57 protein-coding genes and 4 pseudogenes are annotated in these 55,197 nt (G+C 62.0%); 44 read left to right on the top strand and 17 right to left on the bottom strand.

Annotated elements, in window-relative coordinates; translation table 11 throughout:
- The first annotated feature begins 165 nt into the window (after positions 1–165).
- The 7 genes from ssb to U1A24_RS01335 all read left to right on the top strand — a co-directional run bounded on the left by ssb (position 166) and on the right by U1A24_RS01335 (position 5,762).
- Positions 166–708, top strand: coding sequence for a single-stranded DNA-binding protein (gene ssb / locus U1A24_RS01365; protein ID WP_322320203.1), 543 nt, complete (start codon positions 166–168; stop codon positions 706–708).
- A gap of 29 nt (positions 709–737) precedes the next feature.
- Complete coding sequence (locus tag U1A24_RS01360) at positions 738–1,691, top strand: acyltransferase family protein (protein WP_322320202.1); 954 nt, start codon at positions 738–740, stop codon at positions 1,689–1,691.
- 108 nt (positions 1,692–1,799) lie between these two features.
- Positions 1,800–2,162 (top strand): SUF system Fe-S cluster assembly protein, encoded by a 363-nt coding sequence (locus tag U1A24_RS01355; RefSeq protein ID WP_322320201.1) that lies wholly within the window; start codon positions 1,800–1,802, stop codon positions 2,160–2,162.
- A gap of 116 nt (positions 2,163–2,278) precedes the next feature.
- On the top strand, positions 2,279–2,629 hold the full coding sequence (locus tag U1A24_RS01350) for an iron-sulfur cluster assembly accessory protein (RefSeq protein ID WP_322320200.1): 351 nt from the start codon (positions 2,279–2,281) through the stop codon (positions 2,627–2,629).
- A gap of 230 nt (positions 2,630–2,859) precedes the next feature.
- Positions 2,860–3,603, top strand: a complete 744-nt coding sequence (gene tpiA / locus U1A24_RS01345) for a triose-phosphate isomerase (RefSeq protein WP_322320199.1) — start codon at positions 2,860–2,862, stop codon at positions 3,601–3,603.
- A 57-nt stretch (positions 3,604–3,660) separates the two neighbouring features.
- Positions 3,661–4,590: a DMT family transporter gene (locus U1A24_RS01340; protein ID WP_322320198.1), complete on the top strand. Its 930-nt coding sequence runs from the start codon at positions 3,661–3,663 to the stop codon at positions 4,588–4,590.
- Positions 4,587–5,762, top strand: a complete 1,176-nt coding sequence (locus tag U1A24_RS01335) for a cytochrome P450 (RefSeq protein WP_322320197.1) — start codon at positions 4,587–4,589, stop codon at positions 5,760–5,762. Before U1A24_RS01340 ends, U1A24_RS01335 begins: the two co-directional genes overlap by 4 nt.
- 149 nt (positions 5,763–5,911) lie before the next feature.
- Here the strand turns inward: U1A24_RS01335 and U1A24_RS01330 are convergent, their stop codons facing one another.
- Positions 5,912–6,373 (bottom strand): Lrp/AsnC family transcriptional regulator, encoded by a 462-nt coding sequence (locus U1A24_RS01330; RefSeq protein ID WP_054004843.1) that lies wholly within the window; start codon positions 6,371–6,373, stop codon positions 5,912–5,914.
- Positions 6,374–6,659: 286 nt separating this feature from the next.
- Between U1A24_RS01330 and U1A24_RS01325 the strand changes: the two genes are divergently transcribed.
- The 7 genes from U1A24_RS01325 to U1A24_RS01295 all read left to right on the top strand — a co-directional run bounded on the left by U1A24_RS01325 (position 6,660) and on the right by U1A24_RS01295 (position 11,706).
- Positions 6,660–7,004 carry a DUF2849 domain-containing protein gene (locus U1A24_RS01325; RefSeq protein WP_322320196.1) on the top strand — a complete coding sequence of 115 codons (345 nt, stop codon included), beginning with the start codon at positions 6,660–6,662 and terminating at the stop codon, positions 7,002–7,004.
- Complete coding sequence (locus U1A24_RS01320; RefSeq protein WP_322320195.1) at positions 6,997–8,667, top strand: nitrite/sulfite reductase; 1,671 nt, start codon at positions 6,997–6,999, stop codon at positions 8,665–8,667. The genes U1A24_RS01325 and U1A24_RS01320 overlap by 8 nt, the downstream gene beginning before the upstream one ends.
- Positions 8,657–9,406: a phosphoadenylyl-sulfate reductase gene (locus U1A24_RS01315; RefSeq protein ID WP_322320194.1), complete on the top strand. Its 750-nt coding sequence runs from the start codon at positions 8,657–8,659 to the stop codon at positions 9,404–9,406. The genes U1A24_RS01320 and U1A24_RS01315 overlap by 11 nt, the downstream gene beginning before the upstream one ends.
- Positions 9,403–9,807 carry a DUF934 domain-containing protein gene (locus tag U1A24_RS01310; RefSeq protein WP_322320193.1) on the top strand — a complete coding sequence of 135 codons (405 nt, stop codon included), beginning with the start codon at positions 9,403–9,405 and terminating at the stop codon, positions 9,805–9,807. The genes U1A24_RS01315 and U1A24_RS01310 overlap by 4 nt, the downstream gene beginning before the upstream one ends.
- Positions 9,808–9,924: 117 nt before the next feature.
- Positions 9,925–10,746 carry a ferredoxin--NADP reductase gene (locus U1A24_RS01305; protein ID WP_322320192.1) on the top strand — a complete coding sequence of 274 codons (822 nt, stop codon included), beginning with the start codon at positions 9,925–9,927 and terminating at the stop codon, positions 10,744–10,746.
- A 119-nt stretch (positions 10,747–10,865) separates the two neighbouring features.
- Positions 10,866–11,216 (top strand): MbcA/ParS/Xre antitoxin family protein, encoded by a 351-nt coding sequence (locus U1A24_RS01300; protein WP_322320191.1) that lies wholly within the window; start codon positions 10,866–10,868, stop codon positions 11,214–11,216.
- Positions 11,197–11,706 carry an RES family NAD+ phosphorylase gene (locus U1A24_RS01295; RefSeq protein ID WP_322320190.1) on the top strand — a complete coding sequence of 170 codons (510 nt, stop codon included), beginning with the start codon at positions 11,197–11,199 and terminating at the stop codon, positions 11,704–11,706. The genes U1A24_RS01300 and U1A24_RS01295 overlap by 20 nt, the downstream gene beginning before the upstream one ends.
- Positions 11,707–11,758: 52 nt before the next feature.
- Here the strand turns inward: U1A24_RS01295 and U1A24_RS01290 are convergent, their stop codons facing one another.
- The gene (locus tag U1A24_RS01290) at positions 11,759–12,277 is read right to left on the bottom strand and encodes a hypothetical protein (RefSeq protein WP_322320189.1); all 519 of its coding nucleotides are present in this window, start codon (positions 12,275–12,277) and stop codon (positions 11,759–11,761) included.
- 186 nt (positions 12,278–12,463) lie between these two features.
- On the opposite strand from U1A24_RS01290, the gene infC reads away from it, so the two are divergent.
- The 4 genes from infC to U1A24_RS01270 all read left to right on the top strand — a co-directional run bounded on the left by infC (position 12,464) and on the right by U1A24_RS01270 (position 14,557).
- Positions 12,464–13,003, top strand: a complete 540-nt coding sequence (gene infC, locus U1A24_RS01285) for a translation initiation factor IF-3 (RefSeq protein ID WP_416136380.1) — start codon at positions 12,464–12,466, stop codon at positions 13,001–13,003.
- Positions 13,004–13,117: 114 nt separating this feature from the next.
- The gene (locus U1A24_RS01280) at positions 13,118–13,471 is read left to right on the top strand and encodes a metalloregulator ArsR/SmtB family transcription factor (RefSeq protein ID WP_322320187.1); all 354 of its coding nucleotides are present in this window, start codon (positions 13,118–13,120) and stop codon (positions 13,469–13,471) included.
- Complete coding sequence (locus U1A24_RS01275; RefSeq protein WP_322320186.1) at positions 13,461–13,886, top strand: SRPBCC family protein; 426 nt, start codon at positions 13,461–13,463, stop codon at positions 13,884–13,886. The genes U1A24_RS01280 and U1A24_RS01275 overlap by 11 nt, the downstream gene beginning before the upstream one ends.
- 83 nt (positions 13,887–13,969) lie before the next feature.
- Positions 13,970–14,557, top strand: a complete 588-nt coding sequence (locus U1A24_RS01270) for a YdeI/OmpD-associated family protein (RefSeq protein WP_322320185.1) — start codon at positions 13,970–13,972, stop codon at positions 14,555–14,557.
- A gap of 87 nt (positions 14,558–14,644) precedes the next feature.
- Here U1A24_RS01270 and U1A24_RS01265 read toward each other — a convergent pair whose 3' ends face one another.
- The 3 genes from U1A24_RS01265 to U1A24_RS01255 all read right to left on the bottom strand — a co-directional run bounded on the left by U1A24_RS01265 (position 14,645) and on the right by U1A24_RS01255 (position 19,298).
- Entirely contained in the window at positions 14,645–15,607 is a 963-nt protein-coding gene (locus U1A24_RS01265; RefSeq protein WP_416173443.1) for an XdhC family protein, read from the bottom strand.
- A 109-nt stretch (positions 15,608–15,716) separates the two neighbouring features.
- Positions 15,717–18,128: an OmpA family protein gene (locus U1A24_RS01260; RefSeq protein ID WP_322320183.1), complete on the bottom strand. Its 2,412-nt coding sequence runs from the start codon at positions 18,126–18,128 to the stop codon at positions 15,717–15,719.
- Between the two features lie 273 nt (positions 18,129–18,401).
- Positions 18,402–19,298, bottom strand: coding sequence for an MBL fold metallo-hydrolase (locus U1A24_RS01255; RefSeq protein WP_322320182.1), 897 nt, complete (start codon positions 19,296–19,298; stop codon positions 18,402–18,404).
- 114 nt (positions 19,299–19,412) lie between these two features.
- Here U1A24_RS01255 and U1A24_RS01250 point away from each other — a divergent pair, with 114 nt between their 5' ends.
- Both U1A24_RS01250 and U1A24_RS01245 read left to right on the top strand, forming a co-directional pair.
- Complete coding sequence (locus U1A24_RS01250; protein ID WP_322320181.1) at positions 19,413–20,462, top strand: glycosyltransferase family 2 protein; 1,050 nt, start codon at positions 19,413–19,415, stop codon at positions 20,460–20,462.
- A 119-nt stretch (positions 20,463–20,581) separates the two neighbouring features.
- Positions 20,582–21,526, top strand: a complete 945-nt coding sequence (locus U1A24_RS01245; RefSeq protein ID WP_322320180.1) for a phosphoadenosine phosphosulfate reductase — start codon at positions 20,582–20,584, stop codon at positions 21,524–21,526.
- Positions 21,527–21,575: 49 nt separating this feature from the next.
- On the opposite strand, the gene U1A24_RS01240 is transcribed toward U1A24_RS01245, so the two are convergent.
- Both U1A24_RS01240 and U1A24_RS01235 read right to left on the bottom strand, forming a co-directional pair.
- Positions 21,576–21,986, bottom strand: coding sequence for a lysozyme inhibitor LprI family protein (locus U1A24_RS01240; RefSeq protein WP_322320179.1), 411 nt, complete (start codon positions 21,984–21,986; stop codon positions 21,576–21,578).
- A 24-nt stretch (positions 21,987–22,010) separates the two neighbouring features.
- A complete protein-coding gene (locus U1A24_RS01235; RefSeq protein WP_322320178.1) occupies positions 22,011–22,319 on the bottom strand; it encodes an antibiotic ABC transporter in 309 nt (102 codons plus the stop codon).
- A gap of 192 nt (positions 22,320–22,511) precedes the next feature.
- Between U1A24_RS01235 and pyrC the strand changes: the two genes are divergently transcribed.
- From pyrC to U1A24_RS01220, 3 genes are all read left to right on the top strand, one after another.
- Positions 22,512–23,555 (top strand): dihydroorotase, encoded by a 1,044-nt coding sequence (pyrC, locus tag U1A24_RS01230; RefSeq protein WP_322320177.1) that lies wholly within the window; start codon positions 22,512–22,514, stop codon positions 23,553–23,555.
- 126 nt (positions 23,556–23,681) lie between these two features.
- Complete coding sequence (locus tag U1A24_RS01225; protein ID WP_322320176.1) at positions 23,682–24,362, top strand: orotate phosphoribosyltransferase; 681 nt, start codon at positions 23,682–23,684, stop codon at positions 24,360–24,362.
- Positions 24,363–24,595: 233 nt separating this feature from the next.
- Entirely contained in the window at positions 24,596–26,107 is a 1,512-nt protein-coding gene (locus U1A24_RS01220; protein WP_322320175.1) for a replicative DNA helicase, read from the top strand.
- A gap of 209 nt (positions 26,108–26,316) precedes the next feature.
- Here the strand turns inward: U1A24_RS01220 and U1A24_RS01215 are convergent, their stop codons facing one another.
- Entirely contained in the window at positions 26,317–28,341 is a 2,025-nt protein-coding gene (locus U1A24_RS01215; protein WP_322320174.1) for a cation-translocating P-type ATPase, read from the bottom strand.
- A 261-nt stretch (positions 28,342–28,602) separates the two neighbouring features.
- Here U1A24_RS01215 and U1A24_RS21640 point away from each other — a divergent pair, with 261 nt between their 5' ends.
- The 16 genes and pseudogenes from U1A24_RS21640 to U1A24_RS01140 all read left to right on the top strand — a co-directional run bounded on the left by U1A24_RS21640 (position 28,603) and on the right by U1A24_RS01140 (position 39,928).
- The gene (locus tag U1A24_RS21640) at positions 28,603–28,854 is read left to right on the top strand and encodes a hypothetical protein (protein ID WP_416173442.1); all 252 of its coding nucleotides are present in this window, start codon (positions 28,603–28,605) and stop codon (positions 28,852–28,854) included.
- Positions 28,746–29,033, top strand: a pseudogene (locus U1A24_RS21635) (SDR family NAD(P)-dependent oxidoreductase); the annotation flags it as partial. The gene U1A24_RS21640 and the pseudogene U1A24_RS21635, both read left to right, overlap by 109 nt.
- Positions 29,034–29,103: 70 nt before the next feature.
- The gene (locus U1A24_RS01205; RefSeq protein ID WP_322320172.1) at positions 29,104–29,232 is read left to right on the top strand and encodes a hypothetical protein; all 129 of its coding nucleotides are present in this window, start codon (positions 29,104–29,106) and stop codon (positions 29,230–29,232) included.
- 210 nt (positions 29,233–29,442) lie between these two features.
- Positions 29,443–30,492, top strand: a complete 1,050-nt coding sequence (gene alr, locus U1A24_RS01200) for an alanine racemase (protein ID WP_322320171.1) — start codon at positions 29,443–29,445, stop codon at positions 30,490–30,492.
- Positions 30,489–31,283 (top strand): MlaE family ABC transporter permease, encoded by a 795-nt coding sequence (locus U1A24_RS01195; protein ID WP_416136335.1) that lies wholly within the window; start codon positions 30,489–30,491, stop codon positions 31,281–31,283. Before alr ends, U1A24_RS01195 begins: the two co-directional genes overlap by 4 nt.
- Positions 31,280–32,026, top strand: coding sequence for an ABC transporter ATP-binding protein (locus U1A24_RS01190; RefSeq protein WP_322320170.1), 747 nt, complete (start codon positions 31,280–31,282; stop codon positions 32,024–32,026). Before U1A24_RS01195 ends, U1A24_RS01190 begins: the two co-directional genes overlap by 4 nt.
- Positions 32,001–32,429, top strand: coding sequence for a hypothetical protein (locus U1A24_RS01185; protein WP_322320169.1), 429 nt, complete (start codon positions 32,001–32,003; stop codon positions 32,427–32,429). Before U1A24_RS01190 ends, U1A24_RS01185 begins: the two co-directional genes overlap by 26 nt.
- Positions 32,430–32,635: 206 nt before the next feature.
- Positions 32,636–33,403, top strand: coding sequence for a DNA repair protein (locus U1A24_RS01180; protein ID WP_322320168.1), 768 nt, complete (start codon positions 32,636–32,638; stop codon positions 33,401–33,403).
- A 126-nt stretch (positions 33,404–33,529) separates the two neighbouring features.
- A complete protein-coding gene (locus U1A24_RS01175) occupies positions 33,530–34,228 on the top strand; it encodes a YoaK family protein (protein WP_322320167.1) in 699 nt (232 codons plus the stop codon).
- Positions 34,225–34,647, top strand: coding sequence for a paraquat-inducible protein A (locus U1A24_RS01170; RefSeq protein ID WP_322320166.1), 423 nt, complete (start codon positions 34,225–34,227; stop codon positions 34,645–34,647). Before U1A24_RS01175 ends, U1A24_RS01170 begins: the two co-directional genes overlap by 4 nt.
- A gap of 31 nt (positions 34,648–34,678) precedes the next feature.
- A complete protein-coding gene (radA, locus tag U1A24_RS01165; RefSeq protein ID WP_322320165.1) occupies positions 34,679–36,037 on the top strand; it encodes a DNA repair protein RadA in 1,359 nt (452 codons plus the stop codon).
- 48 nt (positions 36,038–36,085) lie between these two features.
- Entirely contained in the window at positions 36,086–36,691 is a 606-nt protein-coding gene (locus tag U1A24_RS01160; RefSeq protein ID WP_322320164.1) for a CvpA family protein, read from the top strand.
- A 111-nt stretch (positions 36,692–36,802) separates the two neighbouring features.
- Positions 36,803–38,266 carry an amidophosphoribosyltransferase gene (purF, locus tag U1A24_RS01155; RefSeq protein ID WP_322320163.1) on the top strand — a complete coding sequence of 488 codons (1,464 nt, stop codon included), beginning with the start codon at positions 36,803–36,805 and terminating at the stop codon, positions 38,264–38,266.
- Entirely contained in the window at positions 38,263–38,613 is a 351-nt protein-coding gene (locus U1A24_RS01150; protein ID WP_322320162.1) for a DUF1801 domain-containing protein, read from the top strand. Before purF ends, U1A24_RS01150 begins: the two co-directional genes overlap by 4 nt.
- A gap of 22 nt (positions 38,614–38,635) precedes the next feature.
- Positions 38,636–39,181 (top strand): hypothetical protein, encoded by a 546-nt coding sequence (locus tag U1A24_RS01145; RefSeq protein ID WP_322320161.1) that lies wholly within the window; start codon positions 38,636–38,638, stop codon positions 39,179–39,181.
- Positions 39,182–39,271: 90 nt separating this feature from the next.
- On the top strand, positions 39,272–39,928 hold the full coding sequence (locus U1A24_RS01140) for an SDR family oxidoreductase (protein ID WP_322320160.1): 657 nt from the start codon (positions 39,272–39,274) through the stop codon (positions 39,926–39,928).
- A gap of 70 nt (positions 39,929–39,998) precedes the next feature.
- On the opposite strand, the gene U1A24_RS01135 is transcribed toward U1A24_RS01140, so the two are convergent.
- The 6 genes from U1A24_RS01135 to U1A24_RS01110 form a co-directional block, all read right to left on the bottom strand.
- Positions 39,999–41,105 carry a cystathionine gamma-lyase gene (locus U1A24_RS01135; protein WP_322320159.1) on the bottom strand — a complete coding sequence of 369 codons (1,107 nt, stop codon included), beginning with the start codon at positions 41,103–41,105 and terminating at the stop codon, positions 39,999–40,001.
- A 143-nt stretch (positions 41,106–41,248) separates the two neighbouring features.
- On the bottom strand, positions 41,249–42,148 hold the full coding sequence (locus U1A24_RS01130) for an NAD(P)-dependent oxidoreductase (protein ID WP_322320158.1): 900 nt from the start codon (positions 42,146–42,148) through the stop codon (positions 41,249–41,251).
- A gap of 52 nt (positions 42,149–42,200) precedes the next feature.
- Positions 42,201–43,631 carry an aldehyde dehydrogenase family protein gene (locus U1A24_RS01125; protein ID WP_322320157.1) on the bottom strand — a complete coding sequence of 477 codons (1,431 nt, stop codon included), beginning with the start codon at positions 43,629–43,631 and terminating at the stop codon, positions 42,201–42,203.
- A gap of 7 nt (positions 43,632–43,638) precedes the next feature.
- A complete protein-coding gene (locus tag U1A24_RS01120) occupies positions 43,639–45,192 on the bottom strand; it encodes a trimethylamine methyltransferase family protein (RefSeq protein ID WP_322320267.1) in 1,554 nt (517 codons plus the stop codon).
- A 75-nt stretch (positions 45,193–45,267) separates the two neighbouring features.
- A complete protein-coding gene (locus U1A24_RS01115) occupies positions 45,268–47,715 on the bottom strand; it encodes an FAD-dependent oxidoreductase (RefSeq protein WP_322320156.1) in 2,448 nt (815 codons plus the stop codon).
- A gap of 59 nt (positions 47,716–47,774) precedes the next feature.
- Complete coding sequence (locus U1A24_RS01110) at positions 47,775–50,207, bottom strand: FAD-dependent oxidoreductase (protein ID WP_322320155.1); 2,433 nt, start codon at positions 50,205–50,207, stop codon at positions 47,775–47,777.
- 128 nt (positions 50,208–50,335) lie between these two features.
- Between U1A24_RS01110 and U1A24_RS01105 the strand changes: the two genes are divergently transcribed.
- A complete protein-coding gene (locus U1A24_RS01105) occupies positions 50,336–51,202 on the top strand; it encodes a LysR family transcriptional regulator (protein WP_322320154.1) in 867 nt (288 codons plus the stop codon).
- A 45-nt stretch (positions 51,203–51,247) separates the two neighbouring features.
- Here U1A24_RS01105 and U1A24_RS01100 read toward each other — a convergent pair whose 3' ends face one another.
- Complete coding sequence (locus U1A24_RS01100; RefSeq protein WP_322320153.1) at positions 51,248–52,210, bottom strand: CehA/McbA family metallohydrolase; 963 nt, start codon at positions 52,208–52,210, stop codon at positions 51,248–51,250.
- A gap of 173 nt (positions 52,211–52,383) precedes the next feature.
- Here U1A24_RS01100 and U1A24_RS01095 point away from each other — a divergent pair, with 173 nt between their 5' ends.
- Entirely contained in the window at positions 52,384–52,686 is a 303-nt protein-coding gene (locus tag U1A24_RS01095) for a metalloregulator ArsR/SmtB family transcription factor (protein WP_322320266.1), read from the top strand.
- Between the two features lie 9 nt (positions 52,687–52,695).
- On the opposite strand, the gene U1A24_RS01090 is transcribed toward U1A24_RS01095, so the two are convergent.
- Together U1A24_RS01090 and U1A24_RS01085 are read right to left on the bottom strand one after the other, a co-directional pair.
- A complete protein-coding gene (locus U1A24_RS01090; RefSeq protein ID WP_322320152.1) occupies positions 52,696–53,424 on the bottom strand; it encodes an SDR family oxidoreductase in 729 nt (242 codons plus the stop codon).
- Positions 53,425–53,464: 40 nt separating this feature from the next.
- Positions 53,465–53,671 carry a diacylglycerol kinase gene (locus U1A24_RS01085; protein ID WP_322320151.1) on the bottom strand — a complete coding sequence of 69 codons (207 nt, stop codon included), beginning with the start codon at positions 53,669–53,671 and terminating at the stop codon, positions 53,465–53,467.
- A gap of 30 nt (positions 53,672–53,701) precedes the next feature.
- Here U1A24_RS01085 and U1A24_RS01080 point away from each other — a divergent pair.
- The 3 pseudogenes from U1A24_RS01080 to U1A24_RS01070 form a co-directional block, all read left to right on the top strand.
- Positions 53,702–54,335: pseudogene (locus tag U1A24_RS01080) on the top strand (IS5 family transposase); the annotation flags it as partial.
- Positions 54,333–54,584: pseudogene (locus U1A24_RS01075) on the top strand (IS21 family transposase); the annotation flags it as partial. The pseudogenes U1A24_RS01080 and U1A24_RS01075, both read left to right, overlap by 3 nt.
- Positions 54,574–55,197, top strand: a pseudogene (locus U1A24_RS01070) (ATP-binding protein); the annotation flags it as partial. The pseudogenes U1A24_RS01075 and U1A24_RS01070, both read left to right, overlap by 11 nt.

Raw genomic sequence — 55,197 nt, 5'->3', positions numbered from 1 at the left:
GCACTATACCGGATTTCGCATCAAGTTCCAGCGCCGAGATCGCATCGGCAAACCGCCGCCATCTGCACCACGCAGCCCGGTTGCGGGCCGGATGGGGGCAGTCTATAGAATTTGTTAACCAGCCTCGGCGATGCTCGCAGGCAACAACGGAATCAGGAGGCTGTGATGGCAGGCGTGAACAAGGTGATCATCGTCGGAAATCTGGGGCGCGACCCGGAAGTGCGCAACTTTCCCAACGGCGGCAAAGTGGTGAACCTGCGCATCGCCACCTCGGAAACCTGGCGTGACAAGCAATCGGGCGAACGCAAAGAGCGCACCGAATGGCACTCCGTCGCGATTTTCAACGAGGCTTTGGGCAAGATTGCCGAGCAATACCTGCGCAAAGGCTCCACCGTCTACATCGAGGGCCAGCTGGAAACCCGCAAATGGCAGGACCAATCCGGCGCAGATCGCTACACCACCGAAATCGTGCTGCGCCAGTTCCGCGGTGAGCTGACCTTGCTTGGCGGTCGCGATGGCGGCGGTGCAGGCGGTGGCGGTGGCGGCGGTGATGATGATCGCGGCCGCTATGAAGATCAGGGCGGCGGTTCGGGTGGTGGCGGCGCATCGGGCGGCGGCTATAGCCGCGGCGGTGGCTACGGTGGCGGCAATGCGGGCGGTGGCGGTGGTGGCGGCCGTTCGGATCTCGACGACGAAATCCCGTTCTGATTGCTGCGCTGACCGGATAAACCAACCCAATGTCCAGCGCCATGCGCAGTCGCGCAGTTGATGTCCTGAAGCTGTCCCTGGCTTTCATGGTCGTCGGCATCCACGCAAATCCCTTCGCCCCGCTGGGGCGAACCGCGATACTGTTGACCGGCGATGGCCTGTTTCGGCTGGGCGTGCCGATTTTCTTGCTGTTCAACGGCTATTTTCTGCATGCCGCCGTGATGCAACGCCGCGGCTGGGGTTATGTGAAACACGCGGCCCAACTTTATGCGCTGTGGATGCTGCTGTATCTGCCGCTGTATTGGCCCCTGCTTGTTGCGCGCGGGCCGTGGCAGAACCTGCGCACGCTGCTGTTTGGCTATTGGCACCTGTGGTATCTGGCCGGGATGGTGATGGCGGCGGCACTGATCGTGGCGATCTCGCGCTGGTCTGGCCGCGCGCTGGTCTGGGTCTTGGCGCTCAGCTTTCTGGGCGGCATCGGCGTGACCTATGGCATGGCGTTTGATCTGATCGCGCCGAACAAACGGATTTTTTCCGACCCGCTTCTGGCCAACCGCAATCCGCTGCTCCTGTGCCTTCCCTTCATGCTGGCGGGCTTTCTGATCGCGCGCGACAACGTCGCGGATCGGCTGCGCTTGGGCTGGCTTCAGGCTGCCGCCGTGCTGGGGGTTGCCTTGGTGCTGGCCGAATCGCTGCTGCTGGCGCGGTTTGCGCTGAAAGGTGTCGCGCATGACAGCATGATCGCCTTGGGGCTGGCCGCCCCCGCTTTGATGGTGCTGGCGCTGAAATGGCCCGGAACGCTGGCCACCCGCGCGCTCAGCGATTACGCTTCGGGGATATACTTTATCCACGTCGCCTTTTGCGCGCTGCTGTTCCGTTTCACCGATTTCGGCCGCCCGCTGATCTATGCCTATGCCGTGGCAGGCTCGGTGCTGCTGACCTGGGGGATTCGGCGCGCCGGGCTGGCGCGACGCTTGCTTTGATCCGGCAAACGCTGCCCATTGGCCCTTCGCGGCGGAAATGGATTTCCAGCACTGGACCTTTGCCATCCATTCCCTATATAATTACTCAACTAACCGCGCGAGAATGCCATGAACCAGCCGCTGGACCAGATCGAGGGCGCACCCTTGATCCGCCCGTCTTCGACCGAACATCCGTTGTACGAGCAGATCGTCGAGGCCTGCCGCACGGTCTATGACCCGGAAATTCCGGTGAACATCTATGATCTGGGTTTGGTCTATACCATTGATATTTCGCCCGAAAACGCGGTCGAGATCCTGATGACCCTGACCGCCCCCGGCTGCCCGGTGGCAGGTGAGATGCCCGGCTGGGTGCAGGACGCGGTGGAACCCGTCGCAGGCGTGAAAGAGGTCAAGGTCGGCATGACCTTTGATCCGCCTTGGGGCATGGAGATGATGTCGGACGAGGCGCGGCTGGAACTGGGCTTCATGTAACGCCCGCGCGCAAGGCCGCGCACTCTAACGCCCTTGCGTGGGCCGCGCCTTCTAACGCCCTTGCGGGACGCCTGCTGTAATCCTATCTTTGCTGCATAGCTTAAAGGACCAACCTCATGTTCGGTATTCCCGGCAAAGCCGCCGTCACTCTGACCCCGATCGCCGCCAAGCAAATTGCGCGGCTGATGCAGAAACAAGGCTCGCAGGGGCTGCGTATTGGCATCAAAAAAGGTGGCTGCGCGGGGATGGAATACACCATGGATTATGTGGCGGAAGCCAATCCGATGGACGAAGTGGTCGAACAGGACGGCGCACGGGTGCTGATCGCACCGATGGCGCAGATGTTCCTGTTTGGCACGCAGATTGATTACGAGAGCGATCTTTTGCACGCGGGCTTCAAGTTCAACAACCCCAACGTGGCGGAAGCCTGCGGTTGCGGCGAAAGCATCAAGTTCAAAGACGCCTGATCTGGCGGTTTGTGGCCTGATCCCGGTGATCTGATCGCGCGGCGTGCCGCCGCAAGCCCCTTGAGCGCTTGCGCGCGGTTGGCGCTGGATGCAGCGTTGCGGCTGGGTTTGATCCCCCGTGTTTGCTGTGCTGTTGGGTGAAGTTTGAGTATTTTCAAAAGAGCAAGGGCTAGGGCCTTTCCCTTCACTGCAGGCTTCGCTAACCCTTTGTCCAACATTGGGAGGATGCGATGAAAAAGCTGGCCGCGGGCAACTGGAAAATGAATGGCAACCGGGCGGCTTTGGCCGAAGTTACAGCCCTTCTGGCGGCACATCCTGCCCCGGCCTGTGACATGCTGCTCTGCCCCCCCACCACGTTGCTGGCAGAGATGGCGGCGCTGGCCGCCGGATCTGCGCTGCATGTCGGCGGTCAGGATTGCCACCCGAACGCGTCTGGCGCGCATACTGGCGATATTTCCGCCGCAATGCTGGTGGATGCGGGCGCAAGCCATGTGATCCTTGGCCATTCCGAACGCCGCGCCGATCATGGCGAAACCGACGCTTTGGTGCTGGCCAAGGCCGAAGCCGCCATCGCAGCCGGTCTGATCGCCGTGGTGTGCTTGGGCGAGACCGAAGCGCAGCGCGATGCCGACGAAACCCTTGCGGTGATCGGCGCGCAACTGGACGGCTCGGTTCCTCACAATGCCACCGCCGCCAATCTTGTGCTGGCTTACGAGCCGGTCTGGGCGATCGGCACCGGGCGCACGCCCACGCTGGAGCAAATAGCCGAGGTTCACGCCTTTCTGCGCACCCGCCTCACCGGTCGTATCGGCACAGCGGCCGCTGGCGTGCGTCTGCTCTACGGCGGCTCGGTGAAACCCTCGAACGCCGCCGAGATCTTCGCGGTGCCGGATGTCGATGGTGCTTTGGTCGGCGGAGCCAGCCTGAAGGCCGCCGATTTCGGTGCGATTGTCAGCGCCCTCGCCGCAGCCTGACCTGCGCGCGTCGCGGACGGATCAGCCCGCGTACACCTGCCCCGCTAGATTGAGCCGATGACCGTGCAAATCACCAACCCCGCCGCACCCGCGCCAAATCTTCTGGCCGCCAATCTGATCTGCATGGCCTCCAGGCTGATCTGGGCGGCGGGCTTGCCTGCGGCCGATCTGATCATCCCGCTGCTGCCTGCGGATCAGTTGAGCGCTTTGCGGATGGCATTGGCCGCCTTGGCGCTGCTTCCGGTCTGGGCGCTGATGGAGGGGCCGGGCGCTTTAACCCGCGTCAACTGGCTGAAAGGCATTGCCGTGGGCAGCCTGATCGGGCTTGGCGCATGGTTTCTGGTGCAAGGTCAGGCACGCGGCGGTGCTGTGACCGCAGCGGTGATCTCGGCCACCCTTCCCGTCGTCGGCATCGCGCTTGAGGTCGTGCTGGATGGCCGCAAACTGAAACCGGCGCTGATCATCGGGCTGCTGTTGTCGCTGGTTGGCGGCATGCTGGCGCTGGATTTCAAGGCTGGCGGGATGTCCTTGGGCTTCGGCGCCCTGCTCTGCTTCGGCTCGGTGGTGTCCTTTGCTTTAGGCTCGCGGCTGACCGTCACCGCCTTTCCTGGTCTTTCGCCAATTGGTCGCACCGCCCTTACGATTTCCGGCGCGGCAATTGCGGTCTCGACCGTCGCGGCTTTGGGTATTGCGGCTGGCACCCCACCGCCTGAATTCAGTGGCTGGGGCTGGAACGAACTTGCGGCCCTGCTGATTTTCTCGGTCGGATCCCTAGGGATCAGCCAACTGATGTGGATCATGTCGGTCGAGAAACTCGGCATCGGCCTGTCCGGGCTGCATATCAACGCCGCCCCCTTCTACGTCATGATCATCCTGTTCCTGCTGGGGGGGCGCTGGGATTGGGGTCAGGCCGCCGCCGCTGGCCTCGTCGCCGTGGGCGTGCTGATCGCCCAAGGCATCATTCCGTTAGGGCGTCGTCGCGCATGAAAACTCTGCACCAATCCCCGCTTGATCCCGCCTTCGTGCAAAACCCCTATCCGTTCTATGAGACCGCCCGCGCGGCAGGTCCGTTCTTTCACTGGGCCGAATACGGCATGGCCTGCACCGGCAATGCCGCAGCCGTCAGTGCGATTTTCCGCGACCGCCGCTTTGGCCGTGAAGCCCCTGCGGAGCTCGCGCCAAAAATCCCCGACCATCTGAAACCGTTCTATGCGGTCGAAGCTCATTCGATGCTGGAGCTGGAACCGCCCCGCCACACCCGCCTGCGCGGTCTGGTGCTGCGCGCCTTCACCTCGCGCCGCATCGCCGCTTTGCAGCCCGAGATCGAGGCCCTGACCCACCAGCTGATCGACGACTTTCCCGCTGGCCCGTTCGATTTGCTGGCGCATTTTGGCCAAAAGCTGCCGGTGATCATCATCGCCCGCCTGCTGGGTGTGCCGGAATCCATGTCGAATAACCTGCTCAAATGGTCCAACGCCATGGTCGGCATGTATATGGCTGGCCGCGACCGTGCCCGCGAAGACCGCGCGATTGCCGCAACCGAGGCGTTCGTCGCCTTCCTGCGGCAGTATGTCGAAGCCCGCCGCCAAGACCCGCGTGACGATCTGATCACGTCGCTGATCGCCGCCGAAGAAGCCGGTGAGAAGCTGACCACCGATGAGCTGATCACCACCTGCATCCTTTTGCTGAACGCAGGCCATGAGGCCACCGTCCACACCATCGGCAATGGCGTGAAAACCCTGCTGCAAACCGGCAATACCGTCACTCCCGAGAATGCCGAAACCTGCGTTGAGGAAATCCTGCGCTTCGATCCCGCTTTGCATATGTTCACCCGCTGGGCCTATGAAGACATCGAGGTGATGGGCCACACCTTCCATCGCGGCGATCAGGTGGCGCTGCTGCTGGCTGCCGCCAACCGCGACCCCGGCCTCTGGGAGAAACCTGCGCAGTTCCAACCGAACCGCCCGGTCAAACCGCATACCAGCTTCGGCGCAGGCCTGCATTTCTGCGTCGGTGCCCCGCTTGCCCGGCTGGAGTTGCAAGCCGCCCTGCCGATCCTGTTCCAACGCTTGCCGAAACTGCGACTGGTGGAGGCGCCGGTCTACGGCGATGTCTATCACTTCCACGGTCTGACCAAATTGATGGTTCAGGCAGACTAGGGGCCAGCCCCTCGCCTTTCAGGCTCACCCCGAAGTATTTAGACCAGTATGAAAGCCCTTTCACATTGGCCGAAATATTCTCAGGGGGTGAGGCGAAGCCGAGGGGGCAGAATGCCCCCTGAAATTCGTTCTGTTGAATTTCGCCTTGGTTACAGCGGCAACACCGTGGTCGCCTTGATCTCTTCCATGCTCAAAAGCGCCGTCACGTTGTAGATCTTCACTTCCGAGATCAGCGCCTGATAAAACGTGTCATAGGCCCGCGCGTTCTTCACCCGCACCTTCAGGATATAGTCGATATCGCCCGCCAAGCGATGCGCCTCCAGCACCTCGGGACGGCTGCGCAGCACCTGCAAGAATTTGCGCTGCCAGTCGGCTTCATGCTCGGAGGTGCGGATCAGCACGAAAAAACACGCCTCCAGCCCCAAGCTTTCGGCATCCAGCAACGCGGTCTGCTTCAGGATCACCCCCTGCTCGCGCATCCGCCGGATCCGGTTCCACACCGGGGTTTTCGACGAGCCCACCTTGCGGGCGATTTCATCCAACGACTGCTCGGCATCCTCTTGCAACTCGGCAAGAATTTTCCGATCCAACTCATCCAACTGGGCCGCCATTCGCCAGACACCTTGCTTTGCAGAAATTCATTCCATTCCGCCAGACTATCGGAACATTCTTCCTTATCCGCAAGGGGGACTGGCGAAAACAGGGGAAAATATCCTATATTGGGCAGGTAAAACCACTGGATTGCCCCATGACCCGCGCGCTCGCCCCTCTGCCAGCATCCGTCAACCGCCGCACCACCCTTGCGGGCTGCCGCGTGATCCATTACCGCGTCGCGCCTATGCGCGCAGCCGCCGCACTGAACACATTCGCATCGACCGCATCAAAAGGGGCGCCAGCATGAGCCGCCAGTTTATCCCAAAAGTCGTCACCGCCAATGATCTGCGCGAAGGCGACGTGGTCTACCTTACTGCCGATGACAGCTGGACCCGTTTGCATCACGAGGCCGAACTGATCGAGGACGAAGCCCACGCGCAAATCCGGCTGCTGTTTGGTGCCGCACAGCGCAACGTCATTGTCGGCGCTTACCTCGCAGATGCCAAAGCTGGCCCGAACGGCCCCGAGCCTGTGCATTTCCGCGAGGCCTTCCGCACCCGTGGCCCCTCCAATTACGCGCATGGCAAGCAAGTAGACTTGGGCAAGCAAGTGGATCTGGGCAAGCAAGTGGATTTGCACAATGTATGACTATTCCGACTTCGACGAATCCTTCGTCCGCGCCCGCGTCGCGCAATTCTCCGATCAGGTGACCCGCCGTCTGGATGGCAGCCTGACCGAGGATGAATTCCGCCCGCTGCGCCTGATGAACGGGCTTTATCTGCAACTGCACGCCTATATGCTGCGGATCGCCATCCCGTACGGCACCCTGAACCCGACCCAAATGCGGCAACTCGCACTGATCGCCGACACCTGGGACAAAGGCTACGGCCATTTCACCACCCGGCAGAACATCCAGTTCAACTGGCCGAAACTGCCCGACGTGCCCGCGATCCTCACCGCTTTGGCGGATGTGCAGATGCACGCGATCCAGACCAGCGGCAACTGCGTGCGCAACGTCACCGCCGATCATTTCGCCGGTGCCGCCGCGGATGAGATCGAAGACCCCCGCCCCTATGCGGAACTTCTGCGCCAATGGTCCACCGACCACCCGGAGTTCCAGTTCCTGCCGCGCAAATTCAAGATTGCCATCACCGGCTCCCCCAACGACCGCGCGGTCACCAAGGCGCATGACATCGGCCTGCGCATGGTCCGCAATGCCGCAGGCGAACCCGGCTTTGAAGTCATGGTCGGCGGTGGCCTTGGCCGCACCCCGATGATCGCCTTCACCGTCCGCGAGTTCCTGCCCATCGCCGACCTGCTGCCCTATGTCGAGGCTGTACTGTCGGTCTACAACGTGCTCGGCCGTCGCGATAACAAATACAAAGCCCGCATCAAGATCACCGTGCATGAGACTGGCCGGGAAGAGATTTCTCGGATGATCGAAGAACGCTTCCTGGAAACCCGCCTGCAATTCGGCGGTGCCGATCAAGTCCTGCTTGATGACATCCGCGCCGCCTTCGCCCCGCCGGCGTTCCGCAATGCGCCGACCGATGGCTACGACGCCTTCTACAAGGCCGACCCGATCTTCCGCGCTTGGGTCGATACCAACCTCGCGCAACACCGCAACGACCAATACGCCATCGTCACCATTTCAGTGAAAGCCCACGGCGAAACCCCCGGCGATGCCACCTCTGCGCAGATGCGCGTGATGGCCGATCTTGCGGAAAAATACGGTCACAACGATCTGCGCATCAGCCACGAGCAGAACGTCATCCTGCCGCATGTGCATAAATCCGACCTGCCTGCTGTCCACGCGGCCCTCGCCCAAGCGGGCCTCGGCACCGCCAATGTCGGCTTGCTTTCCGATATCATCGCCTGCCCCGGCATGGATTATTGCGCGCTGGCCACCGCCCGCTCGATCCCGGTCGCGCAAGAACTGTCGCTGCGCTTTGAGGAACTCAAGCTGGAGCATGACGTCGGCCCGCTGAAGATCAAGATCTCGGGCTGCATCAACGCCTGCGGTCACCACCATGTCGGCCATATCGGCATCTTGGGATTGGACCGCGCAGGGGTTGAGAACTACCAGATCACGCTGGGCGGTGACGGCACCGAAACCGCCGCCATTGGCGAGAAAACCGGCCCCGGTTTCGCCTATGACGAAATCGTCCCCGCCATCGAGCGGATCATCCGCGCCTACCTTGCCACCCGCGAAGCGCCCTCCGAGACCTTCCTGCAAACCTACCGCCGCGTCGGCTTTGCCCCGTTCAAATCAGCACTGTATGAGGCTGAGGGCGGGCGTGATGCCGCGTGATTTCCCCGCAGGCTCGGTCGCAGACCGGGTGGCCGCACTGAATGCGCGCTACAAACACCACGCCGCCACCTCGGTGCTGGAACATGCGCTGAAGGATGATGATCTGGGCCAAGTCGCGTTGGTCTCGTCGTTCGGCGCGGAATCCGTGGTGCTGCTGCATCTGGTTTCGGTGATCGCCCCGGAAACCCCGGTGCTGTTCATCGACACCCGCATGTTGTTTCAGGAAACCCTTGATTACCAACGCGAATTGGCGGAAAAACTCCACCTCTGCGACGTGCGCACCATCCGCGCCGCCCAGCCGCGCGTGGCGTTTGAAGACCCCGACAACACGCTGCACCAGTTCAACACTGATGCTTGCTGCGCCGTGCGCAAGGTGGAACCACTGGAACGCGCCCTCGCCCCGTTTGACGGCTGGATCACCGGGCGCAAACGCTTCCAAGGCTCCACCCGGCAAGCGGTAGAGTTCTTCGAGGCCGAAGGCGACACCCGCATCAAGGTCAATCCGCTCGCCCACTGGGGTCGCGACGATCTGGAAGAATACATCGTCAACAACCGCCTGCCGCGGCATCCTTTGGTCGCCCAAGGCTACCCCAGCATCGGTTGCGCGCCTTGCACCAGCAAAGTCGCCCCCGGCGAAGACCCCCGCTCGGGCCGCTGGCGCGGTCAGGAAAAAACCGAATGCGGCATCCATTTCATCAATGGCAAAGCCGTGCCGATCAGAAAGGATACCGCCGCATGAGCGTCCTCGTCACCGATCAGGGCTTCTCGCCCGCGCCGCAGGTTAACGCCGTCGCCTTGGCCGACATTGCCAGTCACCAAGGCACGGTGGATCTGTTGCACACCGACGTGCCCGAGGCTCTGCTGCCCTATCTGGCAGACCTTACCCTGATCCGCATCGCCTTCCCGGCGTTTTCGGATGGCCGCGCCTTCACCATCGGCCACCGTCTGCGTGCGCTTGGCTACAAAGGCCATCTGCGCGCGATGGGTCCGGTGATTGCCGATCAATACCCGATGGCGCGGCGCACCGGCTTTGACGATGTGGAAATCCCAGACGAGATGGCCGCCCGCCAACCCGAAGCGCAATGGAAATTCCGCGCTGACTGGAAGGCGCATGACTACCAATCCCGCCTGCGCGCTTAAGTCCAATTCCCCCCGCCCCGGTATCGGTTCTACTATCGCGCCGACCTATGCAGGTTTTTGTTTACGCAAGCCTGAAAAATTTGTATGTATACGAACGAAATAATCGAGAGAACCCGCATGTCCTCCTCCGCCGAAGCAACCGTCGCAGTCGCCAAACCCCACCTGCCCGATGCGCAAACCGTCACTTCGGTGAAACATTGGACCGACCGTCTGTTCTCGTTCCGCGTCAGTCGCCCGAAAACCCTGCGCTTCCGCTCGGGCGAATTCGTGATGATCGGCCTGATGGGCGACACCGGCAAACCCCTGCTGCGCGCCTATTCCATCGCCTCGCCGGCTTGGGATGACGAACTCGAATTCTACTCGATCAAGGTGCCAGACGGCCCGCTGACCTCAAAACTCCAGCACATCCAAGTCGGAGATGAGATCATCCTGCGCCCGAAACCCGTCGGCACTCTGGTGCATGACGCCCTGCTGCCCGGCAAACGCCTGTGGCTGCTGTCCACCGGCACCGGTTTCGCCCCTTTCGCCAGCCTGCTGCGCGAGCCTGAAACCTACGAGAAATACGACCAAGTCATCATGATGCACACCTGCCGCGAGGTCGCTGAACTTGCTTACGGTCAATCCGTCGTCGAAAGCCTTGCCGAAGACCCGCTGATCGGTGAGTTGGTGGGCGAAAAACTGCTCTACTACCCCACCACCACCCGCGAATCCTTCCATCACATGGGCCGCGTCACCGATAACCTTGCGTCCGGCAAGGTCTTCGCCGACCTCGGCCTGCCGAAAATGAACCCGGAAGAAGACCGCGCCATGGTGTGCGGCAGCCTTGCGTTCAATGTCGATGTCAAAGCCATCCTCGAAGGTTTCGGGCTGCACGAAGGTGCCAATTCTGACCCGAAGCAGTTCGTGGTCGAAAAAGCCTTCGTCGGCGACGGGATCTGACGCAAAGCTATTTCATCTTGGCGGGAGTATTTAAGCCAGTCTGAAAGCCCAAGAGCCCACGCCCTTTGACTTTCCACACAGATTGACCTATATTCCAGTCAGTCCGTATGGAGGTCGCTATGAACATCCTCGCCTTTTCCGACAAAGCCCTGTTCCAGCCCCGGCTGTTGGCCGAGGAATGGCTGACCACGCAAGATGAAATCGCCCGCACCGCTGGCCTTGGCCGCGACGCGATTGCACGCAAGGATCGCTTGGCTTCGGCAAAAACCCAAACCCGGCTGCGCGAGATGGTGGAAATCATCAACCGCCTGACCCCGCGCTTTGGCTCGGGCCTTATTGCCTATGCGTGGTTCCGATCCGAACCGCTGCCCGGCTTTGGTGGCCTGACCCCGGCGCGGTTGCTGCAAGATGGCAAGGCAGCGGCGGTGATGGATTATATCGACGCGGTGGATGCGGGCGGCTTTGCCTGATCCCGCCACCAGCTACCAAGGCCCGCTCTACCGCGCCCTCAACCCGATCTGGGCGCGCGATCCGCTCTCAGGCGAAGGTGCCAAACGCCACGGCGGCCGCTTCAACGCCAAAGGTCGCGCAGCGCTTTACACCGCGATGACAGTGATGGGCGCTGTGGCCGAGGCCAACCAGATCGGCCGCCCGTTCGAGCCGGTCACGCTGGTCAGCTACGACGCCGATCTAGCCAATCTCTTTGACGCCACCAACCCCGCGCATCTGACGGCCCACGGCATCAAAGCCGCTGATCTTGCCGCCGATGACTGGCGCTTGCAAATGCTGGCACACGGCAGCTCTACCGCGCAAGACATCAGCGAAACCCTGATCGCTGCGGGCTACACCGGCCTCATCGCGCCGTCTTACGCCAAAGGTGGCCCGCCAAACGCGCGCAATCTGGTGCTATGGCACTGGCCCAATCTGAAGCTGATCGACACCGAGCACCGCCTGCAATGAAAAAGGCCGCGCTCGGGTTTCCCCGGCGCGGCCCGTTTTGCCCGAAAGCAGATTACAGACCCAGAGCGGTCTTCACAGCAGCCAGAGCTTCCGGCACTTTTGCTGCATCAGCCGCCGCCGCATCAACACCGGCTTTCAGCGTGGTTTTCAGCGCAGCATCCAGCGCCGAAGCGTCGATCAAAGCGTTGACCTTCACTGCGTCAAAGTTTGCCGGGTCCAGAACCGCTGCCGCATCGGTGACAGCCGTAGCAGCCGCCGCAGCCGCTTCGGTGGTGGCCGCCGCTGCATCATTTGCCGCATCGGTTGCTGCTGCCGCCGCATCGCCCGCAGCTTCGGTGGTCGCTGCCGCCGCTTCAGTTGCCGCCGCAGCCGCCGCAGCCGCCGCATCATCCGCGGCCTTTTTGGTCGCCGCAGCAGCTTCTTCCGCTGCCTTGGCAGCCGCTTCTTCCGCAGCTTTGGCTTCAGCCGCAGCCATTTCAGCCGCTTCCTGAGCAGGCTTCATGCTGAACTGATAATAGCCAGCGCCAGCCAGAGCGATCAGGACGATGCCGATAAGGACGTTCTTGTTCATGTTCATTCTCCCAATACCGATTAGCCTTCGGTTGACCCCAGCTTTGACAGAATCTGCCGCAAATGAAAAGACCTAGGCTGCACCCGCGATATCACACGCCGGAACCAAACGCCGCTTTTCAGGTTGAAGCTTGGGCCTCACAAGACTATCTTGCGCCAGCTAATAACCATTCAAAGGACCAACACCATAGCCCGCAGACCTCACAATGCCCCGCCGCAACGCGAAACCGGCCCGCGCATCAACGATCGCATCCGGTCGCCCGAGATTCGCCTGATCGGCGCTGATGGGGAAAATGTCGGCGTCGTCACCCCCGCACGCGCGATGCAGATGGCCGAGGAAGCCGGGCTCGATCTGGTGGAAATCTCGCCGAATGCCGAGCCGCCGGTGTGTAAAATCATGGATTTCGGCAAGTTCAAGTATGAACAGCAGAAGCGTGAGGCCGAAGCCCGCAAGAAACAGCACATTATCGAGATCAAAGAGATCAAGTTCCGCCCCGGCACCGACACGCATGACTATGACGTGAAGATGCGCTCGGTGCTGAAATTCCTCGAAGAAGGCGACAAGGTGAAAGTCACCCTGCGCTTCCGGGGTCGTGAGATGGCGCACCAGGAACTTGGTCTGGAACTGCTGAACCGCGTCGCTGCCGATGTCGGTGAAGCCGGTAAAATCGAATCAATGCCGCGCCTTGAAGGCCGTCAGATGGTGATGATGGTGACGCCGAAGTAAGGCGTCGCAACAAACATACGGAATTTGGGGGCCACTGGCCCCCTTTTTCATGTCCAGATCTCATCATTCCACTTTTTGGTTGACTGATGCACCGCAACGGTATAATTCACCCATATGGTTGAACAACAAGCCCCCGCTCAAGATCCTCTCACCGAAATCCTCAAAGCCGCCAGCGATCCGACCCGCCGCGGCATCCTCACCCTGCTGGCGCAAGCTGGCCCCACCCGTGTCACCGAGATTGCCGCGCATTTTGACATCAGCCTCAACGCGGTCTCCAAACACATCAAAGTGCTGGAGCAAGCCGGACTTGTGAGCCGCCGCACCCTGTGGCGCGAGCACCTGATCGAGGTGCAGATGGCCCCGCTGGCGCTGATTGACCAGTGGTTCGCCGGATTGCGCTCGATCTGGGCGCTGCGACTGGAAAAACTCGATGACCTTCTCACCAAGGAGCCGAATGATGACCGATGAACTTTCCCTCACCGTATCCCGCCTGATCGCAGCCCCGCCCGAACGCGTCTTCGCGGCATGGCTCGACCCGAAAATGCTGCTGAAGTTCATGACCTCGGGGGAAGGCGTCAGCGTCGCCCATGCCGAAACCGATCCCCGCGTCGGTGGCCGCTATGCCATCACCATGAAGGTGGAAGACCGCGAAATCCCGCATGGCGGCACCTATCTGGAAATCACCCCACACAGCCGCCTTGGCTTCACTTGGGAATCGCCGCATTCCGCCGAGGGCAGCACCATCAGCATCGACTTCACCCCGCAAGACGGCGGCACCTTCGTCACCCTGACGCAACTGCGCTTCAAGTCCGAAGACAGCCGCGACGGACACAAACGCGGTTGGACCAGCATCCTGAACGCGCTGGAAGCCACGCTGGGGTGATGCCGCCACCCGCGCACCGGCCCAATAGACAGACCCCATCGCCTGCGCTACCCCTAGTTGCACCCGAAACCAAGGCGCAGGCGATGAGCAATCCAGACCCGAAAGTCGAAGCCTTCTTCAACAAACCGCAAGCATGGCAGGCGGAAATGGCCGCCCTGCGCCCGATCCTGCTGGGCTGCGGTCTGACCGAAACCTTCAAATGGCGCGGCCCCTGCTACTGCGCCGAAGGCGGCAACATCGTCATTCTGGGCGGCATGAAGGCCGCCTGCGTTCTGGGCTTCTTCAAAGGCGTCTTGTTGCCCGATCCGACCGGATTGCTGGTGCTGCCCGGCGAAAACTCGCGCTCGGCCAAGATGGCGAAATTCACCAGTCTGGCCGAAATCACCGCCGCGACCGAACCGGTCAAGGCGCTGATCGCCGCCGCCATCGCGCTGGAAAAATCCGGCGCGAAAGTGACCTTCGCCAAAGACGATCTGTCCTACCCCGAAGAACTGATTGCGGCGCTGGAAGAAAATCCCGAACTGGCGCAGGCCTTCGACGCCCTGACACCGGGGCGCAAGCGCGGCTACCTTTTGCACTTCAACCAGCCCAAAGCCTCCGCCACCAAAACCGCGCGCATCCAAAAGCACAGCGCCCGGATTCTGGATGGCAAGGGCATGCATGATCGGTAGGCTGCGCAAACCTTAACAGATCCTTACCATCGACCCACAAGTCATTGATACAAATATAATAAAAAATGGTCCCGAGTTGGGACCACTCTAAACCTGCCGCAAAACCGCCGTCACCTGCGCCAGAATAGACACCGCAATCTCCCCCGGCCCCTGCGCCCCGATCGCCAACCCGACAGGCGCATGTATCCGCGAGATTTCAGCCGCCGAGAACCCCGCCGCCGCCAGCCTCTCCACCCGCGCCGCATGGGTCTTCTTCGAGCCCAGACAGCCCAGATAAAAACACCCCGACCGCAACGCCACCATGATCGCCGGATCGTCCAGCTTTACATCATGGGTCAGCGTCACCACCGCCGTCCTGCCGTCCAAGCCCAATCCTTGCAACGCTTCATCCGGCCAAGCGTCCAGGATCACCTCACCCGGAAACCGCGCCGCCGTCGCGAAACTCTGCCGGGGGTCCATCAGGATCGGATCATATCCCGCCAACCGCGCCATCGCGACCAAAGGCTGGGCCACATGCACCGCCCCCACCACGATCATCCGCAAGGGCGGGTTGTGCGGCACGATGAACCGCCCCTCCTCCACCCCCGCCTTATCGGCCCGCAGCCGCAGATCCACCGCAGCCTCGGCACCCGCTTCAACCAGCTCGCGTCTCCAGTCAGCCAAGTCCACCACATAGCCCACCGCCCGCCGCGCGGCCCGCGCCGCAACCAAGGCCTCCAGCAGCCCCAACATCGGTGCCACCGGCTCCACCAAAACCCGGATCGTGCCGCCACAGGCCAGACCCGCCGAAAACGCGGTGTCATCCGCCACGCCATAGCTCAGCAGCCGGGGCACCCCTGCCGCAACTGCCTCCATCGCCTCCAGCACCACAGCGCCCTCGACACAGCCGCCCGATACCGAGCCCACCATTTCTCCCAGGCCCGACACCGCCATCTGACTGCCCGCCCGGCGCGGGGCCGAGCCCCAGGTGTCCACCACCGTCGCCAAAGCAGCGCCCTTGCCAGCACGCGCCCAGTCCAGCGCCTGCTCGGGGATCAGATCATGGCTCATCACAAGGCTCCTTTGCCCGCCAACTTGCCGCAAAGCCAACCGACCCGCCACCGCGAAAACGCAAAAGGCCCCGAGGTGTCCCCCGGGGCCTTCCACACTATTGCAAAGCTTACTTGCCGACCGTCAGCAGCGGCGTGATGATCCGCACCGCCACGCGACGGTTGCGCTTTTCATCCGCTTGGGTGTCGACACGCAGTTCGGTCTCACCATAGCCCTGAATGACCATGTTTTCCGGCGGGATGTCGAAATACTCGGTCAGCGCCAAGGCCACCGATTCCGCACGACGGTCCGACAGCGCGAGGTTCATCGCGGCCTTGCCCGTGGCATCGGTGTGGCCTTCCATCAGGAAAATCTCACCGGGGTTTGCATCCAGCATTTCCTGCATCACGCTGCCCAGATCCGCCAGATCCGTGGCCTCATCTGCCGTGATCGCCGACGAGCCCGAGGCAAAGTTGACGTTATCAACGTCAATCGTCGCCGCCAGCCAACGCACCTGCGGGATCTCGCGGATCTGGCGCAGGCTGAAGGTGCGACCGATCTTCTCGATATCCTTCGCCGCCAGCGCCGCCTTCAGCGCATAGTCGTTGTCTTTGGCCGAGATCACCACCCGATTTTCGCGCGGCTTCGGCAGATCGCGCACGATCACCACCTGTTCCGGTTCAAGATCGTTGATCAGCACCAATTCACGGCCACGTTCGTCATATTGCGCACGACGCAGCACCCGGCCCGAGGCATCGCGGATCGTGACAATCTGGGTGCCATCGGCACGCTCGACGATCGAGCGGGTCGAGCCATCCTTATAGGTCTCAGTGCGCACGTTCGAGCCCGGCTGACGCAGAACGGCATCATCATCCTTGTAGACCTGATAGGTGCCATCCGGTTTCAGCACGACAACCCGGTCACCGGTATTCGAGACGACTTGCGAGCCTTCACGACCCCGGCGGTCCTTGTTGTTGTCCTTGATGATCGCGCCGACCACCAAAGCGCCCAGCGCCACCAGACCGACTTTTTCAAGATCGGACAGACCGCTCTTTTTCTTCTTGTCGCTGCCCACGGCAACAGGGGCCGCCGCGAATTCCTGCTTCGAGCTGCGCACGCTGTCATCGGTCAGCATTTCGGTCACCGTCGCAACTGCATCTGCCGGAGGTGCCTGATCGGACGGCTTTTCACCCTCTGCGGTGGCCACTGTCGTCGCCAAAGCCGCGGCAGCACCAAGGCTTGCCGGATCAATGCCCTCCGGCTGCGCCAGCAGGTTGGTCAGGGTTTCAACCTCGGCTTCAGAGGCGACCGGGACGTCAACCGGCGGCGTATCGGGGTTCATCACCGGCGGCGCGGTTTTCAAGCCAGCCGAGGGATCAACCACGCTGCCATCGGCCTCGACCGCTATTTCCTTTTGCGCTTCGGCGAGGGATTTTTCCTGTGCTGCGGCTTGAGCTGCGGCTTCCTCTTCGCTCATCGCGGCTCCGGTGGCAGGATCGACCACAAGGGTTTCTCCGGTTGCCGGATCAGTGACCGTGGCGGGCAGCACAACGGGCTCGTCTGTGCCAGCCGCATCAGCTGCATCCGGGTCAGTACCCTCCACCGGAGCGGGTTCGTTGGAGGCATCCGCAGGAGCTACTTTCTCGGTTGCTGGGTCAGCAGGCGCTGCTTCGGTCGTCGTATCCATCGGCACGGCATTCGGGTCATCGGCGGGTGCCGCTTTGATCGCTTCCTCCGCCGGGGCGGTTTCGGCAGCCGCGTCAGCGTCAGCTTTTTCTTTCGCCTTTTTGGCTATCACTTTGGCTCTGATTTTCGCTTTGAGTTCGGCCTTTGCAGCAGCATCCGCATCCGTGGCAGCCTCTGCATCCGGAGCAGCATTTGCGTCTGCATCGGTTTGTGCAGCTTCATCCGCATCGGCCGCGGCTTTCGCGTCAGCCTCGGCTTGGGCAGCCACAGCGGCGTCGGCAGCGGCTTTCGCATCGGCATCCGCCTGTGCAGCGGCTTCGGCATTCGCATCCGCTTCGGCGGCGGCAGCATCAACGGCCGCTTTCGCATCAGCCTCGGCTTGTGCAGCAGCGTCAGCAGCAGCTTTGGCATCTGCGTCAGCCTGAGCCGCAGCCTCTGCATCAGCTTGCGCTTTTGCGTCAGCATCGGCCTGAGCCGCCGCTTCCGCATCAACGGCGGCTTTCGCGTCAGCCTCCGCCTGTGCGGCAGCGGCAGCATCTGCCTCAGCTTGTGCAGCGGCGGCAGCACCTGCCTCGGCCTGTGCAGCGGCGGCGGCATCTGCTTCAGCCTGTGCAGCAGCAGCGGCATCTGCCTCAGCCTGTGCCGCGGCTTCAGCTATCCGTGCCGCAATCGCATTGGCCTGATCGACGAAAGCAGCCGGATCGCAGGCGGCATCTGCGGTCGGCTCGCACAGCACTGTGCCATCAACGGCCACGACGGCACCCGTCTTCGTCAGTGTCTGCGCATGCAAAGGCCAAGGCTGCACATTGAACATCGCCATCGACAGCGCCGTGGTGGTTCCAAGCATTCTTCTCATCGGTCGTCCTTTCAAAACGCGTGGCAGCCAAGGTTCGAACCTGATTCCAAACCGGGTTGCCGATGTGGCATCAAAGCACAGGATGGGCAGTGATATGCGATAACAGCGGCTAAACCACAGGCCAAATTGGCAGGGTTTCAACATGTTATCGGCTAGCAGTCCTCCCAAACCGTCTGTGTATTCGCCAACGCGCCTGCCTCCTCCAGCCCAGCGGCGTCAGCCCAACATTGGACAACGCAGGGTGCAAGCGCTGGTTCCCAAGCTTGCGCAGAATCAGCCCTGCCGCAGTGCCTGCACCCGCGCGCGATTCTGGCTGTGCACCGCCTCATAGGGTTCAAAGTAGCGCAAGGTGCGGTCTTTCAGCCAAGGCGCTATGATGTCTGCCAGCGGGCGAGGATCATCAGCTTGCAGATGCCGGATGTAATCCGCCGTTGCAGCCAAAAGCCCCGGCCCATAGCCCCCCGCTGCGATCACCTCGGCAGCGCCATGATTGGGCAAAACCCATTCTGCATCGAGGGCCTGCAACCGGGCCAGATCGGCAAGATGGATGTCGAAATCTTCCGGCGCGCCGACATAGGTCACGCAATCCTCTACCGTATCGCCCGCCAGCAGAATGCGCCGCTCGGGCAGCCAGAGCACGGTGGCATCATCTGAATGAATATTGGCCTCGATCAATTCGACGCGTTCGCCGCCCAGATCAAGCGTCATCCGCCCCTCAAACACCAGATCCGGCAAGATCAGCGGCTTGATCGCGGGCAGGCCATGATCGGTGCCCGCCTCAATCGCCGCCTGCCGCGCAGTCAGATGCGCCAGCGTGCGGGCATTGGCGATCACCGGGCAATCCGCGAAGGCCTCGGTCCCTGCGACATGATCCAGATGCCAATGCGACAGCACCACCCGGATCTCCGTCACCCCGCGATCTGCCAAGGCTTGCCGGATGAACCGGCCGTGCGGGACTGAGACATGGCTGTCATAAACAATCGCCTGCGCCCCCGCGATCAGTGCATAAGACGCGATGCCCAACGACAGCGCCCCATCATCCACCCAGTTCGGCGTATCGGCAAAGCGGTGCCCCGCCACCCGGCCATCGTAAAACGCCAGTAGCCCCGGATGAGGCTCTGATATCCGCAGGTGCGACAGCATCGAAATCCCCCCAAAAACTTGCGCCATGCTTGCCCCCATCCCCACAATCGGTCAAGTTCGAGAGATCTAAAGGGCATCCTCTGCGCTCAAATATCCCCGCCGAAGGCTGCCAGCTTTCGCCCCATGCCCCAAAGGACCAGAATGCGCGCCACCGCCCTGCTTGGAGTGAAAAACGAAGGCGCGTTCCTCATTGAATGGCTGGCCCATCACCGTGCCTGCGGCTTCAGTGACTTTCTCGTCTATTCCAACGATTGCAGCGATGGCACCGATGCTATGCTGGATCGTCTGGCCGTGATGGGCTGGCTGACGCATATCCGCAATGACGGCCCGCACGAAGAAGGCCCGCAATGGGCGATGTTGAAGGTGGCAGACAAACACCCTCTGGTTGCAAAGGCCGATTGGCTGCTGTTTTGCGACATCGACGAGTTTGTGAACATCCATGTCGGCGACCGCAGCCTGTCGGCGCTGCTGAACGCCCTGCCAGAGGCCAACGCGATCCCGCTGACATGGCGGATGTTCGGCAATGCAGGCGTGATCGAGATCACCGATCAGCCCATCACCGAAACCTTCACCCATGCGGCCCCGGCCAGCTTTGCATGGCCATGGCGGGCGCAGCTGTTCAAGACGCTGTTTCGCAATGACGGCACCTACCGCAAACTTGGCGTGCACCGTCCCCGCAGCCCCGACCCTGCGCGCGCAGGTCAAGCCCGTTGGTTTGACGGCTCGGGCCGCCCACTGGCCGCAGACTTTCCACAAGCGCGGATCTTCTCGGACTACAGCCGTGACAATTACCAACTGGTGCAGTTGAACCATTACGCGCTGGGGTCGATGCAGAACTATCTGGTCAAGGCCGACCGGGGCCGCGCCAACCGCGACGCCTCTGGCTTTGACATGAGCTATTGGGTCGAACGTAACTTCAGCGAGGTGGAAGACCGCACGATCCTGCAGCTGAGCTCCGCGCCACTGCGGGCCGAGCTGATGGCCGACCGCATTCTCGGCCCCTTGCACCGCCAAGCCTTGCTGTGGCGGCAAGCGCGCTTTGAGACTCTGATGCAGAAAGAACCGTGGCGGGCGCTGTTTGGCCGCTTGCTGATGACGCCGCCTTCACAGGTTTTACAATCAGAGCGGGCGCAACATGTGCTGCAACACGCGCAGGTGGCCATGAAGCCCGGCAGGTTGAAACAGTCTTAACTCAGTGTTCACCCGGCCCATGCTAGTCAGGCCCGATCTGCGCTTGCCCGAGTGTCGGACAAGGCAGATTATGGCGGCAGGTATGAGTGCCACCTGTAACACGTCCAAACGGATAGAAAATGACCGAAACTGCCGAAAAAACCGACCTTGTGCCGTCTACAGATCCGCTGCCTGCACGCGACGTCTGGGAACAAAAGATGGATCGGGCGACCGAGGAATCCGGCTATTTCCACAGCCTCGGTGATGCACATTGGGCCTATTTCGCCGATGAAGGCACCACCCTGCTGGTCAGCTTTGAAACCATCGACGAGGTGCTGGCGCGCCCCGATCAGATGCCGCTGGCCGACAGTTTGGCGCGTGGGCATGGCTGGTCGGTGCTGACCATCATCGCCGATGGCGCAACATGGTTTCGGGATTCCGCAGTCTACGCGTTCTTTGACCGCCAGGTCGATGACGCGTTCTTTGAGGATTTCGATCAGGTGCTGTTCTACGGCGCGGGGATGTCCGGCTATGCAGCCTGCGCTTATGCCGTGACGGCTCCGGGCGCGCAGGTTCTGGCGCTGAACCCACGCGCGACGCTCGAACCCGCACAATCGCGTTGGGACAAACGCGATCTGGCCGCGCGCAAATTCGATTTCACTTCGCGCTATGGCTATGCGCCAGACATGCTGGAAGGTGCGGGTCAGGCCGTGGTGATCCATGATCCCACCATCCCGGTAGAGGCGATGCATGCCAGCCTGTTCCGCGCGCCCTACATCACCCGGCTGTCTGCCCGCCACATGGGCGATACGCTGGAACCCGCCCTGATCGGCAGTGGTATTCTACCCGCTCTGGTTGATCAAGCGATGGCAGGCAGCCTGACCGAACACAGCTTTGCAGCACTTTGGCGCGCACGGCGGAACTACTCGCCCTACCTGCGCGCCATCCTCGCGAAAGCCGAAGGTGCGGGTCGCACCCGGCAAGCGATGATGATCTGCCGCTCGGTCACCGAGCGGCTGCACGCCCCAAGCTTTGCGCGGCGTCTGGCGAAATTGACAGATCGGATGACAAGCGCCGAAGCGTAAGAAGCACCGCCGCAAGCATCGCTTGCGGACCTGTTGCGATACGTTGGTCTCAGTATTCCTCTGCCATCGCTTCAAGATCGGCGGTGCGCTGCTCGGTAAGGCGCGCCCGGCAGCCGTAAATCACCATCGGCTCGGCCGATCCGCCATGCATTGCATAGCCTTCCGCCGCACAAGTCGCATCGCGGAACGTGACCCACGCCCGCTGACCCTCACGCAGAAAATCCGCAGCGCCGCGCTGCGATGCCTCAAGCTCTGCGTCGATGCCCTGCATCAGTTTGCGCGCCACACCGTAAGCCGCGTTCAGATCGGCGTCAGCCGCCAGCCAGTCTTGCTCGGCGCAATAGGTCAGCTCCATCTGCATCTCCGCATTGGCGCAATCAACCTCCTGCGCCAGTGCAGGCAAAGCCAGTGCAGGCAAAGCCGTCAGCGCCCAGAAACACCCAAGCAAAACCAACCGCATAGAAATCCCCCAAAGCCGCTCTGACTAACTTCCCGTCACAGTGCGCTGTAACCGCTTGGCATTGGCGCGGGTGGTCGCCCGCACCGGCTTCATCGCGGCCATTGCCATATCGGAAAGGTTACCGCCCGCCATGCCGGTGCGCAACGCGGCATGTGCTGAATCCATCCCCGCCGACAGCTTTTCCGCCAGCATCTGGTTGGTTTCCGTTTTCGCCATCGGCCACAGCCCCGCCATACCTGCCAGTCGCATCCCGATCACCATCTGCGATTCCGCCATGATGTGGCTCGCCTCCAGCGCCGGGGCCATGAAATCCATCGGGGTCATCAGTTTCATCGTGTTCTCCTGAACAGGTTGCCTGAAGCATGTAGTCTTATGCTGCACCGCAGCAAGGGCTTTTGCGCAGCACCTCCCTGCGCAGGCGACATAGCCCCGAAAATAGCACAGCCAGATGTCGCAACCTTGCGCCACTCTCCCCAGCAGCGCACCCCCTAGAGAATCACTGGGGCCTAGGCTATCTGGGGTGCCATGACACAAAGCCTCACGCTTCGCCGCCCCGATGACTGGCACCTGCACCTGCGCGATGGCGCGATGCTGAAAGGGGTGCTGCCCGAAACCGCACGGCATTTTGCCCGCGCCATCATCATGCCCAATCTGGTGCCGCCGGTGGTGACGGGCGCTCAGGCAGAGGCCTATCGCGCGCGGATCATGGCAGCCCTTCCGGCTGGGTCGGCCTTCCAGCCGCTGATGACGCTGTATCTGACCGAAACCACCGATGCTGCCGATGTAGCTGCCGCTGCTGCTTCAGGTCTCGTGAAAGCGGTGAAACTTTACCCTGCTGGGGCCACCACCAACTCGCATTCCGGCGTCACTGATTTCAGCAAAGTGCAAGGCGTCTTGGAGAAAATGGCCGAGATCGGCCTGCCGCTCTGCCTGCACGGCGAAGTCACCGACCCGTCGGTTGATATTTTCGACCGCGAAGCCGTGTTCATCGACACCATTCTCGATCCCCTGCGCCGCCGCATCCCCGGCCTGCGGGTGGTGATGGAGCATATCACCACCGAAGAAGGTGTCGCCTACGCCCGTGCAGGCGGCCCCGATCTGGCTGCGACCATCACCACGCACCATCTGATCATCAACCGCAACAATATCCTCGCAGGTGGCATCAAGCCGCATTACTATTGCCTGCCGGTGGCCAAACGCGAAAAGCACCGCCTCGCCTTGCGCAAGGCTGCAACTTCGGGCGAGGCCCGCTTCCTTCTGGGCACCGACTCTGCCCCGCATGTCGACGCGCTGAAAGAACACGCCTGCGGCTGTGCCGGTTGCTTCACCGCCACCAACACCATGCCACTCTTGGCACATGTGTTCGAGGAAGAATCCGCCCTGCACCACCTAGAAGCCTTCGCCAGCCACAACGGCCCCGCCTTCTACCGCCTGCCGGTGAATGAAACCACCATCACCCTCGTCAAACACGAACAACCGCAAAGCTTCCCCGAGAAAATCCTCACCGAAGCAGGCCCCGTCACCGTCTTCAACCCCGGCTTCCCCGTGCACTGGCACGTCGAGGCCTGAAACCTGCCGTCCATTTTCAACGATTTCATCTGTCCTTCAAATATCCCCCGCGGAGCGTCCCGCGCTTGCCGCTAGAGCCTCCGGCGGGGATATTTATCAGACAGATGAAAACCAACAGGAGCCGCCATGATCCCGACCAGCTTCCCCCCTGCGTCCGAAATCGCCCGCCTCACTGCCCGCGCGCTGCTAGAAATCAAGGCGGTGCATTTCAACGCTGAAACCCCGTTCACGCTGGCCTCTGGCCTCCCCAGCCCGACCTATATCGACTGCCGCAAGCTGATCTCCTATCCCCGCATCCGCGCCACGCTGATGGATTTTCTGACCGTCACCGTGATGCGCGACGCTGGCTTTGAGGCCTTTGACAACATCGCAGGCGGCGAGACCGCAGGCATCCCCTTCGGTGCATGGGTGGCCGAACGATTGGCGCTGCCGATGACCTATGTGCGCAAAAAACCAAAAGGCTACGGCCGCAACGCCCGCATCGAAGGTGTGATGACCGAAGGCCAGCGCGTGCTCTTGGTCGAGGATCTGACCACCGACGGCGGCAGCAAACTGTCTTTCGTCGATGCCATCCGCGAGACCGGCGCGACCTGCGCTCATACGGCGGTGATTTTCTATTACGGCATCTTCCCGGAAACCACGAAACGCCTCGCGGATCACGGTGTCGCCCTGCACCACCTCTGCACCTGGTGGGACGTGCTGGCCGAGGCCCGCGCGCAAGGCAGCTTCGATGCCAAAACGCTGGCGGAAGTCGAGACCTTCCTGCACGATCCCCGTGCTTGGCAGGCCGCCCGCGCACAAAAATAGCGCAAAGATTTTCCGGGGGCGACTCTGTGGACGATTTGTGAACAACTCCGCCCAAACTGGCGGTTCTTGGTGGATTGCGACCCCAGCCCCCGCAAGATGTGGTAGTATCGCGCTCATGAACACGACTCAACGCTGACTTATCTACAGAGATATGCCTGCCTATCGCGGTGGGCCAATTTGGGGCAATAACGCCCCCTTGCCCGGTATGTCTGGGTCAGATCACGAGGCAGACTATGAACGAACTCGCCACCCTTCGCCCGATGCCGCCCGCGCTGTCCGCCGCCCCGGAAACCGAGGCGCTGCCGCATAACATCGAGGCCGAACAGCAACTGCTGGGCGCGATCCTGACCAACAATGATGTCTATGACCGCATCGCATCGCTGGTGAAGCCCGAGCATTTCTTTGATCCTGTGCACCAGCGCATCTTTGAACGCGCCGCCGCCCGTATCCAGAAAAACGCGCTTGTCTCTCCCGTCACCCTGAAGATCTATTTCGAGGACGACGAAGGCCTGAAAGAACTCGGCGGGCCGTCCTACCTTGTCCGCCTCGCCGGGGCCGCGATTTCCTCCTATGCCGCGCGCGACTACGCGCAGATGATCTACGATCTCGCCGTGCGGCGCGAGTTGATGTCCTTGGGCCGCGATCTGACCGCCAAAGCCGCCAAGGTCGAGATCGATTCCGAGCCCAAGGACCAGATCATCGAAGCCGAACAGCGGCTTTATAAACTTGGCGAACAGGGCGTCGCCGAGCGCGGCTTTCAATCCTTCCTGAAGGCCGTGACCGAAGCCGTCAACGTCGCCAATGCCGCCTATCAGCGCGGCGGCGGTCTGGCAGGCATCTCCACCGGCCTCGTCGATCTCGACAAAAAACTCGGCGGCTTGCATGCCTCTGACCTTCTGATCCTCGCTGGCCGCCCGTCGATGGGTAAAACCTCGCTCGCCACCAACATCGCCTTCAACATCGCCAAAGCCTACAAACGCGGCCGCACCCATGACGGCCATGAGGGTGCGGTCGAAGGCGGCGTGGTCGGCTTCTTCAGCCTTGAGATGAGTTCCGAACAGCTTGCCGCCCGGATTCTGTCCGAGGCCTCCGAAGTGCCGTCCGAGCAAATCCGCCGCGGCGACATGCAGGAATTTGAGTTCCGCAAATTCGTCGAGGCCGCAAAATCGCTGGAATCCTGCCCGCTCTATATCGACGATACCCCTGCCCTGCCGATCAGCCAAGTCGCCGCCCGCGCGCGTCGTTTGAAACGCACGCATGGCTTGGATGTGCTGATCATCGACTATTTGCAGCTGCTGAAGGGCACCGGCAAAGGCGACAACCGGGTGCAGGAAGTCTCGGAGATCACCCAAGGCCTGAAGGCCATCGCCAAAGAATTGAACATCCCGGTGATCGCCCTGTCGCAGCTGTCGCGCCAAGTCGAGAGCCGTGAAGACAAACGTCCGCAACTCTCCGATCTGCGCGAATCCGGCTCGATCGAGCAAGACGCCGATGTGGTGATGTTCGTCTACCGTGATGAATACTATAAGGAACGCGAAAAACCGGGTGATCACGAGCTGGAAAAGATCGCTCAGTGGCAGGTCGTCATGGAACAAGTGCGTGGCAAAGCCGAAGTCATCATCGGCAAACAGCGCCACGGGCCCATCGGCTCGGTGGAACTGTCCTTCGAGGGACGCTTCACCCGCTTCGGCAACCTCGCCAAACAATGGCAAGGCTCAGGCCCCGGCGACGACGTGGGGTTTTAGGGCAGGCACGCCCCAGTATCGAAACCTAAAAGCTAGGTCTTCAGCCCAGTCCACGGCTCGCCAAAGTGCGAGCCTCTTGCCATTCACATTGGCCCAAATACTCCCGCCGGAGGCGCACACCAGCCCCAAGCGTCCGCTTCCCAATCCATCCGCCGGCAGCGCGGTCGAGCGCCCCCTCGATGGGGGCCGAGACCGCCCCTGTGCGAAGATCACCCCACCCGGATCGGATCGCGCAACAACCGCAGCCCGTTCAGCACCACCAACAACGTGCCGCCCTCATGCCCGATCACCGCCAACGGCAGCGGCAGGTTAAAGAACAAGCCGCCCACCACCAGCACCAGCATCGCACCAAGCGCGAAACCAAGATTCTGCTTGATCACCCGTGCGGTGCGCCGCGCCAGCCGATGCGCCAGCGCCAGCCGCGCCATATCATCCGACAACAGCGCCACGTCGGCGGCCTGCAACGCCACTTCGCTGCCCGCCGCCCCCATCGCAATCCCCACATCCGCCCGCGCCAAAGCGCCGGCATCATTCACCCCATCACCGACAAACGCCACCCGGCCCTGCTTTGCCAGATCATCGACCAGCCGCACCTTGTCGGCAGGCATCAGCCCGGCGAACACCTCCTCCGGGCGCATCCCCAACTCGGCGGCAATCCGCAAAGCCACCTCGCGGCGGTCCCCGGTCATCATCGCGATTTGCCTCACGCCCGCGTTGCGCAAAGCCGCCACACCAGCCGCCGCCGTCGCACGCGACGTATCCGCCACCGCCACCGCCCCAAGAACCAGCGGACCCCGGCCAAGATAAACGATAGTCTGCGCCCCAGCCTGCAAATCCGTCAAAGCCGGATGCGTCAGATCGGCCCCCATCCGCGCCGCCATCCGCATATTGCCCGCCCAAAGCGCACCCGCCGCATCCGTTCCAGTGATGCCCTCGCTCGGCCAAGCCTGAACCTCTTGCACGGCAACCGGCACCACCCCGCGCGCCTCTGCCGCGCGCAAGACAGCCGCTGCGATGTGATGCTCTGACGCCGCCTCAATCCCTGCCAATAGCGCAACGAACCCGGCCTCATCTCCCTCCAGCACCACCAACTCACTGACTTCGGCCCGCCCTGTCGTCAAAGTCCCCGTCTTGTCAAAGGCATAGGCGCGCACCTCGGCCAGCATTTCCAAGGCAGCCCCGCCCTTGAACAACACCCCACCCCGCGCCGCAGCCGCCAGCGCCGACAAGATCGCCGCCGGAACCGAGATCACCACCGCACAGGGGCTTGCCGCCACCAGTACCGTCGCCGCCCGGTACATCGCATCCTGAAACGGCCAGCCCATCGCCAGCAACACCGCCAGCACCAGCACCGAACCCACCAGCACCGCCACAGTATAGCGCGCGCCAAACCATTCCGAGAATCGCTCCGACGGCGCTTTCATCGCCTGCGCTTCGGTGACCAAGGCGATCATCCGTGCCACCGTGCTAGACGCCAGATCCCGCGTCACCTGCATCACCAGCACGCCGTGCAGGTTCACCGTCGCCTCGTGCAGCGCATCGCCCGCAGCCTTGCTCACCGGCATCGCCTCGCCCGTAATCGTGCTTTCATCCACCGCGCCCGCGCCCTCCAACAGCTGCCCATCGACAGGCACCCGCGCGCCGGGGCGCAGCACCAGCCGATCGCCCACCAACAGCGCCGCCACCGCCACCTCCTCTTGGCGGCCATCCGTCCGCAACCGCAGCGCGGTATCAGGCCGCAGCGCCATCAAAGCCTCCACCGCCCGACGCGCCCGCCCCATCGCGCGATGCTCCAATGCCCCCGACAATGAGAACAGCGCCAGTAAGACAGCCCCTTCCAGCGCCGCCCCCACCGAAGCCGCCGCCAGTGCCGCCACCACCATCAACATATCAATATCGAGACGACCCTTGCGAAACAGCTGCTGCAACGCAACCAGCCCCGCCGGAACACCCCCGGCCAGATAGGCCAGCACCAGCGCGCCCTGTACCAACAGCCACGGCAAGGGCAACAGGAACGCATCCACCAGTGCCACGCCCAGCCCCAGCCAAGTGATCGCCGCCAACAGCAGATCACGGTCTTGCCCGTGCTGATGGCTCTGCCCAGACCTCTCGGCACTTATATCTCCCGCCCCGGCACGGCTTTCGACTCCTGCGCCGACGAGGACAGGCTCAACGTGCAGGCTGCGACCTCGGCCCTGATCATCATCGCCGCCCGCCAAGGGTTGCCGTGCCATATGCTGTCTCCCGTTGCCAAAGCCTGACCAAGTCCAAAGCCCCGCCCAAACAGCGTTGCCCCTTGGCAAGCCCGATAGCAACCGTCACCATGCCGCAGCAAACTTCCAAGCGGCAGCATTGGATCTGGGACTGAAAGACAAAGTGGTGATCGTCACCGGTGGCAGTGTCGGCATCGGGGCGGCGATCAGTCAAACTCTCGCCGAAGAGGGGCCATCCCGGTCGTCTTCGCCCGCAGCACCCCACCAGAAACCTTCTTAAACATGTTGAAAGGTCTCAGCCCAAAATCCGGCTGGGTGCAGGCCGATCTCTCGCGGGATGAAGACTGCCGCCGCGCCGTCACCCAGACCCAGGCGCATTGGGGTCAGATCTACGGCTTGGTGAACAACGCAGGCAGCAATGCAGCCTGGGCCTCGACACCCCACCCGAAACCTTCCGCGCCTCGCTCGACCGGAACCTGCTGCATTCCTATACCCTCGGCCACCTGCTGCAAGCCGACCTCAAGGCCAGCGTAGGGGCCGTCGTCAACATCGCCTCCAAGACGGCGGTGACAGGCCAAGGTGGCACCTCCGCCTATGTCGCCGCCAAAGCCGCACAACTCGGCCTGACCCGCGAATGGGCGGCAGCCCTCGCGCCTTGGAGCGTGCGCGTCAACGCCGTGATCCCCGAAGTACTGACGCCAATGTATCAGGCATGGCTGCAAGGCTTCCCCGATCCCGCCGCGCAAAAAGCCCAAATCACCGCGCATCCCGTTGGGTCAGCGCATGACCGAAGCGCGCGAGATCGCCGCCACCACCGTCTTCGCCCTCTCCCCCCGCACCGCCCACACCACCGGGCAGTGGCTGTTCGTCGACGGCGGCTACACCCACCTCGACCGCGCCATCGGCAGCTGACCCCAGAAGCCCCTCGCTTCCCTCCCAAGTTGCTCTTTTCAAAATACTCCCGCCGGAGGCTGCCTCGCCTTCCACAGCACCACGTATCCAGACAATCCCTGCGGCAGCAGCGGTCGAGCGGGGCCTCGATGGCCCCCGAGACCGCCCGCGTTTCCGCCGCAAAGAAGAATTCCCCCTTGACCCCGCGCGCGGCCCTGTCAAAACCAAGGCATGTCTACAGCAACCCTCTCCATCGACCTCGACGCCATCGCCGCCAACTGGCGCGCCTTGGATAAAGCCTCCGCTTCGGGGGTGCAGACCGCAGCCGTGGTCAAAGCCGATGCGTACGGCCTTGGCATCACACGCGTCGCCCGTGCGCTTGCCCAGGCAGGCGCGCGCCGGTTCTTCGTGGCGGTGGCCGAGGAAGGTGCCACCCTGCGGCAAGTCCTCGGCCCAGGCCCGCAGATCTGCATCCTGTCCGGCCATATGGGCGGCGACACCGATATGATCGGTGATCTTGACCTGACGCCGATGCTGAACAGCCTCGACCAAGTCACCCGCCACCTCGAATCGCTGCCCGGCCATGCTTTCGGCGTGCAACTCGACACCGGCATGAACCGCCTCGGCATGGAAGAACCCGAATGGGAGGCGATCGCCCCCTTCGTGCTGGAAGCTGGCCCCGAACTCCTCATGTCGCATCTCGCCTGCGCTGATGACCCTGACCACGGCCTCAATGAGACGCAACTCGCCACCTTCCTCGCGATGACCAACGGCACCGGCGTGCCGCGCTCGCTCGCGGCCACCGGCGGCATCCTGTTGGGCCCGAAATACCATTTCGACCTGACCCGCCCCGGCATCGGCCTGTATGGCGGTCGCCCCTATGAGGCTGCACGTCGCACCGTCACCCTGTCGCTGCCGATCATCCAGACCCGCCAAGTCGCGGCAGGAGAGGCCGTGGGCTATTCCTGCGCATGGGTCGCCGACGCACCTTCCGTTGTCGCCACCGTCTCGGCGGGCTATGCCGACGGCCTGCCCCGCACGCTGTCGAACAACGCCGTGCTGTGGGATGGTGACACACCCTGCCCGTTGATTGGCCGCGTCTCGATGGATCTGATCACCGTTGATGTCAGCCATCTGGCCCAGATCCCGCGCTACCTCGACATCATCGGCCCGAACCAGAGCGTCGATGATCTCGGTGATGTCGCGGGCACCATCGGCTATGAAATCCTGACCAGCCTCAGCCCGCGCTACATCCGCCGCTATTACGAGGGCACCGCGTGAGCTTGCTTGCCCTGCCCGAAGCGGCCCTCGCCAGCCTGGGCCGCGCCACGTTCAACGCTCTCGCCGCCGTCGGTCGCATCGCGATCTATGCGGCCCTCACCCTGTTCCACATCATCCGCCCGCCGTTCTATCGCCGCGAGTTTTTCACCGCGCTGATGCAAGTCGGCTGGCTGTCTCTCCCCGTCGTTGGCCTCACCGCGATCTTCACCGGCGGCGCGCTCGCCTTGCAAATCTACGCCGGTGGCCAACGCTTTTCCGCCGAAGCCGTGGTGCCGCAAATCGTGGCCATCGGCATGGTGCGCGAGCTTGGCCCGGTGCTCGTGGGCCTGATGATCGCCGCCCGCGTGACCTCCTCCATCGCGGCCGAAATCGCCACGATGAAGGTCACCGAGCAGATCGACGCGCTGACCACGCTGTCGACCAACCCGATGAAATACCTCACTGTTCCGCGCGTGCTGGCAGGCTTTCTGACCGTGCCACTGTTGGTTGGCGTCGGCGATATCATCGGTATCATGGGCGGCTTTCTGGTCTCAACCGAGCAGTTGGGCTTCAACCGTGCCAGCTACATCAAGAACACCATTGATTTCCTGCAAACCCCCGATGTGGTGTCGTCGCTGATCAAAGGCGCTGTCTTCGGCTTCATCGCCACCCTGATCGGCTGTTACTACGGCATGAACTCTGGTCGCGGCGCGCAGGGCGTGGGATCTGCCACCAAGAACGCCGTCGCCACCGCCTCGATCCTGATCCTGGCCGCCAATTTCGTGCTGACTTCGGTAATGTTCGGATCATGATAGAGCTTTCCCGCGTCGCCAAATCCTTCGGCAAAAATCACGTCCTGCGTGGCGTCAATCTGACCATCCCGCGCGGGCAGAGCATGGTGGTGATCGGCGGCTCCGGCACCGGAAAATCGGTGCTGCTGAAATCTATCCTCGGCCTTGTCACCCCCGATTCAGGCCGCATCACGCTGGACGGTGCCGATGTGCGCGAAGCCAACCGCGACGCCTTCCTTGCCCGCTTTGGCATGTTGTTTCAAGGCGGCGCGCTGTTTGACAGCCTGAAAGTCTGGGAAAACGTCGCCTTCCGTCTGATGCGCGGGGCCACGAAACTGCCTAAAGACCAAGCCCGCGCCATCGCCATCGAAAAACTCCGCCGCGTCGGGCTAAAACCTGAAACAGCCGATCTGTTCCCGGGAGAACTTTCCGGCGGCATGCAAAAGCGCGTCGGCCTCGCCCGCGCCATCGCCGCTGAACCCGAGATCATCTTCTTCGACGAACCCACCACGGGCCTTGATCCGATCATGTCCGGGGTGATCAACGCGCTGATCCGCGAGATTGTCACCGAAATGGGCGCGACCGCGATGACGATCACCCATGACATGTCCTCGGTCCGCGCCATTGCCGACCGCGTGGCGATGCTGCACGACGGTCTGATCCGCTGGACAGGCCCGGTCGCCGATATGGACCAAGCGCAAGACCCCTATCTGCAACAGTTCATCCACGGTCGTGCGGATGGCCCCATCGAATCTGTCAGATGAGCAGGCTTGGGCGATGATCGAACCTCTGACCCTCGCCACCCAACTGATCGCGCTGCTCGAACGCCCGCTGCCCGCAATCGCCATTGTCCTGTTGCCCGCCAGCATTGCCACAGCCGGGGTGGCAAGCATCAAGGCGCGCTCTGATGATCGCATTCTGGCTTGGGTGCAGGTGATCACCAGCGTGGCACTCACGCTGTGGATGCTGGCCCCGTGGCATCCGACCGAACCCGAGCTTGTGGCGATGAACCGCTCAATCACCCTGTTTGCCTTCGGCTATGTCCTGCAGGACTGGCTGCGAGAAGCCTGGCGCTCCGGCCTACATCCTCGCTGGGCGCATCTACTGGTGATTCTGGCCGCAGGGCTGGTGATCGCGGCGCTGATGCTTTCTGCCGTCTGGGTCTAGCCGCGTCAAAGCCGCGCAAGGTAGATTTCACGCAAAGGTTGCGCCACTGTTTCCCAGCCCGAAACAACTTGGGGTGTACCCAAGACTTTGATCGCTAACACCCCGCGATTTAAGGAAAATGTTTGCAAAAACTGTGGCAATTCGGAAGGTAGGCAACAGATGTGGTCGGGCTAGGGCCTTGCCGCTGTGTGGGTGCGAGGCAAAATATGTCGGTGAATTGGCGCGAAACGGCGCGGGCGGCGCAAGCCTTGGTGCAAACCGGCGCGCAAGCGTTGATCGTGGCATTGGCCGTGGCGCCGGCAGCGGCAAGCCTGGCCGCCGCATTCGGACTGATCCCTTGGCCGCACCTCGCGCTGTTCTTTGGCGGCCAAGCTCTGCCCAACGCCGGGATGTGGCTGCAAATCGGCCTCACCCTGCTGTTGATCCTGATGACCTTCTACCTGCCCGCGAACACCCGCATGGCGCGACTGGAACGCAGCCACCGCAGCTTTGCCATCGGCATGGACGATGTGGCGAAGGCCTACCGTCAGGCCCATGCCGCCGACCGCGCTGGCGTATTTGCCTTGTCTGGCGAGTTCGAAACCATGCGCGCGCGCATGGAGCATCTGCGCCAGCATCCCGATTTCCAGCATCTCGAACCCGAACTGCTGCAACTCGCCGCCCAAATGAGCCTTGAAACCCGCGATCTGGCGCAAGTCTATTCCGACATGAAAGTTGCCCGTGCCAAGGATTTTCTGCGCCAGCGCCAGGAAGAGGTTCAGCACCTTACCGACCGTCTGGCTATCGCGCGACGCACCTGTGAGGAGTTGCGGCGCTGGATGGGCGATGTGCAGGCCGAGGAAATGCAGGTGCAGATCCAACTGAAACGGCTGGAGGCTGACCTGAAAGAGATCCTGCCGACCCTGGGCTATGATTTCGATCTTGAAGACCACCGCGATGCCAATGTGGTTGCCCTGCCGAAACCCGGCAAATAGCGCCCTTGCACCCAGCAGCCTGCGGCGTAACACTGGCCCGATCCCAAGCCCCGAGCCCCCATGCCCCGCCCGCCGAAACCCCAAGCTGACAATTCCCCGCCAAGTCGGGCAACGGGGCCAAAATCCGTGGCCCTGCGCCGGGTGCGGCTGATCGCGGCGCATCATCGCGCCGCAGCGTCAGACCGCGCTTTGGCGCTGATCCTTGCGGGCATCGCCGGGGCCGCCAACGCGGGCGGCTTTATCCTGCTGGGCAGCTATACCTCGCACATGACGGGCTATCTTTCGGCAGTGGCAGACAATCTGGTGCTGCAAAACCTCTCCCTTGTCGGCCAAAGCCTGTTCGCGATCAGCCTGTTCATCTGCGGGGCTGCCACCTCGGCCATCGTGATCAACTGGGGCCGCGCCCATAAACCCACCCGGCAATACTCCCTCCCCATCGGCCTGCAAGGCGCGCTTTTACTGGCCCTCGCGGCTTTGGGGGCGACACCGCTGCCTGAAACCGTCGCCCATCCCATCGGGCTGGGGCTGTTGTGCTTCATCATGGGCCTGCAAAACGCCACCATCACCAAGATCTCTTACGCCCGCATCCGCACCACCCATGCCACTGGCATGATCACCGATGTTGGGATTGAACTCGGCCGCGCCGTCTATGGCCGCGCCTTCCACGCCCCGATATCAGCCGACCGCGCCAAACTCCGCATCCTGCTGCAACTGCTCGGCACTTTCCTGCTCGGTGGTCTGGTCGGCGCCTTGGGCTACGGGCTTGTCGGCTTTGCCTTCTCGCTGCCGCTTGCCGCCATCCTGCTGACGCTGGCCCTGCTGTGAAATACGCCAATCTTGTCCTGCTGATCCTGTTCCCCATCGCATGGTTCGCGCCCCTGCTGCGCGCGGCTTTGCTGCCGATCTTCGGCATGGATGAAATCTCGGTGATCACCGGCCTGCAATCGCTCTGGGGCAGCGACCCCGCCTTCGCGCTGCTGGTCACCTTTTTGGCGATCTTCGCGCCCTTCGCCAAAACTGTTGGCCTGACGCTGATCCATTTTCACCTGCTGTCGCCGAAAACCCTGCCCGCCCTGCATATCCTGGGCAAACTCGCCATGGCCGAGGTGTTTCTGATCGCGCTCTACCTCGTCATCGCCAAAGGGGCGGGCTATGTCACGATTGAAACCGCTTGGGGCCTCTATCTGTTCACCGCCTGCATCCTGGCCTCGCTGTTCGTTTCGCACAAAACGGAAACATCTTGAGGTGCCACATATTTCCGGGCATTGAACCCTTATGAGCAAAAACTCCCCCACATTCACCTGCACCACCTGCGGCGCATCGCATCGCAAATGGATCGGCAAATGCGAAGGCTGCGGCGGCTGGAACACGCTGATCGAGGAAGCGCCGCTGTCCGCTGGGCCGAAATCGCTTGGGTCCAAAGGCCGCGCCATCCACCTGACCGACCTTGCCACCGTGGGCGAAGCTCCGCCGCGCGCCTCGTCGGGCATTGACGAGCTAGACCGCGTCTTGGGCGGCGGCCTTGTGCCCGCCTCCGCCATCCTCGTCGGCGGCGACCCCGGCATCGGCAAATCGACGCTGCTGCTGCAAGCCGCAGCCTCGTTCTCGCGCCACGGCGTCAAATGCCTGTATATCTCGGGCGAGGAAGCCACTGCCCAAGTGCAAATGCGCGCACAGCGCCTCGGCCTCACCGAATCTCCCGTCGCGTTGGGCGCAGAAACCAACCTGCGCGACATCCTGACCACACTGGACACCGAACGCCCCGGCCTTGCGATCATCGACTCGATCCAGACCATGTGGCTCGACACCGTTGATTCCGCCCCCGGTTCCGTCTCCCAAGTCCGCGCCGCCGCCCACGAACTCGTCACCTTCGCCAAACGTCGTGGTGTCGCGGTGATCCTCGTCGGCCATGTCACCAAAGACGGTCAGATCGCCGGCCCCCGCGTTGTTGAGCATATGGTCGATACCGTGCTCTACTTCGAAGGTGAGCGTGGCCACCAATTCCGTATCCTGCGCGCCGTCAAAAACCGCTTCGGCCCAGCCGACGAAATCGGTGTTTTTGAGATGACCGGAAACGGTCTCCAGCAGGTCACAAACCCCTCTGCCCTGTTCCTGTCAGAGCGCGGCCAACCCTCCCCCGGTTCCGCCGTCTTTGCGGGCATCGAAGGCACCCGTCCCGTATTGACCGAAATCCAAGCCCTCGTCGCCCCCTCCCCCCTCGGCACACCACGCCGCACGGTGGTCGGCCTCGACTCAGGCCGCCTCTCCACCATCCTTGCGGTGCTGGAAGCCCGCTGCGGCATCCCGTTTGCGGGGCTTGATGTCTTCCTCAACGTCGCAGGCGGCATGCGGGTGACCGAGCCTGCCGCCGATCTTGCCGTCGCCGCAGCACTGATTTCGGCCCGGGAAGACGTCAGCATCCCGCCCGAAACCGTATTATTCGGAGAAATCAGCCTCTCCGGGGCCCTGCGCCCGGTCAGTCAGACCGAAAACAGGTTGAAAGAAGCCGCAAAACTTGGTTTCTCACAGGCAATCGCGCCCAAAGGATCAAAGCTAGGGCAAGTCGAGGGCATGAACGTGCGGCAGATGCCGGATCTCACCGCTTTCGTAGGTGAAATGTTCGGGGCCGGCTAACGCCTCGGGGAAATGTTTGGGGCGGGCAGACGCCTTTAGGAGCGGAAGATGGAAGGTTTTACCATTGTTGATGCGGGCGTTGCTGGCATCATCGTGCTGTCGGCGATCCTCGCCTATTCGCGCGGTTTCGTGCGCGAGGCGATGGCGATTGTCGGCTGGGTCGGTGCCGCCGTGCTCGCCTATATGTTCGCCGCCCAAGCGCAACCGCTGGTCAAGGAAATCCCCGGCGTCGGTGCTTTCCTCGAAAACTGCGAACTCTCTCTGATCGCAGGCTTCGCAGCCGTGTTTGCCGTCGGCCTAATTGTCGCGGCGCTGTTCACGCCTTTGTTTTCTTCGGTGGTACAACGCTCGGTTCTGGGTGGCTTGGACCAAGGAGTTGGTTTTCTGTTCGGCGTCGTGCGCGGCGTACTGCTGGTGGGCATTGCGTTTCTGGTCTACGACCGTGCCGTTGCGACCAATACCGTGCCAATGGTCGACAATTCCCGCTCGGCGAAGATTTTCGCGTCGTTTCAAGGCGATATCAACGCAGCCGTGCCGACCGACGCCCCAAACTGGGTGGTGGCCCGCTATAACGAATTGACCGCAACCTGCGCAGTAGGCACTCCTATCACGCCCGAAGCTGCGCCATCGGCCGAAACCGCGCCCACCAATTAACGCACAGCGGCTATGCCGCATTGCAGCATAAAACATGGCTTTCTGGGGGTGACACCGCCCCCGGTTGGGCCTAAAGGGAAGGCGCAGAACGAACCCGGATTCGGAGGCTCCATGCAACCCTTCTATGCCCATCCTTTTGACGATGATAAGCTGAAGGAGGAATGCGGCATTTTTGGCGTGATCGGCGTGTCCGATGCGTCAAACTTTGTGGCACTTGGCCTCCATGCCCTGCAACATCGCGGTCAGGAAGCTGGCGGTATCGTCTCTTATGATCCGAAAACCGGCTTCAACTCGGCTCGCCGTTTTGGCTATGTCCGCGACAATTTCACCAAGCCCGATGTGATGGAAACCCTGCCGGGCCACCTCGCCATCGGCCATGTCCGCTATTCCACCGCCGGATCGAAAGGGGCAACCGCCATTCGTGACGTGCAGCCGTTCTTCGGTGAGTTCTCAATGGGCGGTGCCGCCATCGCCCATAACGGCAACCTCACCAATGCCGCAGCCCTGCGGCGTGAATTGATCGAGCGTGGTTCGATCTTCCAATCCTCGTCCGACAGCGAATGCATCATCCACCTGATGGCCCGCTCGATCCAAAAGAACATCTCCGAACGCATCAAAGACGCCCTGCGCCGCGTCGAAGGCGCGTTCTCGGTGGTCGCGATGACCCGCACCAAACTGATCGGTGTCCGCGACCCCTTGGGTGTGCGCCCCTTGGTCTTGGGCCGCATTGGCGATTCCGCTTGGGCCCTAAGTTCAGAAACCTGCGGCCTCGACATCATCGGCGCCGATTTCGTGCGTGAGATCGAACCCGGCGAAATGGTGGTGATCGAAGACGGCAAGGTAAACTCCACCCGCCCCTTCACGCCGTCAAAGTCCCGCTTCTGCATCTTCGAGCACGTCTATTTCTCCCGCCCTGACAGCATCCTCGGTGGCCGCTCGGTCTATGAAACCCGCCACGCCATCGGCGTTGAACTTGCCAAAGAAGCCCCCGTTGATGCCGATCTGGTCTGCCCCGTCCCCGATTCAGGCACCCCCGCCGCCATCGGCTACTCCCAACAATCCGGCATCCCCTACGCCATGGGCATCATCCGCAACCAATACATGGGCCGCACCTTCATTGAACCCAGCGAGTCGATCCGCAACATGGGCGTCCGCCTGAAACTGAACGTCAACCGCGCCCTGATCAAAGGCAAACGCGTGATCCTCGTCGATGACTCGGTGGTACGCGGCACCACCAGCCGCAAAATCAAAGACATGATCCTGGAGGCAGGTGCTGCCGAAGTCCACTTCCGCATCGCCTCCCCGCCCACCGCTTGGCCCTGTTTTTACGGCGTGGATACCCCCGAACGTTCCAAACTCCTCGCCGCCACCATGACCGAGGATGAAATGCGCGACTGGATCGGCGTCAACAGCCTCAAATTCATCACCCTCGACGGCCTCTACCGCGCCGCAGGCGAGGCCAAGGGCCGCGACGCCAAATCGCCGCAATACTGCGATGCCTGCTTCTCGGGCGAATACCCCATCACCCCTTCCGACAAGATCGAAGAGGGTTTCCAGATGAAAGCGGCGGAATGAGCGCAGAGGTAGAGAGTTACCTCGCGGCCCTTCCCCCGGCCTTCCGGGCTGCGGCGCAGTCCCTGCGCGCCGAGCTGAAATCCCTGCTGCCCGACCACATCGAATGCCTGTCTTACGCCATGCCAGGCTTTCGCGAACCAAAACCAAAAGGCAAAATGGTCGCAGGCTACGCCGCCTTCACCCACCACCTTGGCCTCTACCCGCATTCCGGCAGCGTCATTCCGCAGATCGACTGCACCCCGTTCAAGACCTCAAAATCCGGCGTGCTGTTCACCCCGGACCATCCGCTCCCCCCGGCGCTGATCGCCCAGATCATCCGCGCCCGCCAAGCCGAACTCGCCAAATGATCCAAGTCTTCATGCTCTGCAAATGACCCAAGTATTCGTGCTCTGCACCGGCCGCTGCGGCTCCAAAACCTTCACCCGCGCCTCCGAGCATATGACCAACTTCACCGCCAAACACGAATCGCGCACCCATCTTCTGGGCGCGAACCGCTTCGCCTACCCTGACAACCATATCGAGATCGACAACCGCCTTGCGTGGTGGACGGGCAAGCTGGACGCCGCGTTTGGCGACACCCCGTTCTACGTCCACCTCACCCGAGACCGCGACGCTGTGGTGAAATCCTATGTCGCACGCAAGAATTACGGCCTCGTCAAAGCCTATCGCGAGACCATGCTGTGCAACCTCGTGTTGCGCAAACCCAAGACCGACATCACCGCCATCGCCGAGGATCTGGTCGATACCATCACCAGCAACATCACCTACTTCCTGCGCGATAAAACCCGCGTGATGCAGATGCGGATCGAGACCATCGAGCAAGATTTCCCCAAATTCTGGGATTGGATCGGCGCAAAAGGTGACCTAAGCGCTGCGATGACTGAATGGACCGTGCGCCACAACGCCACCGAATAGCCGCGCCCTCTTGCCCTTTCACATTGGCTCAAATACTCCCGCCGGAGGCATCCGCCGCAGCCGCCAAATGACCGCCCAAAGGACAAAACCATGACCGAACGCCTCGCCCTGATCACCGGAGCCTCGCGTGGCCTTGGCGCCGCCATGGCCGAGCAACTGGCCTCGCGCGGCTGGCATGTCGTCGCTGTCGCCCGCACCGTCGGCGGCTTGGAAGAACTCGATGACCGCGTCAAAACCCTGAAACTACCGGGTTCGGGCGGGCTGACCTTGGCCCCAATGGATGTCACCAATGATGACGCGATGCGGCATCTGTGCCTGTCGATCCACCAGCGTTGGGGCAAGCTGGACCTCTGGGTTCACACCGCAATCCACGCCGCCCCGCTCGCTCCCGCAGGCTCGCTCGACGCCAAAGACTGGGACAAAAGCATCGCCACTAATGTTCGCGCCACCGGCACGATGATCCCGATGATCGAACCTCTGCTGCGTGCCGGAGACGGCACCGCGATGTTTTTTGATGACCCGCGCGCAGGCGAGAAGTTCTTCGGCGCTTACGGTGCCACCAAAGCCGCGCAAATCGCGCTTGCCCGCAGCTGGGCCGCTGAAAATGCCAATATTGGTCCGCAAGTCCGCATTGAAACGCCAGCCCCGATGCCCACCGCCACCCGCGCGCGCTTCTTCCCCGGCGAAGACCGCGCCCCCCTAATCCACCCGCGAGATGAGGCGGTACGGCTGATCAATCTGCTGTAATATCGCCACGCAAGCCTCGGAATTTTAAGCAAAATTCCGGCACGATTTCCGCTTCGGAAATCGCCTTCGCTCAAGCGTTCAGCGCCGCTTCCATAGCTTGCCAAAGCGGCTCCAACGGCTCAATCCCCACCGACAACCGGATAAACCCCGGAGCCACCTTGTCGCCCCACCGCGCCCGCCGCTCACCAGATGTATGCGTGCCGCCAAAGCTGGTCGATTGCACGATATACGGACATTCGCTCAAGAACTGCTCTGCCCGCGCCTCATCGGCCAATTCAAAGCCAATCAGAAAGCCAAAACCCGCCATCTGCGCCTTGGAAACCGCATAGGATGGATCACCCGCCAGCCCCGGATAGCGCAAATTCGCTACCGCTTTATGCGCTGCCAACCGCTCTGCAATCACCCCGGCCGAGGCGCACATCCGCTCCAGCCGCAATTCCAGCGTCTCAATCCCACGATGCACCTGCCAGGCCTCAAACGGCCCTGGCACCGCCCCTGACAACCGCCGCCAATCGCGCACCCGCGCCATAAGCCCCGCATCGCGTCCCGCGACATGACCAAACAGCACGTCAGAATGCCCCGCAGGCGCTTTGGTATCCGCCGCGACCACCAGATCAGCGCCAAGGCCCAAAGGCCTTTGCAACAGCGGCGTCATTGTGGTGTTATCGACAACCACCAAAGCCCCGGCGGCATGGGCACGGGCGGAAACGGCAGTAATATCAACCACATCCAGACCGGGGTTTGAGGGCGTCTCAAGGTAAACCACCGCTGCCCCGCTGAAATCGTAAGCGGCGTAATCCGAGGTCGCAATCTCTACAACCTCCACCCCAAACGGGACCAAAAACCCTTGGCTCAGAACCCGCGTCACATAATAGCCATCCGCCGGAATGATCAGGCGAGCGCCAACCTTCAGTGTCGCCATCAACGCCGCCGAAATTGCAGCCATCCCCGACGGAAAACTCACACAGGGCGCGTCTTCCAGCAGGGAAAGCTGCTCTTCCACCGCCTCCCAAGTGGTCATGCCGTTGCGACCGTAGAAATGCGAAGCACCCGCGACTTCTGGCAGGTGAAAGGTTGCGGCTGGCACGATCGGCAGGCTGATCGGATCGCCCTTTTTTAGCCCCGCAGAACGATGATGCAACAGGTCTGCCGCCCGGGTTTTCATGCTATCCATCATCACCGCACCCTCTGATTTTTGGCGGCATCCTGCCTGCAAGCGCGCGGAATGGCAACTGCGGGCAAAGCTTAACAGAACCTTACCTGAACTATGTAACCCATTGATTCATCACAAATCGAAACTCTGTCCACGCGTGGACAACCTCATTCCAGCCTCGCCGGGAAGCCTTCAGCGCGCAGATCGGTGCCCAAAAGATCCTCGAGCAGTTTGGCGATCATCGGCGATTGCGCCTCGCCGCCATAGGCCGCTTTGGCGGCAACATAGGTCTGATTGGTCATCGAGGCCAGATCAAGCGGCACGCCGAATTCGCGGCCAAAACCCAAAGCAAAGCCAAGATCCTTCAGCGCCAGATCAATGTTGAACGCCACATCATACGACCCATTCAGGATCAGCGCGCCTTCGGTTTCATGCACGAAACTGTTTCCGGAAGAAGCTGCAATCGCATGCCATGCTTGCGCCAGATCAAGCCCGCCGCGTTTCGCCAGCATCAGCGCCTCAGATGTGGCTTTCAGGTGAATGAAGGCCAGCATATTGGTGATCACCTTGATGATGCAGGATGATCCCAGGGGCCCCATGTGGAAAATCTTGTCGCCCATCGCCTGCATCGCGCCATAGTGCAAATCGAACAGGTCTTTGTCGCCACCCGCCAGCATGGTGATCTTGCCCTGATAGGCCAGATGCACGCCGCCGGTGACCGGCAATTCCATCATGCGCACGCCAGAGTCGGCGGCGACGCCTGCGAGTTTCAGCACCTCGTCCCGGCCCAAGGTTGACATCTCAAGCCAAGATGCGCCTTGTTTCATATGCGGCAGGATGTTGTGCAGCACCCGCTCCGAGACTGCGGGCGACGGCAGGCAGGTGATCACATGATCGACTGACGCGGCCAAAGCCTCGGCGCTGGTGGCGAGGGTCGCGCCTTGAGCGATCAAAGGTGCTGCCAAGGCTGAGTTCAGGTCATAGACCGTCACCTGAAAGCCCGCCTTCAGCAAACAGCCCGCGCATGCGGCTCCAAGGTTTCCAAGGCCGATATATCCGTAATGCATGGTAATCCTATGGGATGAGGGGGCGGCAACACCCGCCCCCAGTCTAAGCCAGTCAGTCGCCGTAGCCGACGATGCCCTTGATTTCGCAGAAGTCGTGGATGCCCCAATCGGCATATTCACGGCCATTGCCCGATTGCTTGTAGCCGCCGAACGGGGCGGAGGTATCCCAATCCGGGTAGTTCAGGTTGACCGTGCCTGCACGCAGACGGCGCGCGATGGGCTTGGCTTCCTCAACAGGGCCCGCGATATAGGCAGCAAGGCCATAGACCGTGTCATTGGCCATCGTCACCGCGTCATCCACGGTGTCATAGGGCAGGATCGACAGCACGGGGCCGAAGATTTCTTCCTTCGAGATCGTCATGTCATTGGTCACATCGCCAAAAATCGTCGGCTGCACGAACCAGCCCCGGTTCAGCCCCGCCGGACGACCCAAACCCCCGGTCACCAAGGTCGCCCCCTCATCAATCCCGGCCTGGATCAGGCGCTGGACCTTTTCATATTGGGTTTTCGAAATCAGCGGCCCCATCGTGGTGGTCTCAAGCGTCGGGTCGCCGGGGATAATCGCCTCGGCAGTTTCTTTTGCCACCGCCAAAGCCGCAGCCTGCTGGTCGCGCTGCACGAACATCCGGGTCGGGGCGTCGCAAGATTGGCCGGTGTTGGACATGATCGCATTGACGCCTGCTGCCACCGCGGCCGCCAGATCGGCGTTGGGCAGGATGATGTTGGCGGATTTGCCGCCCAGTTCCTGCGCCACGCGTTTCACCGTCGGGGCCGCAGCCGCCGCCACCGCCGTGCCTGCACGGGTCGAGCCGGTGAAGGACACCATATCGACCTCGGGATGCGACGACATCCGCGCGCCGACTTCCGGCCCGGTGCCGTTTACCAAGTTGAACACGCCCGGCGGAACGCCTGCCTCATGGCAGACCTCGGCAAACAACACGCCCGATAATGGCGCAATTTCCGAGGGTTTCAGCACCATCGTGCAGCCCGCGATCAGCGCAGGAGCCACTTTGCAGGCGATCTGGTTCATCGGCCAGTTCCACGGCGTGATCAAAGCACAGACGCCAATGCCTTCATGCACGATCCGGGTGGTGCCGCGCGAATATTCCCACGCCATGTCTTCGGCGGCCTTGATGGTGGCCTCGATATGCACCTGCCCCGCCCAAGCCTGCGCACCGCGCGCCCATTCGATCGGAGCCCCCATCTCGGTGGACATGGCTTGCGCGAAGTCTTCGTAGCGGGAGTTATAAACCTCCAAGATACGCTTCACGAGGTCGATGCGCTTTTGCACGGGCCAGACGGTGTAAACGTCAAACGCCGCCCGCGCCGCTGCAATCGCGGCATCAATATCGGTCTGGTTGCCCAAGGCCACCTCGGCCACGATTTCCTCTGTTGCCGGATTTTCAACACCCATCCGCGCGGCAGAGTTCGGCTGAACCCACGCACCGTTGATGTAGAATTTGGTCATGTTGGCAGAGATCATGGCGTCCTCACTTGAAGTGGATGTTGTACTTGGCGCGGATAATGGCGTCGATCTCGGGATCAATCACGTTTCCGGCCTTGGCGAGGATACTATTCTTGCGCGCGATGGCGGCGTCAAGCAGCAGCGGTTTGCCAGCCTCATTCCACTCCTTTGGCGACATGCGATTGCCGACGGCGGGGTAGATGTATTCGGTCTGCATCAGTTTCAGGGTCTGATCAGAGCCCAGATAATGGCCGGGGCCACCGAGGCAGACTTCTTTCATCGCCTCAATACTGGTGCTGTCTGGGGTCACATCAATGCCGCGCACCAGCCGCATCGCTTGGCCGAGAAGGTCATCGCCCAAGACGAGGGATTCAAGGCAGAAGCCGAGCAGGCTGGCATGCATGCCCACGGCCTCGTAGCACATGTTCAGGCCCGCGAGACCGGCGAGAGAGTTGGTGATGCCCTGCTCCCATCCGGCCTGCATATCGGGTAGTTTGCTGTCAGAGATACCGCTGGCAGCCCCCCCCGGCAGATCGTAGAAATGGTGCATCTGCGCACAGCCAGCGGTCAGCAAGGCCTGTTCCGCAGAGCCGCCCGACATCGCCCCGGTGCGCAGATCGGACACGAAGGGCCATGTGCCGAAGATGCAGGGCGCGCCTTTCTTGATCGCATTGGCGTAGACCACGCCTGCAAGGCATTCGGCCATCGCTTGCACAATAGTCAGCGCAATCGGTGCCGGAGCCGTTGCCCCCGCCTGCCCGGCTGACAGCAACAGCATCGGCATACCGCGGCGGATGCAATCCTCCATCGTGATGCAGGATTCCTCGGCGAATTTCATCGGCGGGACAACGAAGCAGTTGGAATTGCTGACGAATGGCCGCTCCAGCCATTTCTCTTCACCGCCCGCGACGGTGTAGATCATGTCAAAGCAAGCGGCGACATGCGACGGGTCAGAGAAGCTGGTGCCGACATGCTTGGTGGTGCCCGCAAGGCAACCATAGAGCGTGTTGAGGTCCATATCCTGATTGTCGACCACATCGCGGCACACCATCGTGCGCTGGTAGAAGTGGATGTTGTCGAGATTATCGACCAGCCGCGCCGCGTCATAGAGGTCTTGCGCGGTGCTTTCGCGGTAATCCAAGCTGATCGGATCGACGATGTGCACCGCAGCACCGGCTGTGCCAAAATGCACCTTGTTGCCGCTCAGATGCAGGTCATGTTTCGGATCGCGTGCATGCAAAGTGATGTTGCGCGCAGCGACCGCCAGCATATCCTCGACCAAGGCACGCGGGAAGCGGATGCGACCGTCGTCGCCTTGGATCGCCCCTGCCTCAGTCAGCAGTTTCACCCCCGAAGGCGGGGCTTGGCTGAGGCCGATCTGCTCCAAAGCCTGCAACGCGGACTCGTGGATCTGCGCGATGCCCGCGTCCGTCAGCGGTTTGTACTGCCCGCCCGACATACCGCCGCGCACCGGGCGCACGTCATCGGCCAAGGGGGCCGAGCGCAGTGCCACCCTTGCGGTGCGCCCGCCAGACCGCCGCGCGCGCGATGGTTCACAAATCTCGCCCAACTCAGCCATATCGCTCATCTTATGCCCTTTCACATTGGCACAAATACCCTCGGGGGTCCGGGGGTGGAAAACCCCCGGCGCTGCTCAGGCGCGCACCCGTTCGGATTTTGGATCATACATTGCCGCAAGGCTGGCCACGGCCTCATGCCGCACCCCCGCCACTTCGATTTCATATTTTGACGCCAGAATGTCGGCGTCCGACTGCCCCTTGCAGGGCACATAGCCCAGGCCAATCGCGCCACCGAGGTGATGGCCGTAATTGCCGCTGGTCACCGGCCCGATGATCACGCCATCGCGCACCACTGCCTCGTTGTGGAACAACAAGGGCTCGGGGTTTGTCAGGCGGAACTGCACCAGCTTCCGATCCAACCCCGCCTCAGCTTTGCGCAGCACTGCATCGCGGCCGATATAGTCGGGCTTTTTCTTTGACACCGCAAAGCCAAGGCCCGCCTCAAGCACATGATCTTCATCGGTAATATCATGGCCAAAGTGGCGATAGGCCTTCTCGATCCGGCAGCTGTCCAGCGTGTGCAGCCCGCAGAGCTTCAAGCCCAGATCAGCGCCCGCTTCCTCCAAAGCCTCGAACACATGCGCGGTTTGGTCGGATGAAACATAGAGTTCCCAGCCAAGCTCGCCGACATAGGTCACCCGATGCGCCCGCGCTATGCCCATGCCGACCTCGATCTGCCGCATGGTGCCGAACGGATGCGCTGCATTGGAGAAATCATTCGGCGAGAGCTTTTGCAGCAGATCCCGCGATTTCGGCCCCATCACGCAGAGCACCGATTCCGCCGCCGTGACATCGGTGATCACCGCGAAGGCCTCGCCGACGTGACGGCGCAGCCAAGCCAGATCACGTTGCAGGGTCGCCCCCGGCACCACGGCGAGATAAGCGGTTTCCGACAGCCGCGTCACTGTCAGATCGGACTCGATGCCGCCCTTCTGATTGAGCATCTGCGTATAGACGATCCGCCCCACCGCCACATCCATCTCGGCGGCGCAGACTTTGTTCAGGAAGCCGCAAGCATCGCGGCCTTCAACCCGGATTTTACCAAACGAGGTCATGTCGAAGAAGCCGACACCGTTACGCACCGCCAGATGCTCGGCCTTCTGGTTTTCAAACCAGTTCTGCCGCTTCCAGCTGTAACGATATTCCCGCTCTTGCCCCTCATTGGCGAACCAGTTCGCTCGCTCCCACCCCGCCACTTCGCCAAACACTGCACCGCGCGCTTTCAGGTGTTCGTGCAAAGGCGTGCGCCGAACGCCGCGAGCGGTTTCGACTTGACGGTAAGGGAAGTGATCGGCGTAAAGCAGGCCCAAGGTCTCGGTCACGCGTTCCTTCAAGTATTTGCGGTTCTTCTGGAACGGTTGGGCGCGGCGGATATCCACCTCCCACAGATCGAACGGCGCTTCTCCCTCCACAATCCAATGCGCCAAGGCCATGCCCGCGCCGCCCGAACCTGCGATACCAACCGAGTTATAGCCCGCCGCCACCCAATAGCCGCCGAGTTCCGGCGCTTCGCCAAGGTAATAGCGGTCGTCGGGGGTAAACGACTCTGGTCCGTTGAAGAAAGTATGAATCCCTGCGGTCTGGAACAGCGGCATCCGGTTCATCGCGTGCTCAAGGATCGGCTGGAAGTGGTCCCAATCTTCGGGCAGCGTGTCGAACATGAAATCTTCGCGGATGCCATCCATGCCCCAAGGCTTGGCTTTGGGTTCAAACGCGCCGATCATCATTTTGCCCGCGTCGGATTTGTAATAGGCACATTCATCTGGCACCCGCAGCACCGGCATATGGCCAAGGCCCTGAACTGGCTCGGTAATCAGATAGAAATGCTCGCAGGCGTGCAGCGGCAAAGTGACACCCGAGGCCTCAGCCAGATCACGCCCCCACATGCCTCCGCAGTTTACCACCACATCGGTGGCGATATGGCCCGGCTCGCCCTGCGCATCGATGTAGTCGACTCCTGTAACCTTGCCCCCGGCTTTCGTGACGCCAACGACCTTGGTATGCTCGAAAATCTGCGCGCCGCGCATCCGCGCGCCTTTGGCCAAAGCCATCGCGATATTGGCCGGATCGCATTGACCGTCCAGCGGCAGATGCACCGCCCCCACCACATCGGCGACGTTCAGATGCGGATACATCGCTTTCACGTCCGTGGGCGAAATCTCGGCCACATCGACGTCGAAAATCCGCGCCACGGTGGCTTGGCGCAGCAATTCTTCATGCCGCGCTTCGGTCAACGCCACCGAGATGCTGCCGACCTGCCGCATCCCGGTCTCAACCCCGGTTTCGGCGGCGAGTTTGACATACAGATCAGCCGAATACTTCGCGAGCCGCGTCATATTGGCCGATCCCCGCAACTGCCCGATCAGACCAGCGGCGTGCCAGGTGGTGCCAGAAGTCAGTTGCTTGCGCTCCAGCAGCACCACATCGGTCCAACCCATTTTGGCCAGATGATAGGCCACCGAGCAACCGGAGACCCCGCCACCAATCACCACCGCCCGCGCTTTGTTCGGAACCTGAGCCATCACTTGTCTTTCATCTGTTCATAAATATCCCGGGGTCCTGGGCAGCGCCCCGGGGATTGTCACGCACGGATACGTTCGTTTCTTGCATCCCACAGCGGCGCGTCTTCCTGCACCACGGCCGGGTAGCGTTGACCGAAAATCTCCACCTCCACCGCCTGTCCGGCCACGTTCAGATCGGCGCGCAACATGCCCAGACCGATGCAGGCACCAACGCGGTGGCCGTAATAGCCTGAGGTCACTTCACCGACGACCGTGTCGCCCGCCCAGATCGTCGACATATAGGGCGGGTCCTGATCACCCGCCTCGATCAGCAGGGTGCAGAACCGCTTGGCCACGCCGCGCTGTTTTTGCGCCAGCAGCGCTGCCTTGCCGGGGAAATCCTGCGGTTTGTCAAACTTGATGAACCGGTCGAGCCCACCTTCGAGCAGGGTGTAATCGGTGGAAAGATCGCCCTTCCAGGCGCGATAGCCCTTTTCCACGCGCAGGGAATTCAGCGCGAACATGCCGAACGGCTTTGCGCCCGCCGCGAGGATCGCATCATAAATCGCGGGCATCCGGGCGGGGGTTGCGTGAACCTCCCAGCCCAATTCCCCCGCAAAGCTGACGCGGAACAAAGCACAGTCCTGCCCAGCCACCACGGAGGGCTGCACCGAAAGCCAAGAGGCGCTAAGGTCAGCCTCGGTCAGAGCCGCCAGCAGATCGCGCGATTTCGGCCCGGTCACGATCAGGCAGGTGAAATCATTGGTGCGGTCGCGGAAGGTCAGCCCGCTGGGCATATCGCGGCGCAGCCAGTCGGCGTCATGGCTTTGCGCCACGGCGGCGGTGATCAGGGTGAAGGCGTTTTCCTCGCGCCGCACCACCGACATTTCCGTCACGATGCGGCCCTTGTCATCGGGGAAATACGCCAGCCCCATCCGCCCGACCTTTGGCAAAGCGCCCGAAATGCGGCCCGCGAGCCACTCCGCAGCGCCCGGTCCTTCGACCTCGAACCGCGAGAAACCGGGCAGATCCAGCACGCCCACGCCATCGCGCACCGCTTCACATTCGGCCTTCACCGCGCCAAACCACGGACCCTGACGGTTCCATGTGCGCTGTGCCGCCTCAGAGGTGTCATCGCCGGGGCGCGCGTACCACAACGGGCGCTCCCAGCCGTTGAACGGGCCAAACTGCGCGCCCAACGCGGCTGTGCGGTCGTGCAATGGCGACAATTTCTTGCCGCGCCCTTCGCCCCAGACGTGATGCGGGAAGTGGATGGCGTACTCATGGCCGTAGACTTCCATGCCCTTGGCGACGCAGTAATCCTGATCCTCAAACCCGGTGAAACGGCGGGGATCGCAGGACCACATGTCCCATTCGGTAGCGCCTTGGGTGATCCATTCCGCCAGAACCTTGCCCGCACCGCCAGCCTGACAGATGCCAAAGGTGAACACGCAAGCCTCGAACGCATTCGGCACGCCGGGCATCGGGCCGATCAGCGGGTTGCCATCGGGGGTATAGGGGATCGGGCCGTTGATCACTTTGGTCAGCGGAGCGGTTTCCAGCAGGGGTACGCGCGCCATCGCGTCGGTGATATACCACTCCAGACGTTCCAGATCGTCGGGGAACAGTTGGAAGCTGAAATCCTCGGGGAACGGATCATCCTTGCTCACCCAATGGGCTTTGCAGTTCTTTTCATAGGGGCCAAGGTTGAAACCGTTTTTCTCTTGCCGCAGGTAGTAGCTGCTGTCGACGTCGCGCAGCAGCGGCAGCTTGTGGCCGACCGCTTTGGTGCGGGCCTCAACCTCGGGGATGGTGTCAAACAGCATATACTGATGGCTCATCACCATCATCGGCACGTCGCGGCCAAACCATTTGCCGACTTCGCGGGCGTAGTAGCCCGCAGCGTTCACCACGATTTCGCAGCGGATATCGCCCTTGTGGGTCTCAACCACCCATTCATCGCCTTCACGCCGCACGCCAGTTGCAGGGCAAAAGCGTTCAATCCGCGCCCCCATTTGCCGCGCGCCCTTCGCCAAAGCCTGCGTCAACTGCGCCGGATCAATGTCGCCGTCGTAGGGATCATAAAGCGCGCCGACGAGGTCATGGGTGGCGATAAACGGGTAAACTTCGGCAATCTGATCAGGCGTCAGGATCTTCAGATCCATGCCCTGATAGCGGCCCATCCCGACAACGCGCTGAAATTCCTGCAAACGTTCCGGCGTATGGGCCAAGCGGATTGAGCCGGTGACATTGTAGTTCATCGGGTAATCCACGGCTTTGCCCAGACCGCGATACAACTCCGCCGAATAGCGCTGCATGTTCATGATCGACCAGCTGGACGAAAACGTCGGCACATTGCCCGCCGCGTGCCAGGTAGAGCCCGCCGTCAGTTCATTCTTCTCCAGCAACACGCAATCGGTCCAGCCCGCCTTGCACAGATGATACAGGCTGGAGGCGCCAACAGCGCCGCCACCGATGATGACAACGCGCGCGGTTTTGGGGAAATCAGACATGTCTTGCTCCGGGTCTTTGCACCCCCTTATCAGACGGCGGCTTTTGGCTTTCAATTGCCCGAAACCCGCGCTATTGATCGATTGAACCGATCAGGCGAAAGGATCGGACAAAAGCGGCGGAGCAGACCATGCAGATCGAACTTCTCGACACCTTTCTTGACCTTGTGGAAACCCGCAGCTTTCACCGCACCGCTGATCGGCTGGATGTCACCCAATCCACCGTTTCTGCCCGTGTGCAGACGCTTGAGGCTGCAGTGGGCGCGCGTCTGTTCACCCGCTCTCGCGCAGGCACTGATCTGACCACCGAAGGCCTGCGGTTTGAAACCCATGCAAGGATGCTGCGCCGGGATTGGAATGAGGCCAAGCGCGCTGTGGCCCCCACCGGCGAGTCCGCTGTAATCATGCGGCTTGGCATCCAGAACGATCTGGCGGATGCTTATATTGGCGATCTTCTGGCCGATTTCCGGCGGATGTTTCCGCAAATGGCGTTTTATATCGAGCCGGATTATTCCGCGCAGATGTGTGCCGATATCGTCGCAGGCGTGCATGATTTCGCGGTTTTGTTCACGCCGAAACCACACCCCGATCTGCATTTCGTCACCCTCGCCGACCTGCCCTATCGCCTGATCAGTTCGGATGCCGAAACCCGTGCCCAGATCAAACCGGAAACCTACATCTCGGGCCATTTCTCGCCCGCGTTCGAGCAAGCCCATCGCACAGCGCTGCCGGAATTGATTGGCGCGCCGCTGTCGGTCGGGCAAAGCTCGACCATTGCGTCGCTGCTGCTGGCGATGGGTGGCTCCGGGTTTGTCATGGCGGAAAAGGCGGCAGAAATGGTGGCGACGGGGCGCTTCAACTATGTCGCGGATGTCGAAGCCATCGACCAGCCGGTGTTTGCCGCGATGCATCTGCGCCAGCGGGTGTCAAAGGCCCACCGAAAGCTGACGCGGATGCTGGCAAAACGCTTCATTCGCAGCGATCCGGCGCGCGGCTAGCGGTTTCACCGCCCCACCAGCCGCCCACCGAATTTCATCTCGGCTTTATCCGGCGACGCGAGGATTCTTGGCTGGCACGCCCTCAACCCAGATCGGGTTCGACCAAGCCCGCTTGCCTGCCGCGTCAATCACCGCAACCCGCAGCCAAGGCGAGTTGTTCAACCTTGCCAGCGGCACCTCTGCCCGCGTCAGCGAATGGCCGTGCACCGCCTTCGCCCCGGTGCCATGACCGATGGCGACAACGGACACCACCGCTGAGCATTCGACGACAACCTTGTCACCTTCGATCCGCACATCGCGCAGCTCTGGCCCTTGGCTGGAATAGAAATGGCCTGCCTTCAGTGCCTCTAGCAAAGCCTCGGGCGTGTTGGTCTCCGATTTCACCATCACCCAACCGCCGAAATGATCTGGTTCCGAGAAATGCGCATCATCGGTGGCGATCATGCTCAGGCGGCGGCCCTCGGTCAGCAAAAGGTCCGCGATGGCAAAGCCGTCCGGGCGATCACAGCCAGTGTCGCAGCCGGTGTTATAGACCTCGACCGCATGGGCGGCGGTGATGCTGCGGGCATCGGCCAGCGTCAGCCCCGACCATTGAGGATGTGCAATCGCGACGAATGCCCCGGCTGCAACAGCCCGCGCGGCGATCTCTGGCCCGGTTTCCTGCCCTGCCACGGGAATGAAACTGGGGCTGTTCGAGGGCGCGAAGTCAGTCGGCAGACCGACCGCCAGAATATGCCACAACTCGCCATTGGCCATTGCGCCGGAATGCAGTTCCGCCCCCAAAATCGTGGTGAAATCTGCATCGCGCATCGGCACTGTGTCGACAATCGGATAGCCATAGCTCCCGACGAAGTGATCGGTCAGTGCAATGAAATCATAACCCTCGGCCTTGTAGCGGCGGCAGACCTCTTCCGGGGCCAGCACGCCATCCGAGCGCGTCGAATGGGTGTGCAGGTTGCCGCGCAAAAAGCGGCCGGGGGCGGTGAAAGCGGGATCGCGCTGCATCATGGGCTCCTTGCAGAAATTTGTCGCAGACTAGCCAAGCCCGCGTGACAGTCCAGTGACAGCGCGCACGGGGTGGACATATTCCTGTTAATCCATATGTTGCCTTCTGCGGCAGGGAGGCGGGACTGAGTGTGAACACGTGCATCGAGATCGAACCCGCCGTCGCGGCGGATGAAATGGCCGAACGGGCGGCCGATGCGGCGGCTTTTCTGAAGGCATTGTCGCATGAAGGCCGCCTGATGATCCTGTGCCACCTTTCGGCAGGAGAAAAATCCGTCACCGCCCTCGAAGACCTGCTGGATGTGCGGCAAGCCGCCGTCAGCCAGCATCTTGCCCGCTTGCGCAGCGAGGGGTTGGTGACCACGCGGCGCGATGGCAAAGTGATTTACTACACGATCAAAGACCCAAAAGTCCGCGCGATGATCGCGTTGGTGCATGAGATGTTTTGCGCTGGTGCCGAGGCAGCTTCACGCTCGTAGGTCAGCAACTTAGCCGCGCCCGATATAGGGCATGTCGCGCGCCATGATCGTCATGAACGGCACGTTCACCGACAACGGCAAGCTGGCCATATGCAGCACCGCATCCGCCACATGCGCCACGTCCATCACGGGCTCGACCGCAACGTGGCCATTGGCCTGCGTCACCCCTTTGGTGAAGCCCGCTGCCATATCGGTCAGCGCGTTGCCAATGTCGATCTGCCCCGCGGCGATGTCAAACGCCCGCCCATCCAGACCAAGCGTGCGGGTAAGGCCAGTTACCGCATGTTTCGACATGGTGTAGGGCACCGAACCGGGGCGCGGCACATGCGCGGAAATCGAGCCGTTGTTGATGATCCGTCCGCCACGTGGCGACTGCTGACGCATCAGGCGAAACGCCGCACGCGCACAGAGAAACATGCCTGTGATGTTGGTGTTGCTGACCGCAAGCCATTGTGCGACCGAGATTTCGTCAATCGTCGCCGCTGGCGCAGAAATACCGGCATTGTTGAACAGCACATCCAGCCGGGTCAGCTTGGCAAAGGCCGCATCGACCTCGTCAGGATTGGCCACATCGGCGGCCAGCAGCAAAGCGGGTTCGCCACTGGCTGTCTCGGCCAAAGCCTCAGCCCGGCGCCCCATCAAGGCGACATTCCAACCCGCCGCCATAAAAGCCCGCGCTGTCGCCCGGCCAATGCCCGACCCCGCCCCGGTGATCAGAATGGTTTTGCTGTCGCTCATCTTGGCCCCCTGCGCATTCGCACCTGAGCCTAACGCGGTGTCAGAAAAGGGCAAGCAGCGCAAACACCCAAGTCGCGATATAGGCCAGCCCCATCACCGCCACCGCCACCGCCACCGCCACCGAGCCGGTATCTTTCGCGGCCTTCGCAAGAGGGTGCTTTTCGGTCGAGATATAGTCGATAGCGACCTCAATCGCCGAGTTGACCAGTTCCAGGGCTTTGTTGCGCAAATGCGTTGAAGGATTCACTCTGCGAATCCAGTCTGTTAGTCCGGCTGCATGAGCAGACCGAAGCCCCCCACCTACCGCACCACGAACTGGAGTGACTACAACGCTGCGCTCTCGAAGCGCGGATCGTTGCTGTTTTGGTTCGATCCCGAGACGCAATGGCTGGCCGTGCCGACAGGCAAGCACGGGCGTCAGCCCGTCTTCACCGATGCCGCGATCCAGGCCTGCCTGTCGCTGAAGGCGCTCTTTGGGTTGCCGCTTCGGCAAACGACCGGGATGGTGGCAGGTCTGCTCGATCTTGCCGGGCTGGATTGGCCAGTGCCGGACTTCAGCACCCTTTGCCGCCGCCAGGAGACCCTGATCGTCCACATCCCCTATCTGTAGAATATCGGTGCCTTGCACCTGTTGATCGACAGTACCGGGGTGAAAGCCGAAGGCGATGGTGAATGGCTGGCCAAGAAACACGGGCCGTCGAAGCCGCGGGACTGGCGCAAGGTTCACCTCGGGATCCATGCGGAAACGCTGGAAATACGTGCCATCGAGATCACCGGCGGCCGGATCGGCGACGTCGAGCCGGTAAGCGCCACCGGTTCGAGCGAACCGGCGAGGCATATTGCCCGACCTGCTGGACCAAATCGCAGACGACCAGTGCATCGGCATGGTCACCGCAGATGGAGCCTATGATATCCTAGCCGTCGTGCCGCACCATGATGAACAGGCCGTGCTTGCCGCGGTGGAACTCTCGTTGGCCGAAGGCGTGCCAACCAAGACGCATGTCCTGAACCTGTTGCACCGGCTGGTTGACGGCAAGGTGATCGGCGGGCCACAGCTGGATACCCCGTAGGCACTGGCCCTGCATCGCGAACCCAAGGCCAATGTCGAACGCTACGACGGCCTGCGTGCCCAGATCGCCGGAGGCCGCCATGCGTCATGATCCCGCCGCCGGCGCCATCCTCATCATGCTGCGCAGTCTGAAGATGTATGGCATGGCGCAGGCCGTCACCGACCTCATCGAGCAAAGTGCCCCGGCCTTTGAGGCCGCAATCCCGGTGCTGTCGCAACTGCTGAGGGCCGAATTGGCCGAGCGCGAGGTTCGCTCTATTGACTATCACATGAAGGCCGCACTGTTCCCGGCCTACAAAGATCTATCAGGCTTCGACTTCGCCGCCACGAGTTCAACGAGCCCACCGTCTGCGCCCTGCACCGCTGCGAGTTTATGGATGGCGCGCAGAACGTCGTGCTGGACGGCGGTCCGGGCACAGGCAAGACCCATGTCGCGACCGCCCTCGGCATTCAGGCCATCGAACATCATCGCCGCAAGGTCCGCTTCTTCTCCACCATCGAACTGGTCAACGCCCTCGAACAGGAAAAGGCGAAGGGCAAGGCCGGACAGATCGCGGAAGGCTTGACCAAGCTCGACCTCGTGATCCTGGAGGAGTTGGGCTATCTGCCCTTCAGCCCATCGGGCGGGGCCCTGCTGTTCCACCTCTTGAACAAGCTTTACGAGCGCACCAGCGTTGTGATTACCACGAACCTCAGCTTCAGCG

Origin of the sequence: Cypionkella sp. (assembly GCF_034376685.1) — a bacterium.
In the GTDB taxonomy this organism is placed as follows: domain Bacteria; phylum Pseudomonadota; class Alphaproteobacteria; order Rhodobacterales; family Rhodobacteraceae; genus Cypionkella.
Note: the sequence above shows the minus strand (reverse complement) of the source record. Positions and strands in the feature narration are given on the sequence as shown.

Excerpts from the sequence above, each read along its gene's own strand:
- ssb (WP_322320203.1), top strand. The coding sequence starts at position 166 with ATGGCAGGCGTGAACAAGGTGATCATCGTCGGAAATCTGGGGCGCGAC.
- U1A24_RS01360 (WP_322320202.1), top strand. The coding sequence starts at position 738 with ATGTCCAGCGCCATGCGCAGTCGCGCAGTTGATGTCCTGAAGCTGTCC.
- U1A24_RS01355 (WP_322320201.1), top strand. The coding sequence starts at position 1,800 with ATGAACCAGCCGCTGGACCAGATCGAGGGCGCACCCTTGATCCGCCCG.
- U1A24_RS01350 (WP_322320200.1), top strand. The coding sequence starts at position 2,279 with ATGTTCGGTATTCCCGGCAAAGCCGCCGTCACTCTGACCCCGATCGCC.
- tpiA (WP_322320199.1), top strand. The coding sequence starts at position 2,860 with ATGAAAAAGCTGGCCGCGGGCAACTGGAAAATGAATGGCAACCGGGCG.
- U1A24_RS01340 (WP_322320198.1), top strand. The coding sequence starts at position 3,661 with ATGACCGTGCAAATCACCAACCCCGCCGCACCCGCGCCAAATCTTCTG.
- U1A24_RS01335 (WP_322320197.1), top strand. The coding sequence starts at position 4,587 with ATGAAAACTCTGCACCAATCCCCGCTTGATCCCGCCTTCGTGCAAAAC.
- U1A24_RS01330 (WP_054004843.1), bottom strand. The coding sequence starts at position 6,373 with ATGGCGGCCCAGTTGGATGAGTTGGATCGGAAAATTCTTGCCGAGTTG.
- U1A24_RS01325 (WP_322320196.1), top strand. The coding sequence starts at position 6,660 with ATGAGCCGCCAGTTTATCCCAAAAGTCGTCACCGCCAATGATCTGCGC.
- U1A24_RS01320 (WP_322320195.1), top strand. The coding sequence starts at position 6,997 with ATGTATGACTATTCCGACTTCGACGAATCCTTCGTCCGCGCCCGCGTC.
- U1A24_RS01315 (WP_322320194.1), top strand. The coding sequence starts at position 8,657 with ATGCCGCGTGATTTCCCCGCAGGCTCGGTCGCAGACCGGGTGGCCGCA.
- U1A24_RS01310 (WP_322320193.1), top strand. The coding sequence starts at position 9,403 with ATGAGCGTCCTCGTCACCGATCAGGGCTTCTCGCCCGCGCCGCAGGTT.
- U1A24_RS01305 (WP_322320192.1), top strand. The coding sequence starts at position 9,925 with ATGTCCTCCTCCGCCGAAGCAACCGTCGCAGTCGCCAAACCCCACCTG.
- U1A24_RS01300 (WP_322320191.1), top strand. The coding sequence starts at position 10,866 with ATGAACATCCTCGCCTTTTCCGACAAAGCCCTGTTCCAGCCCCGGCTG.
- U1A24_RS01295 (WP_322320190.1), top strand. The coding sequence starts at position 11,197 with ATGCGGGCGGCTTTGCCTGATCCCGCCACCAGCTACCAAGGCCCGCTC.
- U1A24_RS01290 (WP_322320189.1), bottom strand. The coding sequence starts at position 12,277 with ATGAACAAGAACGTCCTTATCGGCATCGTCCTGATCGCTCTGGCTGGC.
- U1A24_RS01280 (WP_322320187.1), top strand. The coding sequence starts at position 13,118 with ATGGTTGAACAACAAGCCCCCGCTCAAGATCCTCTCACCGAAATCCTC.
- U1A24_RS01275 (WP_322320186.1), top strand. The coding sequence starts at position 13,461 with ATGACCGATGAACTTTCCCTCACCGTATCCCGCCTGATCGCAGCCCCG.
- U1A24_RS01270 (WP_322320185.1), top strand. The coding sequence starts at position 13,970 with ATGAGCAATCCAGACCCGAAAGTCGAAGCCTTCTTCAACAAACCGCAA.
- U1A24_RS01265 (WP_416173443.1), bottom strand. The coding sequence starts at position 15,607 with ATGAGCCATGATCTGATCCCCGAGCAGGCGCTGGACTGGGCGCGTGCT.
- U1A24_RS01260 (WP_322320183.1), bottom strand. The coding sequence starts at position 18,128 with ATGAGAAGAATGCTTGGAACCACCACGGCGCTGTCGATGGCGATGTTC.
- U1A24_RS01255 (WP_322320182.1), bottom strand. The coding sequence starts at position 19,298 with ATGGCGCAAGTTTTTGGGGGGATTTCGATGCTGTCGCACCTGCGGATA.
- U1A24_RS01250 (WP_322320181.1), top strand. The coding sequence starts at position 19,413 with ATGCGCGCCACCGCCCTGCTTGGAGTGAAAAACGAAGGCGCGTTCCTC.
- U1A24_RS01245 (WP_322320180.1), top strand. The coding sequence starts at position 20,582 with ATGACCGAAACTGCCGAAAAAACCGACCTTGTGCCGTCTACAGATCCG.
- U1A24_RS01240 (WP_322320179.1), bottom strand. The coding sequence starts at position 21,986 with ATGCGGTTGGTTTTGCTTGGGTGTTTCTGGGCGCTGACGGCTTTGCCT.
- U1A24_RS01235 (WP_322320178.1), bottom strand. The coding sequence starts at position 22,319 with ATGAAACTGATGACCCCGATGGATTTCATGGCCCCGGCGCTGGAGGCG.
- pyrC (WP_322320177.1), top strand. The coding sequence starts at position 22,512 with ATGACACAAAGCCTCACGCTTCGCCGCCCCGATGACTGGCACCTGCAC.
- U1A24_RS01225 (WP_322320176.1), top strand. The coding sequence starts at position 23,682 with ATGATCCCGACCAGCTTCCCCCCTGCGTCCGAAATCGCCCGCCTCACT.
- U1A24_RS01220 (WP_322320175.1), top strand. The coding sequence starts at position 24,596 with ATGAACGAACTCGCCACCCTTCGCCCGATGCCGCCCGCGCTGTCCGCC.
- U1A24_RS01215 (WP_322320174.1), bottom strand. The coding sequence starts at position 28,341 with ATGGCACGGCAACCCTTGGCGGGCGGCGATGATGATCAGGGCCGAGGT.
- U1A24_RS21640 (WP_416173442.1), top strand. The coding sequence starts at position 28,603 with ATGTTGAAAGGTCTCAGCCCAAAATCCGGCTGGGTGCAGGCCGATCTC.
- U1A24_RS01205 (WP_322320172.1), top strand. The coding sequence starts at position 29,104 with ATGACCGAAGCGCGCGAGATCGCCGCCACCACCGTCTTCGCCCTCTCC.
- alr (WP_322320171.1), top strand. The coding sequence starts at position 29,443 with ATGTCTACAGCAACCCTCTCCATCGACCTCGACGCCATCGCCGCCAAC.
- U1A24_RS01190 (WP_322320170.1), top strand. The coding sequence starts at position 31,280 with ATGATAGAGCTTTCCCGCGTCGCCAAATCCTTCGGCAAAAATCACGTC.
- U1A24_RS01185 (WP_322320169.1), top strand. The coding sequence starts at position 32,001 with ATGGCCCCATCGAATCTGTCAGATGAGCAGGCTTGGGCGATGATCGAA.
- U1A24_RS01180 (WP_322320168.1), top strand. The coding sequence starts at position 32,636 with ATGTCGGTGAATTGGCGCGAAACGGCGCGGGCGGCGCAAGCCTTGGTG.
- radA (WP_322320165.1), top strand. The coding sequence starts at position 34,679 with ATGAGCAAAAACTCCCCCACATTCACCTGCACCACCTGCGGCGCATCG.
- U1A24_RS01160 (WP_322320164.1), top strand. The coding sequence starts at position 36,086 with ATGGAAGGTTTTACCATTGTTGATGCGGGCGTTGCTGGCATCATCGTG.
- purF (WP_322320163.1), top strand. The coding sequence starts at position 36,803 with ATGCAACCCTTCTATGCCCATCCTTTTGACGATGATAAGCTGAAGGAG.
- U1A24_RS01150 (WP_322320162.1), top strand. The coding sequence starts at position 38,263 with ATGAGCGCAGAGGTAGAGAGTTACCTCGCGGCCCTTCCCCCGGCCTTC.
- U1A24_RS01145 (WP_322320161.1), top strand. The coding sequence starts at position 38,636 with ATGACCCAAGTATTCGTGCTCTGCACCGGCCGCTGCGGCTCCAAAACC.
- U1A24_RS01140 (WP_322320160.1), top strand. The coding sequence starts at position 39,272 with ATGACCGAACGCCTCGCCCTGATCACCGGAGCCTCGCGTGGCCTTGGC.
- U1A24_RS01135 (WP_322320159.1), bottom strand. The coding sequence starts at position 41,105 with ATGATGGATAGCATGAAAACCCGGGCGGCAGACCTGTTGCATCATCGT.
- U1A24_RS01130 (WP_322320158.1), bottom strand. The coding sequence starts at position 42,148 with ATGCATTACGGATATATCGGCCTTGGAAACCTTGGAGCCGCATGCGCG.
- U1A24_RS01125 (WP_322320157.1), bottom strand. The coding sequence starts at position 43,631 with ATGATCTCTGCCAACATGACCAAATTCTACATCAACGGTGCGTGGGTT.
- U1A24_RS01120 (WP_322320267.1), bottom strand. The coding sequence starts at position 45,192 with ATGGCTGAGTTGGGCGAGATTTGTGAACCATCGCGCGCGCGGCGGTCT.
- U1A24_RS01115 (WP_322320156.1), bottom strand. The coding sequence starts at position 47,715 with ATGGCTCAGGTTCCGAACAAAGCGCGGGCGGTGGTGATTGGTGGCGGG.
- U1A24_RS01110 (WP_322320155.1), bottom strand. The coding sequence starts at position 50,207 with ATGTCTGATTTCCCCAAAACCGCGCGCGTTGTCATCATCGGTGGCGGC.
- U1A24_RS01105 (WP_322320154.1), top strand. The coding sequence starts at position 50,336 with ATGCAGATCGAACTTCTCGACACCTTTCTTGACCTTGTGGAAACCCGC.
- U1A24_RS01100 (WP_322320153.1), bottom strand. The coding sequence starts at position 52,210 with ATGATGCAGCGCGATCCCGCTTTCACCGCCCCCGGCCGCTTTTTGCGC.
- U1A24_RS01095 (WP_322320266.1), top strand. The coding sequence starts at position 52,384 with ATGGCCGAACGGGCGGCCGATGCGGCGGCTTTTCTGAAGGCATTGTCG.
- U1A24_RS01090 (WP_322320152.1), bottom strand. The coding sequence starts at position 53,424 with ATGAGCGACAGCAAAACCATTCTGATCACCGGGGCGGGGTCGGGCATT.